Source organism: Arthrobacter flavus, from assembly GCF_039526005.1.
In the GTDB taxonomy this organism is placed as follows: domain Bacteria; phylum Actinomycetota; class Actinomycetes; order Actinomycetales; family Micrococcaceae; genus Arthrobacter_D; species Arthrobacter_D flavus.
Window position 1 is genome coordinate 1 of sequence record NZ_BAAAIJ010000059.1, and the last position, 45,815, is coordinate 45,815.

The following is a 45,815-nucleotide window of genomic DNA, read 5'->3' on the forward strand; positions in this document are numbered from 1 at the left end:
GAGTTTGAGACAATCAACAACATGGTGCTAGCCGCCTAAGAAACTATCAACCCCACGAGTCAACCAAACCGTGGGCAGTCCCCTACTTCAAAATCTTGGGTTTGATTATCCGCAAAAAACTGCTTTGCCGTAGAGGAAATGAGGCCTTCAGCGTCTGCTTGAGCTAATAGCGCACCGTACGTGAAACGATCTTGATCATAGGCAATGCTGAACCCATTTCCGAGCAGCAGATGAGGACCGTGTGCCAAGGCCTCCTCATTGACCCAGGCAAGGGCTTCGTCGTAGCTTTGCAAAGTTGTCATGTGAAAACCCCCAATAGTGATGAAAGATGGCGTGAGCTCCTACTTGCTTCGGGATCGCACTGAGCGGCCTAAGGATTTCGGACAGTGGGACCTCTTAAACTGAGGTTTCTACTGAAAGTGAGATCTGCAGTATGTCTGCATCGCGTCGCCGGTTTAGCCAGGAGTTCAAGGACGAATTGGCCCGGGAAGTTATTGATACGTCCAGGCCCGTGGTGGATGTCGCCAAGGCCTACGGGGTGGGGCCGGAGACCCTGCGGCGGTGGGTGATGAAATACCGCGAATCCCATGGTGGGACCGAGACCGATCTGAGCGTTTCGGAGCGTGCCCGGCTGAAGGAACTCGAGCGGGAGAACCAGGAACTCCGGGCTGAGGCCGCGTTCTTGAAAAAAGCAGCTTCGTACTTTGCACGGGATCCACGGTAGTGGCGAAGTACGAGTTCATCGACTCCCAAAAGAACACCCCAGGGGCCACGGACCCGGTGTGGAAGATGTGCCGGTGGCTGACTGTGTCGACCTCCGGATACTACGACTGGCTCTGCCGGCCCCGCTCTGCCACTGCGGCCCGCAGAGAGCTGCTGGCCGTGCGTATCCGGAACTTCTTCGAGGAAGCCGACGGGACCTACGGGTACCGGCGGATTCACGCGGACCTCGCCGCCGAAGGGACACTGTGTTCCCCGGAGCTGGTGCGCTCGATCATGCGTACCGAGGAACTGGTGCCGTGTCAGCCGCGCCCGTTCCGGGTCACCACCGAGGCAGACGCTGAAGGTGCTGCCGCGGTCCCGGACCTGGTGAGAAGGGACTTCACCGCGGACCGACCTGGCGCGAAGTTCGTCGGCGACATCACCTATATTCACACGTGGCAGGGCTTCATCTACCTGGCCACCGTGATCGACTGCTATTCGAAGAAAGTTGTGGGCTGGTCCATCGCCGATCACATGCGCACCGAGCTGGTCGCGGACGCCCTGACAAACGCTGCCCGGACCAACCGGGTGGAGGCAGGCGCAATTTTCCACTCGGATCGCGGCAGCGTTTACACCTCAACCATGTTCAGGACATTGGTCACCGATCTGGGTATGCGATCTTCGATGGGCCGCACCGGGGTGTGTTGGGACAACAGTCTGGCCGAGAGCTTCTTCGGCGCCTTGAAAAACGAACGGGTCTACCGGACCGTCTACGCCACCAAATTACAGGCAAAACGGGACGTTATTCGCTACATCGAGGGCTTCTACAACAGCCGCCGCCGGCACTCAGCCCTCGATTATCGCCGACCCAATGAAGTCCACTACAGTTACCAGCAGCCAGCCCTGGCAGCGTAGAGAAAACCACCAAATCCGCTGTCCGAAATCACCGCAGCAGCTCACACGGCGATCATTCCCGTAGTTCAGTAGTCGGCTCAGCTACCTATGAAATAGCGCCGATTCCCAATTGACACGAGCTTACTCTTTGGTGACGCATTCATTCCGACACTTGCTCGGACCTAGTTGCGTCACCTCCCTACCGCCCATTGTCGTTTGAGTCGTGTACGGGCGAATAAGGTGGTGACCACATTCTTGGCAGGGAGCCTCATCAGTCAGTTCTTTCCACCCTGACGTTCGACGGGGCTTGGTAGGGGGCTTTGGTGGGCTAGTAGGTCCTGTGTATTCAGTCATTTGTCCTCCATGGGTGTGAAGCCCTGAGTCTAAGGGGTTGCACCTGCATAACGTCTTAGGGCACCGTGCGCTGGAGGATCCTGTAGACCGTGGACCTGGCAACTTTGAAGAGTTCGGCGATTTCGGTGGTGGTGTGTTGTCCTCCCTTATATAGGGAGATGAGGTGTGCTTCTTGGCTCTTGGTGAGTTTGGGTTGTTTGCCGCGGAGCTTGCCTTTGGCTTTGGCGACTTGCATGCCTTCGCGGGTGCGGGCGCGGATGAGGTCTGATTCGAATTCGGCGACCATGGCCAGGACGTTGAACAGGAGCCGGCCGACGGGGTCGGTGGGGTCGTGGACGGATCCGCCGATGCTGAGCTTCACGTTTCGTTTGGTGAGGTCTTCGATAATGTCTCGGGCGTCGGGGAGGGAGCGGGCGAGTCGGTCGAGTTTGGTGATGACGAGGGTGTCGCCGGCGCGGCAGGCGGCGAGGGCTTCGCGGAGTCCTGGTCGTTCGCGGTTGGTGCCGGTGAGTCCGTGGTCGACGTAGATCCGGTCTTCGGGGACATTGAGTGCGGCGAGGCCGTTGCGTTGGGCGGTGAGGTCTTGTTCGTTGGTGGAGACGCGTGCGTATCCGATGATGTGTCCGGCCATAGGTCTCACTGTAGCGCTTGAGCTACCTAAGCGAGACAGTTTTACGGGCGGGGTAAACGCGAATATTGAAACCTAGGTTTGTGACTTTTGTCGTTCCATGGCGGCGTTTTGTTATCGCTGGGTGGCGGGGCCGACCGCATTGGCAGCTAGCTGGATAGAACGCGCAAGCCGCCCGGATATTGCATGCAGTGCGTGTTACGGCTTTACGGGGTACCCGATCTCCTGCCAATACGCGCGAGCGGCGGGATGCAGGGGGACGTCGAACGGGCTCGCCGGAGAGTCGGTCGTCATCTGTTCGAGAGGCAGGGGTGGCTGATTCTCGGGTCCGATCTGCCACACGATTCGATCTTTGGCCCGTTCGAGACCCGCGCAGAACTGACGAACGAGTTTATCGCTTGCGTCTATGCGGCAGTAGATCGGCCAGCCGCTGTAGTCAAGGGTCTGGATGTCGCCGGGCAGGGTGGGGTACGTGGCCTTGTCGAGAATGCCGCGACGGAAGCCGAGGGCAATGAGTGTGGCGAGGTGGTCGTTGTCGATGGGGAGGATGCTGGCGCCGGCGGCAATGACATCATTGGCCCAGATGATCGTGCCTTCTTCGAAGATGGCGTCGATTTCACCGTTCTCGAGGCGTCCGATTCGGGTGGGGTGGTTGGGCATTGGCTGGTCGTAGAACACCGTCCCGCCCCACGCGACGATGTCGGCGAGGCTGAACCCGTAGGTGCTGAGGACCACGTCGATGGACATGGCCGTGACGACATCGAGTGAACCGCGAACCGACACCCGAAGGGGATACTTCGCTTCGGCGATATCGGCCAGGCTTTCGAACCCGAGTCGGTTGGCGACGGCGAAAGCGAGCTGGTCGTAGTGCGGAATGACAGCGATGGTCGCCAGGTCCAGCGGGGATGGGAAGGGGCCGGTACCGAGTCGTGCCATGTTGAGCATGACGACCGGATTCAACGTGGCAATGTCGAGGCGCCCGTCGGCGACATCCACGATGCCATCAGGGTCGTTGACGCCGAGGAAGGAAACAGCGGCGTCTTCCGGGTTCTCGGGGTTCGACATGGACACCGAGACGGCCTTGTGGGTCCAGGTGTCGCTAATCATCATCTCTCGGGCGACGTCGAGCATCAGCATGGAGCGAAGGTTCATCGGGTCGATGGCGGGCTTGCCCCAGCTTCTCTTGTCAGGCATGACCGTTTCTTTCATCGTTGTTCGCGGTGATCGTGTTCCACGGGGGTGGGATCGTCGAGGGGGCGATTACGCCGTTGTCGATTCCCTCTGCTGAGTGAGGTGCTCCTGGAGGACGTCACGGACCGTGGTCCAGGTGTGGGCGCCGTAGCGGTCGTTGTCGAGATGGCGCAACTGCGCTTGGCCGCTGAACATGCTGACGAAGTACTGCATCCCTTGCCAGGCGGGGAACGTCTCGTCGGGGTTCTTGGACAGGCGTTTGCCGACCTTGCTCATCGCGGACAGGGTCCCGGTGGTGCCGGCCCACTGCAGCTTGAACGGCGTCCCGGTGAGCTCCGTCATCGTTCGGGCGATGTCCCGAGCCGTCACCTGCGCGCCGGCGATCTCGATGACACGGGGTGCGTTGTCGTCAAGGGCCGCGAGAGCGGTGACGCGGGCGACGTCGTCTTTGGTCGTGAAGTCGAGGATCTGGTCGGCGGAGGACCAGAAGAGAACCCGCCGACGGCCGAAAAGGATCATCGGCGCCTCGTCGGTGAGCAGGTCGGTGAACATCCCATTGAGGATCGAGGTCGCTTGGATGGGGGCTGCGTCGACGTCGGCTGCGAACTCGCGTCGGATCTCGAAGTTGCGGTTCGTACCAGGGGCGATCGGGCGGTAATCGGCGGAAAAGTCCGACGGGATAAACCGGGGTACTCCTGCGGCGACGGCCGCCTTTAGAAGGGCGCGCTGCGCGTCGACGATCACGGGCCGGATACCGCTGACGGCCGACACGACCACGTCGACGCGCGTTGCGGCAGCGGTCAAGGCGGTGTGGTCGGAGTACGCGGCACTCACGACCTCGATCCGGTCGTTGCCTGCGAAGAGTGCGGTGGTCGTCGCGCTGCCGGGCCGGGTGAGGACCCGGAGGTGGACATCGTGCTGGAGGAGTTCGCGGACGATGCGTTGGCCGAGGTCACCGGTGGCGCCGGCGACGAGGATGCTGCTGGTCATGACGGGTATCTCATTCTTTTGAGGTCGAAGGGAGCGACCGGCGGGATCGTTCCGGGGACGCGAGAGGGTATTCGTGGGTTGCCCGGGCGTCGGCGATGCACGATTCGACGGCACCGGCACCAAGGGCGACCTTGGCCAACAGGCGGCGCAGCTGTTCTTGCTCGTCGGGGCTCAGATCTCGCATGAGGACCCCCTCGACGTCGCGGAGTGCGACGCGTGCGGATGCCAGCAGACTCCTGCCCGCATCGGTGGGGTGCACCTGACGGATGCGACGGTCGGTCGGGTCCGGGCGACGCTCCACATGTCCGCCTGCCTCGAGGGCGTCGATCACGTATGTCATCTGGGTCTTGTCGATTCCGAGACGGTGAGCGAGAGCCAACTGCGAGGAGGGTTCCTCGGTCGTGATCGACACCAGGACCTGGTATCCCCGCGGTCCTCCCGGGACCTCGGCAACCGCCACCGTGGCCGACCGTGAGAAACCTTGGTACATCACCGGCAGCGCCCAGCCGAGTTCGGTCTCGATCCCGGCGGCGCCCCAATCGATTTCGGGCAGCGACACGGGTGCACCGACAGTCGAAAAAGAGTTCATGCCAATATCGTAACCTGAATAGATCGTCTTGTGCCAAGATGATCCCAGAGGTTGACGAATTGCGTCGGGCCAACACGCGACAGGAGACACGATGAACACGGCAAAACTTGAGCCGGGACGGGGCTCCCAAATCCGAGAACGACCTCATTCCAGTAAGTGGTGGGTTCTGGCGGTGTTGTCCCTGGCGCAGCTGATCGTGGTGCTGGACTCGACGATCGTGAACATCGCGCTTCCCCGAGCGCAAGAAGCCCTCGGCTTCAGTTCCGCCGACCGTCAGTGGGTTGTCAGCGCGTACGCCCTGAGCTTCGGGGGCCTGCTGCTTCTCGGCGGCCGGATCTCCGACAGGTGGGGGCAGAAGCGGACATTGGTGATCGGGCTCATTGGCTTCGCTTCCGCCTCGTTCGTCGGCGGGGCTGCATCATCTTTGGCAATGCTCGTCGCCGCACGGGCAGCGCAGGGAGCTTTCGGAGCGGTGCTCGCCCCGGCAGCGCTCTCTCTGCTGACCATCGTCTTCCGTGAGCCGGCCGACCGGACCCGTGCGTTCGGCGTCTTCGGCTCCGTCTCCGGCGCCGGCGCGGCCGTTGGACTTCTGCTTGGCGGCGCTCTGACGGAGTACTGGAGCTGGGCGTGGTGCCTCTGGGTCAATGTGCCACTGGCCGCGATCGCCGTCGTTGGCGCCGTGATCTTGGTTCCCAAAACAACCGGAAGCAGCCATGTTGTTCTCGACATTCCTGGAGCCGTGGCTGTTGTCGCGGGAACAGTGCTTCTTGTTCTCGGATTCACCCAAGCGGAAACGTCCGGTTGGGCGGCAGGCTCGACCATCGCGCTGCTTGCGTCCGGCATCGTCTCGCTCGGAGTGTTTATCCTCATCCAGCGTCGAGGCACCCATCCGCTGCTGCCTCTCCGCGTGGTCATGAACCGCTACCGCGGCGGCTCCCTGCTCGGGGTCTCCCTCTCGGCCATCGGCATGTTCTCGGTATTTCTTTTCCTCACCTTCTACCTGCAGGACACTATGGGCTTTACTCCGCTGGTCACCGGGCTGGCGTTCCTGCCCATGATCCTTGGCATCACCGTCATGTCGATTGCCGTGGCCCCGCCGTTGCTGCGCCGGTTCGGGCCTCGAGTCCCGATCGCTGCCGGCTCTCTCCTCGGCGGCGCCGGTCTTCTCTGGCTGTCATCCCTCAGCCCGGAAAGCAGCTACGCGACGACCGTTCTTCCCGCTCTCGTCGTTCTCGGCATCGGCATGGGTTTGATCTTCGGTGCCGGGTTCAACTCCGCCACCGCCGGAGTCCACCTAGAAGACGCGGGTGTCGCCTCCGCCCTGGCCAACGCCGGCCAGCAGATCTTCGGCGCTCTCGGAGCCGCGTCCCTCAGCACCATCGCCCTTCAAGCATCCACATCCGCAGGAAACCTCGGCCGGGCGGCCGCCGCTGTCGCCGGCTACGACCGCGCATTTCTGGTCGCCGCGATGGTCTTCTTCGTCGCAACGATCGCCACAGCAGTGCTGATCCCGAAAAACGCACCCGTCGATCCCAATGCCACATCCGACAGCCCCGCTGTCCCAGTCCACTTCTGAACCGACCCCAAACGAAAGACAACAGAATGAACCGCACTGATACCGCCGCCATCATCCCCTTCACCCTCGACATCCCCCAGGCAGATCTCGATGACCTCCGCCAGCGCCTTCTGAACACCCGATGGCCCGACCAGGAGACCGTCGGCGACACTTCCCAAGGCCCCAAGCTCGAGAAGATCAAAGCGCTCGTCGAACACTGGGCCACCAGTTACGACTGGCGGAAGACCGAGGCGCTGCTGAACAGCTGGGGCCAGTACATGACGAACATCGATGGCCTCGACATCCACTTCCTCGACATCCGCTCCACCGTGCCCGGAGCGCGGCCACTGCTGCTCACCCACGGATGGCCAGGCTCCGTCCTCGAATTTCGGCACGCGATCAGCGCCCTCACGGACCCGGAGGCCCACGGCGGCACGGCTACCGACGCGTTCCACCTCGTCATCCCCAGCCTCCCCGGGTTTGGGTTCTCCGGAAAACCCACCGAGACCGGCTGGAACCTCAAGCGCACCGCCAAAGCGTGGACTGTCCTCATGGAGCGCCTCGGATACACCACCTGGTTCGCCCAGGGAGGCGACCTCGGCGCCTCCGTCACCTCCGAACTCGCCGCCCTCGAATCCGCCTCGAACATCGGGCTCGCCGGGATCCACCTCAACATGGCGTTGTTCATGCCCACCGACGACGAAGCCCGCAACGCAACGCCCGAGGAACAGGCGATGATGCAAGAAAGCGGCTACTACTGGCAGGTCCTCTCGGCATATTCGCAAGAAATGTCGACCCGGCCACAGACCATCGGTTACTCCCTCACCGATTCACCCGTCGGCCTGGCGTCCTGGATCTACGCCATGTTCCAAGACGTCGGCGGATCCCATGACGAGCACGGTGACGCCGAGAAGCTATTCACCCTCGACGAGATGATCGACGACATCATGCTCTACTGGCTTCCCAATACCGCAGCCTCGGCTGCTCGCATGTACTGGGAGTCCAACAAGACGGGCTGGGCCAACCCCGGCACCATCCAGGAACCCCTCACGGTGCCCGTCGGGCTCAGCATCATGCCTGGCGAGTACGTCCGCCGATCCCGCCGCTGGGCCGAGAAGCGTTACACGAACCTCGTCCACTTCAACGAGGTCGGCCGCGGCGGGCACTTCGCGGTTCTCGAACAACCCGATCTGCTCGTGGCTGACATTCGAACCACGTTCGGCCAAATTCGATAGGCAACTGACGCTACTGGCGTCCCTCTCATCGAATTAGATGGGGCGCCAGTAGTGGCGACGGTCGCTCGGGCCGCGGCCACCCCTGATTTAGCTGCCTCAGAAAAGTAAAGCTTTCCGAGGCACGGGAAACCTGCTCCGAGCTTCCCTGGGAAGTGGCGGATTTCCGGGGCGCCGTTTGTCTTGGAAACATGTCTTACCGTCAAGTGTCTTTCGCACGCGACCTCTAGCAGTTTCTGAGGCACAATGGCCAGGTGAGACATCTCGGGTACACACGGGTCAGTACGAGAAGCCAAGACGCGAAGTTGCAGGTCGACGCCTTGGTTAAATCGGGCGTGCAGGAGCGTGACATATTTGCCGATGTCACCTCGGGTAGTCGGACCGCGATCACACGTCCCGGGATAAAGAAACTCCTCGACTACGCCAAGCCCGGCGATACCGTCGTCGTCTGGAGGGTCGATCGACTCGGACGGTCCCTGATCGATGTGCTGAACACGGTGAAGCTCCTCCGGGAGCGGGATGTCCAGGTGAAGAGCATCTCGGATGGCATCGACCCGTCGACGACGTCGGGCCGGCTGATGTTGAACATGCTCGCGACGTTGGCTGAGTATGAGCGCGAGCTGATCACGGAACGAGTGAATGCCGGGATCACGGCTGCTCGGCAAGGCGGCACCAGGTTCGGCCGGCCCCTGTCAGATCCCGTCGTGGTCGCAGACAAGCTCAAGCTCGTCACCGAAGCCAGGGCAAAGGGCCGGACTGCGGAAGACGCCGCGAAACTCGTCGGCTGGAGCCGGGCCACCCTTTACCGTCACCAGCAGGCCTTCGCGGCCCGCGAGAGCACCACCGTGTAAGTGGCTCATGGACGCGACGGAGCGGTGGCGTGTTCTTCGGCTTCACGTCGAAGACCAGATCCCGCTCGCGGTTCTGGCCCGGGAGACCGGGATCGCTGCTCGAACGTTGCAACGGTGGAACCAGCTCTATCGGGTAGGCGGTGTCTCGGGCCTTGATCCTCATCCCCGGGCAGATAGGGGTGTCCGCCGAACGGCGCCGGAGACGGTGGCGTTCATCGAGCGGTTGGCGCTGACCCGGCCGCGGCCCGCTCTGGCGACTCTGCACCGCCTCGCCGTCGCCGATGCGCAGAGGCAAGAACTGCCGGCCCCGAGCTATGCGACCGTTCGGCAGATTGTTGGCGCGCTTGATCCGGCCCTGGTCACCCTGGCGCTCGAGGGACCGGTGTCGTATCGGGATAAGCACGAGCTGGTTTTCCGCCGGCGCGCGGAACGGCCCAACCAGACGTGGCAGTCCGATCACACCGAGCTCGACATTCTTCTTGTCGGAGCCGACGGGAAACCGGACCGGCCGTGGCTGACCACCGTGATGGATGACTACTCCCGTGCTATCTGCGGATACATGGTCTTCACCGGCGCCCCCTCGGCCATCAACACCGCCTTGGCTCTCCGGCAGGCGATCTGGCGAAAGACGGACCCCGCGTGGGCGATGTTCGGGATCCCCGACGTCCTGCACGTGGACCACGGCTCCGACTTCATCAGCCACCACCTCGAGCGAACCGCCATCGCTTTGCACATCAGGATCATTCACTCGACGGTCGGCCGCCCCCAAGGACGAGGAAAGATCGAGCGGTTCTTCGGCACCGTCAACACTGAACTCCTCAGCACTCTGCCCGGGCATCTCGGACCCGGCGCGAAGTCACCCAGCCCCGGGCTTGATCTGCGTGGCCTTGACCGTGCCATCGGCGACTTCATCGCCACCTACAACGACAGGCCGCACAGTGAGTTGGGTATCTCCCCGCGGGACGCGTGGGTTGCCGATGGTTGGCTGCCGCGGATGCCGGAGAGTCTCGAGGAACTCGACGGGCTGCTCCTCACCGTTCCGAAGAACCGAGTCGTGCAACGCGACGGCATCCACTTCCAAGGCCAGCGCTACTTGTCCCCAACTCTGGCGTCGTTCGTGGGCCACACCATCACGATCCGGTACGACCCCCGCGATGTCTCCGAGATCCGCGTCTACGACCGGGACACCTTCATCTGCACCGCCATCGATGAAGCCCACCCGAACCTGCGCCTCAGCCTCCTCGACATCGAAACCGCCCGCCGAGCACGACGCAAGCAGCTGCGTCGCGCGATCAACGATCGCATTCCGACCGTTGCCACCCGCGAGGAACCTCGCACCCCCGAACCCACAAAGCGGCGGCCGAAGTTGCGCACCTACGAAGAGGACGAGTGATGAACCAGGCATTCATCGTCACCAAAGAGCACCGACGCTTCACCGAGTTCGCCAACGCTGTGCGAAAGGAGAAGACCATCGGGATCTGTCACGGTGCCGCTGGCGTCGGAAAGACCAACTCTGCGCGCCGCTACGCAAACTGGGACGCCCTCGAGCCCTACATCAACGAATGGGGCCCCAGAGGCGATCACGACGCGAAGCACTACGCCCTCGCGAACCGATCTCGCACCGTCTTCTACACACCCGAAGTCCTCTGCCGACCCAAAGATCTGATGCATGACATCGATCACTGGCAGGTGAAAGTCGGGATCTGCGCCGACGAGCACCTGAGATCCCTCAGCCCGGACGCAGCGACCGCAAAACAGAGTGACGTCACTCGTCTTGTGGAACTGCTGATCATCGACGAGGCCGAGCGACTCACGCCCACCGCCTTGGAACTTCTCCGGGACCAGCATGACCGCACCCACCTGGCGATGATATTGATCGGCATGCCCGGTATCGACGAACGATTCCGCCACTACCCCCAGCTCTACAGCCGGCTCGGCTTCTCCCACCATTACCGTGCCCTCGGCCGCGAAGAGCTCCTTTTCGTCCTCGACCGCCATTGGAAACGACTCGGCAGGACTCTTGACCCTGACGATTTCACCGACGCCCAAGCAATCGCGGCCATCGAACGCATAACCCGAGGCAATTTCCGACTCCTCGAACGGCTCTTCCCGCAGATAAATCGGGTGCTCAAGATCAACCAGCTCGACACCATCACCGATGACGTCGTCGAAGCCGCCGCCAGCATCCTCGTCATCGGCAGCTAGCGCCACGCAGCGATCACAAAACGCCGCCATTTGCCGATCAACTCCACACCTAGGTTTCATATGGGATCTTTGGCGGCGGGGGAGTGGCGAAAATGTGTCGCGGTGAAGGACCGTCATACGGACGCATTCGGGGGTGCTTTTTGAGGGCACTTCGGCAACCAAATTCCGAGTCGCTGACGCGCCACTCTGATGAGATTGTTCAGCCTTGCTTCGGTCCGTAGGCTGAGGCATGAGCAAAACCATTAAGCGCGGATTATATTTGGTCCTTCTCGTTGCGATGGGCTTCTTCGCTTACCAAGCCCTGGGGTGGCTTGGCATTCTGTCCGTCGTGGGAGGTGGTGCCCTGGGTGCGATAGCGATGATTCCCATCAACCGCAAGGCACGAAGGGCACGAGAGACCGAGATCAAGGCGCCCGTGCGCAACGATGGCTGATTCCCCCGAGGGATGCTTGTACGCGACATAGGGGCTCGTCCGGACCGGATCAATTTGAAGGACATTGCGTGCGACTGTTGGCCAGGGACGGCGGTTAATCGCAGCTTCAGTTGGCCGTCCTGTCGTCCCATTTAGCGATCGATGCTTACGGTACGAATGCGTCCTCCGAAGATTGCAATCCGATCCTAAACCGGCCTTGCCCGAGGTGAGCTGCTGACTAACACCATACGCTTCACATTATGAATGCTGATGAGAATCTCCGATCCAAGGTGCTTTGGGCTCTGCTATGCGGGCTGGTTCTTTTGTTGAACGCATTGAACTATGCGCTTCAGTCAGGGCAATGCACTGACTACATTCCTGAGTCTGGTGCAACGTCCACCTGCTCATTGGAACCAGCGATTGGATGGCCGGGGAGTGTTCTCTTGGCGCTCGTCAGTCTCGTCGTGCTTGGGTACTGCATCAGTCGCTTGCTCCGACCATCCCGCGGACCGATCGGCTAAGGGGCATCAGGGAAGGTTGGCCCAATAGGCTCATCAATTCTGACCAATAAAAGGTCTAGGGCGAGATGCGGGAATCCTCATAATTTTACAAAACCTGCCGTTGCGTTGAAAGATCCTGAATGGGCCACTAGTTGGGTGGCTATAGGGCGTCGTGGTCGGTACGGGCATGAGCCGATAATTTTGGCGGGGTTTCTGGATTCGTTCCTGTTGCATCAGATAGCGCGTCGCCATGCTTCACTATTTCCACACCCACCGAATCCCACTCATGCAGCACGGAGCCTGCAGCGGGATGCTGCCAGGTTATGTAGAACAATCCCGGCCATGCCAAGGCCCCAATGGGGGGTCCGTCGGGATCTGGATTAGCAAGAGTGACACCGGCTTCGAACGCGATGTCTCGGCCAACGTGGAATGGCATTCCGATTACGTTGGGAACGACGACGGTTTAGATTTGCGCGTCTCCATGCCATTAAAGGTACTCCCAGGAGCCTCGTCCAACCATGGACGCTGAAGAAGTACCTGGACATCGCTTGGCGATGTACCGAAATCGTTCGTATTTGCTTCAGCACCGCAGCCGTCCCAAAGTGGAAGTCGCAACGCTGAGTGGCGCCGTTTTCGCAGCCGTACGTGGCGTGTTCTACTTTGCGTTCAGCTCCCGACTGCTGCCTTGCAGGGCTTCGCTTGGGAAGTTACTTGCCCCTGGGGGTGGTTTCGCGTTCGACGACGACGGCGAAAGGCGTTGCAGGTCGACCGAGGATGCGTGCTACTTCACCGGTCGGCTGAGCACCCTTGCCCTCGGCAATCTCGGTCATCAGGTGCGCCAGGAACCCCGCGTACTGGGCCGGCATACCGTGCGACGTCACCTCCTGAATCCATTCAGTGGCCGCCGCGGGCTGGTACTCAACGAGGTGCCCGTAGGCGCTGAGGTGCTCAGCGATGTCCCTGTGGGTGAGGGCTTCCGGGCCGGTGATGTTGTACTGACCGCCAGCATAATTGGTCGGGTCGAAAAGGGTGGCCGCGGCGACGGACGCAATGTCGTACGCATCGATGAAGGCCTCCTTGCCTTCTCCCGCCGGCAATGCCAGCTGCCCTGTCGTGAGCGCGTGGGAGAACGACCCCTCGGTGAAGTTCTGCATGAAGAACGACGGGCGCAGGATGCTGAAGGTCAGTGATTCCGCCGCCATCAGGTGCAGTTCTACCGCACGCAAAGCGACTTGCTCAGGTGCATACTGGATGCCCCCAGCGCTGAGGAAGGTGATGTGCTCGACGCCTGCCTGCTGTGCTTCGTCGATGAAGCCAGCCACTATCGGCGCGAAGTCAGCCGGCTGCTCCGGAGGCACCAGGTATAGGCGCTGGACGCCGGACAGAGCGGATCTGTACGTCGATGGGTCTGTCCAGTCGAAGAACACATCAGCACGGGAACGGGCAGCGGTCCGTACTGGCATGCCTGCTTCGCGCAGGATGTGAGCGATTCGGCTACCGGTTTTACCGGTACCACCAAGAACGAGCGTGAGGGCGTCAGAATTAGTCATAACCCAAGTGAACACCCCACCGGTCTGGACGGTCGATATTTGTTGCGCTACTCAGCATGTGCGATCGTCTAAGAATGGATGTACTGGCGGATCTGCTGGACCGAGCGCGGGCACGAGGGGCTGCTTTCGCCTCAACTTCGATATCACGCGCTGAATGGGGGTTGCGGTTCACGCCATCCCGTCTGTCTATTCACGTCATGATCGCCGGGGAAGGGACCATCACGACCAGCACGGGCGAACACGTTCTGCGACCCGGCGACATCGCCGCTATCCGTACTACCGATCCCTACAGCCTTTCTGCGGGACCATCCGCACATATCGTCGATCTTCCACAGTTCCTGGCAAGCCCCGACACCAAGGAAACAGACGGTGTCTTCGTGGTTCAAGGGGAAGGTCCCATTACCACCTTCCTCTGCGGCGCCTACCTGTTCGAGGGCGACCTGTGCAGCTCACTGCTGGAGGGTCTCCCAGAAGTGATCATCGTCCGAGCCGAGCATGGCGCCCCCACCAGCAGCGTCGTCCAACTCATCGAACACGAGCTCCGCACCATCTCTCCGGGGAAGCAGACAGTGCTGGATCGTCTACTTGACGTGCTGCTGATCAGCGTGATGCGTCACCAGTTCTCTTCACACCCGCAAGGAGCCCCTACCTGGTACACCGCACTGCGGGATCCGGCCGTCAAGACGGCTCTGCAAGCAATTCATGGGTCACCCGCCGAACCCATGACGGTCGCATCGCTGGCACGATTAGCCAACGTCTCTCGAGCTACCTTGGCGCAACGCTTCACAGCCCTTGTGGGTGTTCCGCCCCTGACCTACCTCACTTCGTGGCGCCTACTACTTGCGAAGGAACGACTACGCGAATCAGATGAACCTCTTCATCTGATCGCCCGCGGCGTGGGTTACGGATCTCCCTACGCCTTCGGAGCTGCTTTCAAGCGAGAAACCGGCACCGCACCAGGCATGTGGCGCAACATCCACCGGCCCGTGATCAGACCCTTCTAGGCGGCGAGGCTATCCCGGAAATGGACGAGCTCACTAGTCACGCTGCGTTGCGTTTGGGTACACGTGGCGCAACAGCGGCCGGGAGAGGCTCTACCGGTGGGAGCCCCATTCATGCACGACTGCCTCGAGGTTGTAACCATCGGGATCGGTGACGAAAGCGCCGTAGCAGCCGGCGTGGTATTCCGGGCACAATTCGGGTCCCCGGCGGTGCACAGCACCAGCCGGTAGAGCGGCGACGTAGAAACTCTCGACGGTTGCTCGATCACGAGCGCTGAATGCCACATGCACGTCATGTTCGGGAGGGCGACCGGGGTAGAGCCAAAGGTCAGGCTTAGCTGAGTCACCAAGACCACAACCATCGGCTGAGTGCATCAATACCTGGTAACCCAGCGGTGCAAGCGCTTGCTCGTAGAACACGATGCTTTGAGCGAGATCCTTTACGCGGATGCCTAGGTGGTCGAGCGCCATGCGGACTACTGTTCCACGGGAACCTTGACACAGCAACGAAAGTCTTCGTTGCAATGGGGTACACCCCAAACAGACGTAAACCCGACGTAGCCCGGCCCCAACGAATACGTGTCAACCTGAGGTCCGAATCAACATTTCTTGACACATGAGCGGCGGACACCTGACACTATTGGGGCGGATGGGAACAATGACTGGTCAAACTTTCGGTTACGTGCGGGTAGCACATTGGACCAGAACACGAACCGGCAACTCGACGGCGAGCAGCTCGACCGGGTTTTCACCGACCAGGCATCTGGGAAGGACCAGAACCGTCCACAGCTGGAAGCCCACATCGATTTCGCCCGCGACGGCGACACCGTCCTAGTGCATTCAATGGATCGCCTGGCCCGGAATCTCGACGACCTCCGCGCCATCGTCCGCCGACTCAACAACAAGAAGGTGAAGGTCGTATTCGTGAAGGAAAACCTGACCTTCACCGGAGACGACACCGCGATGGCCACCTTCCTACTTTCCGTCATGGGCGCCTTCGCCGAGTTCGAACGAGCCCTCATCCGAGAACGGCAACGCGAGGGCATCACCCTGGCCAAGAAGGCCGGCGTGTACAAAGGCAGAGGCAAGATGTTGAACGCCGAGCAGGCGGCCGCGCTCATTCGACGCGCCGCCGCTGGCGAAGCGAAAGCCTCACTCGCACGAGAATTCGGGGTCAGCCGCCAAACCGTCTACCAATACCTTCAACCAGAGCCCAAGTAGAACCCCTGCAGTCGAACCGTGCAGGCCTGTACTGCGCAAATGGACGCCCTGTGCAGACGAGTATGGACAGCTCACCGCTCAAGACCCGCCTGGTCAACCTTGGAAACACGCGGCCCGCTGTGCAAGCGGGTACTGAAAAGGACAAGCGGCGGCGTCTCGTCTTGGTGTGTTGCAACCCAAGGCTTACAAGACGTCAAACCGCCAAACGAAGCTGTGAAAAAGCCGCCATTCTGAGCTAACAGTCACAGGAACTGGTCTCCACTCGCGTCGACATTCTCAAACCATCGCGGCTTCCTCATTCGCGGCGGTGTCCCGTAGGCATCCTTGATGGCCTCTCGCGCTCTTCGTAAGACCCGCTTGGCCGTCATGGGCCTGTTCTTAATTGCCGGGTTGGCTCTGGCTATGTGGGTAGTGAACATCCCAGCAATACAGGCATCGACCGGGTTGTCACATGGACTTCTTGGTGGGCTGCTTCTCCTGCTGGGTTTGGGATCAGTAGCTGGTATGCAGGTCGTGGGTTTTCTCATCGATCGGTGGGGGAGCCGGTTGACCACGATCGTCGGGTGCCTGGTCCTCGCTGTGGGTGTGCTGCTACCGGGATTTGCCCAGGATGCGTGGGGGGGTTGGTATTGCCCTGTTCGTCCTTGGCTTCGGCGAGGGCGCGGTTGATGTGTCGAAGAATGATCAGGCGGTGCGTGTTGAGCGCGACTGGAACAAGCCCATCATGTCCAGCCTGCACGCCTTTTTCTCTGTTGGTGCTGTAGTTGGAGCTGGCGTCGGGGCTATGATGCAGAGCTTCGACCTTCACCTCTTTTGGTCCTTGGGCTTCGGTGCAGTGGTCGTCCTCGGGGTCATGGGCGCCTCCATTCGATACCTGCTGCCGCCCAGCGGGCCAGGTGAGATCGAAGCGGTGGTATCAGCCGCGGAGGATGTTCCGGTGCGGGACGTACGACGGAGGATCGTGGCCTTGGCGGCGCTAGCGTTCTTTCTCATGTTGGCCGAGGGCGTTGCTCATGACTGGTCGGCTTTGCACGCAGTGCAAGACATCGATGCATCCGAAGCCGCGGGCTCACTAGCGTTCGGGGCTTTCGCCCTCGCGATGACAATCGACCGGTTGTTTGCAGACAGGGTCTCTCACCGGATCGGCCCGGTGAGGGTCGTCAGGTACGGGAGCGCGATTGCAGCCGGTGGGATGCTCATCGTGATCACTTCCACGATGTACCCGGTCACCCTTGCTGGTTGGCTTGTCTTCGGACTCGGGCTCTCCGGCACGGTGCCGCAACTCTTCACTGCTGCGGGGAACCTCGGAGCAAAAAATCAGGGGCAAGTGATGGCCCGAGTGGTGAGCGCGGGGTACGTCGGCCTTCTCGCAGGCCCCGCAGTCATAGGATGGATCTCCCACCACACAGGCTTATCGACCGCCTTTTTCCTACCCTTCGTACTGTGTCTCGCAGGCACCCTCCTCGCCCGCAACGCCGCACCCCTAGCGCCGCGGCCCTACTCCCGCGTCGACCCGGTACCACGAGTAAGCATCCGGGCATGAAGATTCAGAAACCTAGAGACCTATCGCTGAATCGGACCGCGAATACCACCGGCCATACCAGCCATACTTAAAAACTAGGCATCGGAACATATAACTAGGCCGGGCCGCCTGTAGTTACCCATCGTTTATCCATTGATTCGACCACGCTTAGCGTGGGTAACTTGGCCGTCCGTCCATCACCCGATGAGCGCCCACGTACCCGGCGGCTAACCCAAGGCAGCACGTAGAACCACCACCACTGCGCTTCGGTGCGCAACGTCCGTGAAGGCCGTTCGCCTTTCAGCGCCGTGTTCCAGTGAGAGGCGCCGGCAAGACCAAGTGCGTCAGCTGCACCAAGAGCCAGGCGTTCGTGACCGAGTTCGGCGAGGTGGAGACGATCAGCCGCCCATGCTCGGGAGTCTTCAAAAACTGTTTCGTCGGTGCTTGCGAGCGGGACGACGCCCATCTGTTCGCACAGCTGTTGGTAGATGTCGTTCAGGCGTCGCCGACGAGAATCGATGACGCTTCCTGCGGGGGAGACACCCGTCAAATTTGGGATCGGAATAAACATCACTGTGGTGTCCGACTCTTTGAAGGCTGCGACCAGTTCTGCGAGGCTAGCTTGAAGAGCATGGAAGTCGACGCGGGGCCGGAGAATATCGTTCATGCCCGCGGTGATAGTGACGAGATCCGGAGCAAAGCTTAACGCTCGGCCCAGCTGATGATCGCGGATCTGGTTTGTCTTGTATCCGCGGACGGCGAGATTCGCATATTCAACCGGTCCGTTTCCGACTGTTAGTAGACCTGCAAGGCGGTCAGTCCATCCGCGTGGCGTTCCGTCCGGCCAGGGGAGGTCGCCAACTCCCTCCGACAAACTATCCCCAATTGCAATGTACCGATAGCTCATGGTGGTTCCCTTCGAATGCGATGGACTTCCTCAAAAGGAACATAACCTCGTCGCCGATCAGCTATTCACTGACGAACAGGAAGGATCGGCCCTGCTTCTGAGCGTAATTGGTGTGGCTAAGGATAGTGCTTGTCAAGGGCGATTGCGATGTGCCCACGGGTGACCAGCCTAGCGGCCAGCGGGCAATTCCGTGGCCGCCACAAACCTGGTGCTTTCCCTGGCTCGACCGCTCTCGCCCAGGCACGCGCCTCAGGGTCCTTTACCTCCGCGCATGAAGCATTCTGGGCACCAGCCCGCCGCACAGACGGAGACTCGCAGGCCACGCGGGAACTGGTGAGCGGACTGTTACTACACCGATCCATGGCCGCCAGCCACGTCACCGCCGGCATAGAAGCGGTCCTGACAGTCGGGGCGGTCACCGCCGACGTCGTCGCTGTCGAAGCACACCGAGCCGCCACCGAACGCCTTTCCACCGAACGCCTTGAACCCATCACACCTGTAGGCAAAACAGCCTTCATCGCGCGTCCAGCTGCCGGTGAACGGCACGTTCTTAGCCTCACGCAACGCAGACTGGCCGACCCGGCCGCCGTTATCGCAGGCTTGCCACCGGACACGCGCCCACTGCCCTCCGTTGCGGGCTACGACGAGCTCCTCACCAGACGAACCTCTGATCCAGCTCGCGATCAAACTGACCGAAGGCCTACCGGAACGACCCGACAGATGAGGGGAACCATCACATGAGCCCTATCAACACCAACCCGATCACCGTTTCATCAGCCCTTTGCCGCCGGCGTGGGCTGACCGAGGAAGCAGCGACAGCTGCGGTCGAGCAGGCCTGCCGTCGGCTACGGCTCCCCACCATTCGTGCCGTTCTCGGTGAGGCACTCACCGTCGCGGGTAAGGAACAGCTCTCCTACCAGGGATTCCTCGCCGAACTGCTGCTCGCCGAATGTGATGACCGAGACCGCCGCTCATCCGTACGTAGGATCAAGTCAGCGAACTTTCCGCGCGAGAAGTGGTTAGGAGACTTCGACTACGACGCGAACCCCAACATCAACCAAGCCACCATCACCACCCTCGCCCCCGGAGACCGGATCCGCAAAAGACAACCACTCTGCCTCATTGGGGACTCCGGGACCGGCAAGTCCCACCTGCTCATCGGGCTCGGGACCGCGGCCGCCGAGAAGGGATACCGGGTGAAATACACGCTCGCCACACGGCTCGTGAACGAACTCGTCGAAGCCGAAGACGACAAGATCCTCGCCCGCACCATCGCCCGCTACGGCCGGGTCGACCTGCTCTGCATCGACGAACTCGGCTACATGGAACTCGACAAACGCGGCGCCGAACTGCTCTTTCAAGTCCTCACCGAACGTGAAGGGAAAGCCTCCGTCGCGATTGCTACCAACGAATCGTTCTCCGGCTGGACCCGCACCTTCACCGACCCGAGGCTCTGCGCCGCAATCGTCGACAGGCTCACCTTCAAAGGAACCATCCTTGAAACCGGCACCGATTCCTATCGTCTTGCCCAGACCCGCAGCCAGCATCTCGCTGATGACGGAGCGTCGATTTAGAGGCGGTCCTTCCAACGACAAAATAGCTGTTGCCGGCACCTCAGGACAGGTGCCGGCAACAGCGTGGTCAAACTGCGAACGAGCGGAGAATTCTTGTGTGGAAACAGACTATCCCCACGTCAGGAACACTTTCGTCGTTAAGCCACACCCCATCGCACCACCTTCATGAAAGCCCGAGGATAGGCGGGCGAAATCTCCCTTTATTGGAATTAGCGTCCAAGCTTTTTGAGTAGCTTGTATCGTTTCCGGCTGAGCCTCCACAAGCTGAACGAGTGGCGCGCCTGAATCTTCCCAAGCTCTACCATGTCGGGAAGACCCTCCTCGGCTAGTTTCTTGCTCACCACGTCCTTGTCCTTGACCTCAACCGACTCGATGATGGCGTGGGAACGCTTGACAGGGTCTGACTTTAGCGGGTGCTCGGCGATAGCAGCGTCGATAGAGTCGAGCCTTTTCTGAAGCTCCTCATGGGGATGCTTATTCTGCATAAATCAATCCTCCTATTTTCCCCGGAGGCAGGCAAGAATAGCCAAACCCAGTGCCCCGCCAATGGAACCTGGCGAACCGGTCGTGATGATTCTGGTTATTTGCGGCCCACTGAGCGTTAGGCCAGCGAGGCACCTGTATACAGCCGGGAGAAACCAAACCGGATCAGCAACAACCGGGTACGCGAAGTCCCCTGCCGCAGCGTGTTCGACAGTCTGTGTCAGCGTCGCTCCTTCCACGGAGTAGCTTGTCGGAACGTCGGCACCATTGGCGTCCACCGCCCACGCGTCGCCCACAATAAGAGCGCTGCTGCCATCGGCATTCACAACTGCTGCTCCGTCTCCAATCAGCGCGAGCGTTTGACCTTCCTCGAGAACAACCTCGTATGAGTATTGAACCGGAGCGTCTGCGCCCGCAATCGTCGTCAACATCTGTACGCCCAGGTCGCTGACGATAACCGAGTTCGCACTCGTTTCCCCCGGATACATCACAGTGCCGTCGAAATGTGTGACAGGTGACTCTGCCGATGAAGCATTGGGGAGCTTGATGTTGAAGCGCTCACCGTCCTCACCCCTCATTGTGATGCCATCCGAGAGGTCGGACGGAATCGTAGCCTCACCGTTGCTGAACTTGGTAGTTCCGGTGCCGCTGGCAACGGAATCGAGAAGCAACGAGGGATTGGCGTTTTCGACGTTTGCGAGTGATTCGGTGATCACGCCGGACGACGCCTCGGACTGGTCGGTGCCCTCAGCAACAGCGCCTGCGGGTGATGCCAGTGTGGCAAAGACTAACGCACCCACCACACTGAGTGCCGTCGACCGTAATGTTGCTTTGGCTCTAAGTTTCATTCGAAACATCCCCTAGTGTTTCGATGCCTCAAGAATGCTTGCGGCATCTAGTTTCGACGACAGATTACGCGGTGATTAGCGGCCCCGACGCCCGAAACTTAAGCCTAATTGCATCCGTAATTCGCGCCATGGGGTCATAAAATATTCAGGAAATTGAAAGTTTTCTTCCAGTAAATTCTGGTATGTTTCCGCTTTACAGCTCGTTAGGAGAAGCTGGGATGACCGATCCGACCCACACCCAGGCCTCCTGACTGTGAATGGAGACCCAAACAGTACCCCGCCAGTTCTATCGACCATCCGGAAGCGGAGTTCTACGAAAAATGGCAGTCACAACTCTTCCAGCCTGCGGTGGGGTGGGCTCAAATGAAACTGCGGTTAGTCCACTGGTGAGTCGTCGAAAGAGAGTGGTGGGCTCAAGTCAGGCTGCGCAAGTGGTCTCCACCCGCGTTGACATTCTCAAACGATTGAACGCGTGATTATCTTCGCTTCGGATCAAGAGGGCGAATGGTTCACCCTCACCCCCTTCGGAGGGGTTATCTCCTTCCCTGAAGGCACGGAACACCCCCTCGATCTCGAGCCCAACCCAACCTAGTACGCGTTACTTATGCAAGATGTAGCTCCGCGCATAGTTTTGCAGGCCCAGGTGTTGCGGTTAGGGATCGCTGAATAGGACGACAGGACCGCCAACTGAAGCTGCGATTAACCGCCATTCCTGGCTAACAGTCACAGTAGCCGTCCGCAGCGCGGTCGCGACGGATGCGGTTCCGTCTTCTGTTGCGAGCTTTGCCGCCAGTTGGCGTGCTCGTGCGGCGTAGGCCGGCGTCGTGGTGGCCTGCGTGATGGCGTCGGCCAGCCGTTCAGTGTTGAGTTTTTTGTAGGGGACCGGTTGCGGGCCCGCGCCGAGGGACGTGATCCGTGCGGCCCAGAACGGTTGGTCCGTATAGATTGGCACGCTGACCGTCGGTACACCAGCGCGCAGCCCCGCTGCGGCGGTCCCCGCTCCGGCGGTCCCCGCTCCGGCGTGGTGGACGACAGCGGCCATCTGGGGGAACAGCCATTCGTGCGGAACAGCACCGATACTGATGGCATTGGGTCCGGAGACACCTTGTACGCCCTGCAGTACCGCGCGAACCCCGGCACGGCGCGCGGCGTCGAGCATGAATTCTGCGTCCAGGGCCGCACTGCTTCCAAAGCCGATGAACACCGGGGGTGGTCCATCCGCGAGGAACTCGACCAGCTCCGCAGGTGGCTGCCAGCCCGGCTCGACTTCCGACCACTAGTAGCCGGTCATGGTGAGCCCGGATCGCCAGTCCGCCGGGCGCGGGAATACGGTGGGGCTGATGCCGTGAAGAATGGGGCTATTGGTTTTCCTTCGGGTACGGTCGGATGCGGACCGGGCCTTTTTGGGTAGGCCGAGCGTCTGGCGGATGCGGGCGCTCGGGGCATCATAGGGTGCTTTCCCAGCGGATACGAGAGACCCGAGAGGTTTGTTGCCGACCGAGCCGAGGCTGCGGGCCGATCCCAGAGTCACGGGTGGATAGGCGGTGCTGGGTTCGATCGGCTGCAAGTGGGCACCGATGGCGGGGACACCGATGGCCTCAGCAACACCGTAGGCATAGGGGGCGATCGCGTTGGCCAGGATCACGTCGGTACCGGCCTGGGCCGCGGCAAGGGCGCCGGTCGCGGCCAGGTCCATGTAGTCGCCGAGTTCGCGCAGGCACCTGCGCAGATCCGCGCCGGTGGCCTTCTTCCCCGGCGCGGCGGGGCTGACCAAGTGGCTCATATCTCCGGGCAGTTCGCGGTGCTCACACCCGGCTGCGGTGACCAGCGGGGCATAGGCGGCATTCGCCGCGATTGCGACGTCAAAGCCCAAGGCTTGAAGTCTGCTGCCGAGCCCGGCGATCGGGGCGACATCCCCTCGGGTTCCTGGCGTAATCATTAGTACCCGCATAACACTCCTCATTCCGGTATCGGGCCGGAACCGGAACACTCGCGCGCAGGAATTGCCGCGGCGGCGATCGATATCGCCGACCGGGACGGCCTGACGGCGGTGTCCATCCGACGAGTGGCCGCCGGCATCGGAGCCGGCGCAGCGTCCCTGTACCGGTATCTTAATTCGCACGACGAGCTCATCGAACTCATCGTTGACACGGTCAGTAGTGAATACGACCTTGACCCCTCCGATGAACCACCGCCGATGCAGTTGCTGAATCTGGCACGGCAAGGCCGGGCCATTATGCACCGGCACCCGTGGCTGGCTCCGCTGCTGCTAACCCGGCCCTCAAAGGGCCCCAACGCTCTCAAATATCTGGAGCGAGCCTTGTCCGCCATGGAGCCGGTGGACATGCCAGGGCCCGCCAAGCTGCAGACCGTGGCTATGATGACGGCCATCACCTCCGCCTTTGTACAAAATGAGTTGGCATCAGCCGACAACTCCGGGACGGGCCTCGACGGGGCGAACGTGCCTGCAGTACCTCTCCGATGTGGTCCAGTCCGGGAATTACCCGCTCCTGGCGGGCGCACTCACCGGGCAACACGAACCCAAGAGGCCAGAAGAAGTGTTCAACAGCGTCATCACCAACTACCTGGCGGGCGCGGGCCTCCAGGTCGCAGCCAGTCCCGCCTGAGGGCACCTGAAGCGCCAAACCAAGCTGTGAAGACCCGCCATTCTGAATTAACAGTCACAGGCAGCCTCCAGCGCTTTCGCGACGGGCACGGTTCCGTCTTCCGTTGCGAGCGTTGCTGCCAGTCTGCGTGCTCGTGCGGCGTAGCCGGCGTCCTGGTGGCCTACGTGATGGCTTCGGGTCCGGACGCACCCTGCACGCTCTGCAGTATCGCGCGAACCCCCGCACGGCGCGCGGCGTCGATCATGAATTCTGCGTTCAGGGCCGCACTGCTACTAAAGCCGCCAAGCTGCACACCGTGGCCATGATGACTGCCATCACCTCCGCCTTTGTACAAAATGAGTTGGCATCAGCCGACAACTTCGGGACGGGCCTCGACGGGGCGAACGCGCCTGCAGTACCTCTCCGATGTGGTCCAGTCCGGGAATTACCCGCTCCTGGCGGGCGCACTCACCGGGCACCATGACCCCGAGAGACCAGGAAAGACGTTCAACAGCGTCATGACCAATTACTTGGCGGGCGCGGGCATTTAGGGCACCATCGGTTCCGCCTGAGCGGACCTGAACCAAATCCGTGGCTGCAGGAACACGGCAAATGATGCCCTCGGCGACTAGATGTACTGAGACAGGACAACTAGACTCGCTGACACGTAGCCGCGCCTAGTTGGGGGAACAATGGAGTCAACGGCCAAGAAGTGTATTCAATGGGGTGTCCTTTTGGTCATTGCTGGCGGGTTTGTGCTCGTTCTGCTTCCGTCACTGATCCTTCTACTTGCCCAGACCGCGGGCCAGACAGCAGTCATCGGGGTTGGCGCAGTAGACGTTGTTCTCACGTTGGTCCGCTGGGCGATGATACCGATGGGTACGACCCTGATCGGGGCTGCCATCGTAATCCGGGCACTGGCCCCAGCACTTGAGCATCCTCGTACTGATCACACGTCCAACAACACCTAGGCTCCCTGCGTAAGCAAAGAAATCGGGACAGAAAAGGTGCACAAGATGCGGCCGGAAGCGCTAATTGGAGTCTTTACCGGGATTTTCGTTGTGGGCTACTTCACCTCGACTAGTCCCACTATCGCGATGTCCCTGGTGCTTGGAAGCATATTCAGCGCCTTCAGCGTCCAGATCCTCCGCGCTGCGCGGTCCAACCGTATGTCGGCAACAACCGCGCCGATCGAGCGTCAAGACGGGCGTAGCCGGACTCGAATGAAGGTATTGTCGGACCTCGCCGTCGTCTTTGCTATCTCCCAGACCGCTTGGTCTGCAGCATCCTTGCTGATTGCCCATAACGGCTTCTCGATCCCCGGCGGGCTGAGTGGGGCAGGTCGCGCCGAAGTTAACCCAGCACCCAGGGGGCAACCAGCAGGAGCGTTGGCGCCACCAGCAGTAGCCCGGAGGCTCCGAGAGCGGCCGCCTGTTGGGGTAGCGACAAGGGCGGCTGCGGCGTGAGGAGCCGGCGAATCCGGTTGAGGGTGGCACCAGCATCCTGGTCAGGGGTCGCACCGGGAGCAAGCGCTGTCACTGCTAACGAGTGGCCGTGGGCGAAGTCGCCCTGCTGGTCGGGCAGTGACCCGGAGGCGACGATCGCTATCGCCCGGGCAAGGACTGGCTCCTGAACCCGCTTCAGAGCCTCGTCGTCGGCGAGCATCTCGATCAATTCGTTGACGGCCCGTTGTGCCAACTGGGATGTGGGCAGCCACGGGAGGGCCGCGCGCCAGGCTGCAAACGCCCACAGGAGCAGGTGATGTCGCTGGTGGAGGTGGGCCCGCTCGTGCACCAGCACGGCGTCGAGTTCGGCAGGGGACAGCAGGTCGAGGAGGCCGTCGGAGAGGACCGTCACCGATCTGGCGCCGCCCGGAAGGCAGTAGGCCACTGGGGTGGGGTGATTGATCACCAGCGTTGCCGGCCGGTTCACTGCCGGTGAGCTGAGCAGGTTCAGCATGTCCCGGTGTCGCTTGCGCTGCCCACGTATCTTGGCGTAGGTCAGCAGGAGGGTGAAGATCAGGTGGGCGCTAAGCAACCCCGCGGCGCTCAGAGCAAAGACGTGAACCAGGCCGAGCGTGTCGACCGGCTGGTTGGCAAACGCCATCTCACCGAAGCGGCCAAGGGCTTCGACCAGATTGTCGCCGAGCGGGTCGAGACCCCAGACCAGCATCGCGCCGATCATTGACAGTCCACCGGCGAGGGCAATCGCCTGCCACAGAATCATCGCCGTAAACGGAGCCCGGGTGGGCCACTTTGCCCGGGACAGGGCTACGGGCGCAGGCCAGGCGAGGACGACGGCGAGCCCGGCCAAAAAATGGGCGGCCCAAAACATCCGCTCAGCTGCCGAGCAGTTTGCGCAGAGCCTGTGCCTCGCTGTCGGAAACGCTTCCGATGAACCGCGCCAGCACGGCTTCCCGGTCTGGGGCAGTGACGAGGACTTCGTGCATCAACTCAGCGGTATGTTCCTCCCGGCTGGTGATTGCACGGTAGCGGTGCGGGCGGGTTTCCCGCTCCCGTTCCACCAGTCCCTTCTTCTCCAGCCGCGAGAGGACAGTCAGCACTGTTGTGACAGCAAGTTCCTTGCCCAGGGCGTCTTCCGTTGCCAGTGCCAGCAGGTCGCGCAGATCGTTTGCGGTCAGTGCCCCGGGGGTGCCCCACAGCAGATCCATCACTGTGCGTTCGAGTTCTCCGAGGGTGGCCATGCAAGTCCTTCGTTAAAATTTCGGATGATTAGCTCAAATCTACTCTCTTTTTCGACAAGTTTCTACATACGGTAGAACAAGCGGTCGATTGCTCATCCGATGGTTGACCTACCCGGTGGTGATTTAGGCTTTTGCCATGACTAAGCCAGAATCGGACTTCTTTCCCACCGGTACACCGCTGCAGTGGCGTGCCATCACGGCCGGTGACCTGGATGGCTGGCTCGAGCTCTTGCACCGGATGGCCAAGGAAGACCAGCCGGACTGGGTGGAGGAGCGGGCCGACCTGCAGCAGATCCTGGGTTCATCGAAAACTGACCCGGCAAGAGACACCATTTTGGGTCTCGACGATGCGGGTGTGGCCCGCGCCGTCGGGGTGATCCAGCGAAACCCCGGGTCCACCCTGATTCACAGCATGGGTGGAGTGGACCCCGCCTGGCGACGGCAGGGGATCGGTACCGCACTCTACTCTTGGCAGGCGGGGCGCGCGCGTCGCCGGTTGGACGACGACGGCGTCGGGGAGGGAGTGCTGCGCACCTACGCGGAGGAACGGGTGCCATCCCACCTGGCACTAATGAAGGTGACCGGCAACGCCGTCGTCAGATATTTTACGGAGATGACCCGGCCGCTGCAGGCGGAGATCCCTGAAGTTGAGATCGCAGCGGGGCTGCAGATTGTGACGTTCTCGGATGACCTCTCCGAGGCGGTGCGGCTCGCCCACAACGAGGCGTTCCAGGACCACTGGGGGAGTGAACCACGCGACGAGGAATCCTGGCGGTTCACCGTGACGCACCCCGAGTTCAAACCCGAATGGAGCCTCGCGGTGGTGGACGAGGCATCCGGCGAAGTGGCTGCCTACCAGCTGGCCAGCTACGATCCCGCGTCCCGGGAGTTGCTGGGCCACACTGAGGGCTACACCGACCTGTTGGGAGTGCGACGGAAATGGCGGGGCCTACGGCTCGCCCCAGCCCTGCTGGCCGAGGCGATGCGCCGGTTCAAAGCTGACGGGATGGAGCATGCTGGGCTGGGCGTCGATACCGAGAACCCATCGGGTGCCCTTGGCCTCTATGAACGCCTGGGTTACATAGCTACCCACCGGGTCAGGGTGTTCGAACTGCCCATCTAAACCATTGACGGAGTTGTCGAGGTTAGCCCCGGGGCTAACCCTGGGCGGGGCTGGGGCCGATCGAGTCAACAGAGTGGCTCAGGCTGACACCAGAACCGTCACGGCGCCCGTGTTCGGTAGGAAGCGCGCGGGACACACCGGAAGCTGATGCGGCTTTTGCCGGACCGTGTCCGGCCCAGGCGAGCAGCAGGATGTCCTCGTCCTTGAGGAACCGGTGAGCCCGGACCCCCGCTGTCGCCCTACCCTTGGTTGGATATTCAGCGAAATCGGTCACCTTGACCGATCCCGCCGACGTGCCCGGCAGCGCTCCGCTCGCGGCGGCAATCGTCACGACGACGGCGGCCGCATCCTCGGCACCCACGGCGCCGAAGTGGATGACCGAGTCACCGGATCCCAGTTTGATGCCTGCCATCCCACCGGCGGTCCGGCCCTGCGGACGGACGGTCGATGCGGGGAAGCGCAGCAGCTGCGCCTGAGCCGTGATGAAGACCAGCAGGTCCTGGTCGCCGGCCGCTGCCAGGCCCACCACCTTGTCTTTGGGTTTGAGGGAAATGATCTCCCATTCGTCGCGGTTCAGTGGATACTCGGGCGCCACCCGTTTCACCACGCCCTGCGCACTGCCCAGGGCGATCACCGCGTCGAGGGGGGCCAACCCCACCAGGGATTCCCCGGGCAGGAGGGTCATGAACTCCTGCGCAGGTACGCCGCCCGCCAGATTGGGGATCCCGGCGGTGGGTGCGAGAGCAGGCATATCCATCACCTGAAGGCGCAGCATTCGCCCGGCCGAGGTGACCGCTCCGACCTCTGCCCTCGCCGTTGAACGAAGCACCGAACTGAACACGTCGTGCTTGACCCGTTGCCCGCCCTCACCGAACGGTTCCTGGTCGGCGGTGCGAGCCAGCTGTCCCGACGTCGACAGGATCACCCAGCAGGGATCGTCGGCAATTTCCAGGGGTATCGGCGTCGTTTTCCCGCCGGGCGCTGTCACCGCAGGCATCACCGTGCCCTTCAGGGGGGCACTGGACTCGGACTCCAGCAACACCGTGCGACGGGGAGTGGCGAACTTCGCCGCCACCTCTGCAAGTTCGTCCGACAAAAGGGCGCGCAGCTTCTCTTCCGAGCCGAGCAGTTCCTCCAGCAGGGCAATCTCCCTGCGGAGCTCGTCCTGCTCCTTCTCCAACTCGATGCGTGAATACTTCGTCAGCTGTCGCAGCCGAAGCTCAAGAATGTAGTTTGCCTGCAGCTCGGTCAGATCATAGATCGACATCAGCCGTTCCCGGGCCTGGGCTGATTCGTCCGACGAGCGGATGATCTGGATGACCTCGTCAATATCGACGATCGCGATCAGCAGACCCTCGACCAGGTGGAGCCTGTCCATCTTGCGTCCCAGCCGGTACGCGGTGCGGCGGCGGACCACCGACAGCCGGTGCTTGATATAGACCTGCAGCAGCTCCACCAGGCCCAGTGTCCGGGGCTGACCGTCAACGAGGGTCACATTGTTGATGCCGAACGAATCCTCCATCGGCGTGTACCGGTACAGCTGAGCCAGCACGGCGTTGGGGTTGAAGCCGTTTTTGAGCTCGATCACCAGGCGCAGTCCGTGACGACGGTCGGTCAGGTCCACAATGTCGGAGATGCCCTGGAGCTTCTTCGACGTGACGGCGTCCTTGATCTTCTCGATGATTTTCTCGGGGCCCACCGTGTAGGGCAACTCAGTCACCACGAGGCCGGTGCGTCGGGCGGAAAGCTGCTCGATCCCCACGGTGGCCCTGGTCTTGAAGGACCCCCGGCCGGTCGCATAGGCGTCCCGCACGCCCTCCAGCCCCACGATCTTTCCGCCACTGGGAAGGTCCGGGCCGGGGATGAAGCGCATCAGGTCATCGAGCCCGGCGTCAGGGTTGGCGATCAGGTGCCGGGCCGCCGCGATGACTTCGCCCAGGTTGTGGGGGGCCATGTTCGTCGCCATGCCGACGGCGATACCGGTGGCCCCATTGACCAGCAGGTTGGGGAAGGCGGCAGGAAGCACCTCCGGCTGCATGAGCTGGTTGTCGTAGTTCGGGACGAAATCCACCACGTCTTCGTCCAGGTGATCGGTCATGGTGAGGGCCGCCGCGGCGAGGCGAGCCTCGGTATAGCGGGGGGCAGCCGGGCCGTCATCGAGTGACCCGAAGTTGCCGTGCCCATCGATCAGGGGCAGGCGCAGGGAAAAGTCCTGTGCCATGCGAACCATCGCGTCATAAATCGCGGCGTCGCCGTGCGGGTGGAGCTTGCCCATCACTTCGCCCACCACCCGGGCGGACTTCACATGGCCACGGTCCGGGCGCAGCCCCATATCGGTCATCATGTACAGGATGCGCCGCTGCACCGGTTTCAGCCCGTCCCTGGCATCGGGGAGGGCCCGGGAGTAAATCACCGAGTACGCGTACTCAAGGAAAGAGCCTTCCATTTCGGAAGTGACGTCAATGTCGATGATCTTCTCGGTGTAATCCACCGGGGCTGCTGTGCTTTGGCGCCTGGCCATGATCGGATGGTCCTCGGGTTGTGAAAAAAGGGTAGGTGCTGCCAAGAGTAATGACGTGAACGCCGAACGCCCACTAGGGTGAGTCTATGGCTGCTGGCGGACATTACCCGGAATATTGGGAGGCCGACGTCGTGTTGCGGGACGGCGCCACAGCACATTTGCGGCCGATTTCGCCCGACGATGCCCCGGCATTGCAGCACTTTCACATGCTCCAGTCCGAGAACTCGATCTACCTGAGGTTCTTCACCTACAAGTCTTCGCTGAGCAACAAAGAGCTCAAACGATTCACCGAAGTGGACCACCGGGACCGTGTGGCATTCGTCGTCACCCGCGGCACGGACATCCTGGGTATTGGGCGGTACGACCGGCTCGATGATCCCACCGAAGCCGAGGTCGCCTTCAACGTCTCAGATGCCCACCAGGGCAGGGGATTGGGGTCGATCCTGCTCGAACACCTTGCTGCGGCTGCCCGGGAGAACGGCATCAGCCGGTTCTCGGCAGAGGTCCTGCCGGAAAACCGCAAGATGATCACTGTCTTCGCGGAAGCCGGCTACGAGGTGCAACGGCGCTTCGACGACGGCGTGGTGATGCTGGAGTTCAATATTGACCCCACCGAGAAATCGCGCGCCGTGATGGAGTCCCGGGAGCACCGCGCCGAGGCGCGCAGCGTCGCCGGACTGCTTTCGCCGTCGTCGGTCGCCGTCATCGGTGCCAGCCGCGAGTGGGGAACCGTCGGGTACTCCTTCCTCGAACACATCATCGATGGCGGCTACACCGGTGACGTCTATGCGGTGAACCCCGAGGCCTTCGAACTGGCGGGCATGATCTCGTTCGCCTCCATCGGGGAAGTCCCGGGGCCGGTCGACCTGGCCGTGATCGCCGTCCCCTATGACCAGGTGGCGTCGGTCGTGGATCAGTGCGGCGTGGCCGGCGTGAAGGGCCTCCTTGTGGCGACCGCCGGGTTCGCCGACGACGGCGCTGAAGGACTGGCACGGCAGCGGGCCCTGGTGCATCGTGCGAGGGCCTACGGTATGCGGGTGGTCGGTCCGGCATCACTGGGCCTGGTCAACACGCACCCGGAGGTCCGGCTCAACGCCTCGATGGCCCCCGCGCTGCCAGCCGCCGGTTCACTGGGTCTATTCAGCCAGTCAGCGGCGATCGGAGTGCTGCTGTACGCGGCGGCAGGGCGGCGCGGACTGGGCCTGAGCTCCTTCGTGTCCGCTGGTAACCGGGCGGACATCTCGGGTAACGACGCGATGCAGTACTGGGAAGATGACCCCTCCACCCGCGCTGTGGGTCTCTACCTGGAGTCGGTGGGCAACCCCCGCAAGTTCTCCAGGATTGCCCGCCGACTAGCCAAAACCAAGCCGGTCATCGTTGCGAAGTCTGATGTCATGGGTCTGCAGCTACCGCCCGGCCACGCTGTGCGCATCACCCAGGCACCCTCGGGGGCGCTCGACGCAATGCTGAGGCAATCGGGAGTCATCCGGGTGGAAACGACTGCGCAGTTGGTGGACATCGCCCAGATTCTCGTCAGCCAGCCCCTTCCTGCCGGTCCAGCGCTCGCGGTGTTCAGCAATTCGCTGGCCCTCGGCAAGGTGGTGGCCGACGCCGCCGCCGCCCAGTCCTTGGACGTGCGGCGGCTGGTGACGGATATCGATCTGGACACCGGGCAGTCAGTTGCGCTGCCAGTCCTGCGCGCGGCCATTCTCGACGCGCTGGCCGACGATGAAGTGCACTCGGCCGTTGTCGCGCTGCTCCCTGCGCCAGGGCTGACAGTCGAGGCCATTGCCAGCTGCCTGCGGGACTGCGCCGAGACGGCCAACAAGCCTCTCGTCGCCTCCTTCGCTGGCATCCTGGACCCGGCAGTGCAATCAGACGGGCTATTGGCTTCACCCCGAAACCCGGTGGCGTCAGCCGACGGGGACGCCACACTGCCCAGCCAGCGTGGGGTGCCCTGCTACGCCGGCCCGGGGGCCGCCGTCGCCGCCCTCAGTGCAGTGGTGACCTATGCCCGATGGCGCTCCCGGGACAGCGGCGGCTTCCACGAACCGGCTGACATCGACTTCGATGCCGCGTCAACGGTGCTGCAGCAGGCGCTGCTCCGGGTTGACGGCGATGGCCTGACCCGGTTGGACGGTGCCGAGTCGGCCACCCTGCTTGGCCACTACGGGATTTCCCTGCTGCCATCCGTCCGCTTCGCCACAGCCGATGAGGCGGTGGACGCCGCCGACCGGCTCGGGTGGCCGGTGGTCATCAAGACTGTGGATGAACATCTCCGGCACCGCCTCGATCTGGGGGGTGTCCGGTTGAACATTGAGGACGCAGAATCCCTCCGCCAGAACATTGCGCAGATGGAAAAGGTCTTGGCACCCTTCGGAGTCAGCGGAATGGAGGTGCAGTCCATGGCACCGTCCGGGCAGGCGTGCACGCTCCGCGCCATTGAAGATCCCCTGCTGGGTCCGGTGCTGTCCTTCGGACTGGCAGGCGACGCCGTCGACCTCCTCGATGACTGGGCGCACAGTATCCCGCCACTATCCGCCGTCGACGTTTCCGATCTGGTCCGCGGCCCACGCGCATCCCGCAAACTGTTCGGCTACCAGGGGCTGCCGGCAACCGACATCGCCGCGATCGAAAACCTGATCAGCCGGGTGGCTGTCCTGAAGGACCACCACCCGGAGATCGCTTTGCTTGAGTTCAACCCGGTACTGGTCTCGGCCACCGGACTGGTCATCCTCAGCACCGAGATTATGGTCGGCAACCCGCAGCGTCGCACCGACAGTGCGCGACGGGCCATGCGGGACTGACGACGGTGTGGGTCACCGTTCCGGGGGAGCGGCGCGCCCTACCGGCCACCGGGTTAGGTGGCGGGTGCCCGGGTGGGGGAAACTGGAGGTATGACATCGTTTTCCGCTGAACGCCGCAGCCTCGACGCCTCCCTGGAACGGGCAGGGTTTTACCCGCGCCTGGTGGCTGACACGGTGCACGACGCCCTTGACGGCCGGGAACCGCTCTCCCACGTGGCGCACCTCGAAACCCACTTCGAACGCAACGAGGTGCACCGTCATATCACCGTGCTCGTTCTCACTGAGGACATGCTGGTGATCACCCACGTCGACGACCAGCAGCTGGACGAGGACGGGCAGCAGATGATGGCCCAGGTCTCCACCGAGTCCGTCCCGGTCAGCCAGATCCGCTCAGTGGTCCTCAGCTACCTCTACGCCCAGCCCCAGGACTACAAACCGTCCGACCAGGCTCGGGAGCTGACCCTCGCCATCGCCTGGTCCGGCGGGCAGCGCCTGGACATGGGTCCGGCCGGGTGCAGCGACCCCCAGTGCGACGCCGACCACGGCTACACCGGCACCATTTCCCAGGAAGATATTGTGCTGCGCGTCAGTGCTGAGGCCGACGGCATGCAGGCGGTCCAAAACGCGAAGTCGTTTGCCAGGGCCCTCCGGAAGGTCAACACGGCCAACCCGGTGGTGCCGGGTGCCGGCAGCTCCGGCAGCCCGACGTCGCGGCGGCAGCCCGGCCTCGGTGCCCGCTTCAGCCGCACCCACCACCAGGGCTAGCCGCTGGTGGAATCTCTGATCGAACACCGGGAGCCTCTTCCGGCGGCGCCGCCCTATGGGTCAAGCACCGTCGCCGAGGTCTTCACCAGCGCGGCGGCGGCCCTGGGACTGGACTCAGCGTCCGGGCCCTTCCTCAACGCCCTGGGCTTGCCCGAGGCCGCACGCGTGTGTGTGGTGGTGGTTGACGGGCTTGGCTCCGCCTTGCTGAAGAAACGCGGCGGTCACGCGCCGTTCCTGCGCCGCCATCTGGAGAGTGCACGAACCCTCCACTCGGCGTTCCCCTCAACCACAGCCGCGTCCCTCGCCAGCCTGGGCACGGGCCTGGCCCCGGGCAAGCATGGGCTGGTTGGCTACGATGTGCTGGACCCGGAGCAGGGGAAGGTCGTCAACATGCTGGGCGGGTGGGACCCGGGAGTCGATCCGCTCCAGTGGCAACCGTATCCCTCAGTCTTTGAGCAGGCCGCCGGGCAGCTCCCGGTGGTCAGCGTGTCCCTCCCCAAATTTGCTGACTCTGCCATGACCAGGGCGGCGTTGCGGGGCGGCAGTTATGTGGCAGCGGGAACCCTGCAGGCCCGAGTGCGTGGCGCCCATGAGCAACTTGCTGCCTCCGACCGGGCGCTGGTCTACCTGTATCTCAACGAAATGGATAAGGTCGGCCACCGCCACGGTTGCGGCTCGGCTGAATGGGGCAACCAGTTGGAAGATGTTGACTCAGCGATCAGGACCCTCGCTGCCCGGGTGCCATCCGATACGCTGCTCCTGCTCACCGCCGATCACGGGATGGTCGACGTCGACGTCGATCAGCGCCACGATTTCTCCACCGAACCGCAGCTCATCGACGGGGTGGCCCACACCGCTGGCGAGCCGCGGATGCTCCACTTGTACTTTGAACCGGGCCTGTCCGCCCGAGGGCAGGAACGACTCATCGAAGCGTGGCGGGAGGCCTACGGCCGGCTCGCCTGGATCTTCACCCGCGACCAGGCTGTTGACGCGGGCCTGTTTGGCGAGGTCGATCAGCGGGTGCTGCCCCGCATCGGAGACCTCATGATCGCAGCGCGGGAGCCCATCGCGCTATACGATCGCCGTCGGACCTCCGCGTCAGCAATGGAAGTGGTCGGCCAGCACGGTTCGCTCACCCGGGCCGAGCGGGAAGTCCCCCTCCTGACCCTGAACCGCCCGGGCGGGAAGGGCCCCCGTGGCTGAGCTGATCTTTTTCTCCGGCACCATGGACTGCGGGAAGTCCACCCTGGCGCTGCAAATGGACCACAACCATCGCGCCCGTGGCCGGGCCGGTCTGCTCTTCAGCTCCCATGACCGGGCGGGGGAGGCAATGATCTCTAGCCGGCTCGGGTTGCAGACCATCGCGGTGGAAGTCACCGACACCACCGACTTCTGGGCCGAAATCGTCAGGCGCCGGACGTCAGCTGAACGGGTGGACTACCTCATCTGCGATGAGGCCCAGTTCTATCTGGGCGAACAAATCGATCAGTTGGCCCGCATCGTCGACGAGATGGACGTCGACGTGTTCGCGTTCGGTATCACCTCCGATTTCCGCACCAGGCTCTTTCCCGGTTCGCAGCGACTCATCGAACTCGCCGACCGGGTCCAGGTCCTTCAGGTGGAGGCGCTCTGCTGGTGCGGACGACGGGCAACCCATAACGCGAGAACCGTCGACGGCGTCATGGTCGTTGAAGGGGACCAGGTGGTCGTCGGCGACGTGGAGCTAGCCTCGGAGCCCCGGGATCCGCTCCAGCCGGAACTGCCGCTCACCGACGGAACGGTTGCCCAGTCTCCGCACGGGCCAGTCACCGGCTACGAAACACTCTGCCGGCGCCATCACACGCGGCGGGTCACGCTGAGGACCGCTGCAGCGACGAAAAACAACGAAATGTTGCTGCCGTTCGCCTAGCGGTCAGCGACGACCTGAGAATCGTCGAGCTAGTGGTGCTCTGCGACTAGTCGCTTTTGGTGCCGAAGACGATTTCGTCCCAGCTGGGGACGCTCGAGCGCTTCGGCCGGATTTTGCGGTCCGGTGCTTCCTCACCCGGTTTCGCTGATCGATCTGCCGCTGAGGCGTGCTCGGGAGCAGAGCCGTGATCTTCGCGTGGTTCGGCGGCTTCCGGCCCGGGCTGTGCTGGCCGATTGGGGCGAGCGAAAATGCTGATTTCCCGGGTCTCGGTGCTGACCGATTCGAAGAGTCTAGGTGTGCCGTCGCTGTAGGTCGCTTTGTCCTCAACCCCCGACTCGACGTCGTCGGCAACCGACGGGGCCAGGCTCAGACCCGCGAACTTGCGTGGCTCGGCGTCGTCGTCATCAGCCGAGGTGGGGGTTTCAGTCCCATCGTCCTCCGAGGGGCGGGGATGGGCTGCGGGAATCGCTCCCTTGGCCAGTAGATGGGCCAGAGCGTCATCGCCGTCCTCATCCACGCCGAGACGCTGCCCACGGCGGGACCGAAGGACGTCGAGCAGGTTGTCCGAGGCTTCTTCTTCCTCGGCTGCAACCTCAGGAGTTTTCTGCGCTTCAAAGTCGAAAACATGATCAGCAACTGCGCTGAGCCGCCGGGTGGGCAGGGGGCCGTCGAGCGGTTCCAGCTCGCTGAGCAGCTGGGCCCATCGATTGGTGTTCAGGACGGTTTTGCGGCTGGGATTGAACGTCCATTGGGCGGGAGGTTCCTCCCCGACGGTGACCCGGGTGTCTGCTGCCAGATCGAAACGTGCCACCACGTTCCAGAGCCCGTCCTGGCGCCGCCAGGCATCCCACTCAACAGAGTTCGCATCGACCCCATACGCCTGCAACCGGTAGGCGACCATGTCGCCGAGTTGGGCAGGGTTTTCTCCGAAGGCTGACCGGTAGCCGTCGTTGGAAGGCAGAGCTGAGGAGACTTCCACCCGCTGGGCGAGGATGGCCATATAGTCGCGTTCGGCTCGCACCGGCCCTTCATACCTGAGTACCTGTGCAAGGTCCTGGCCGGACTCGTCGACGATATCCTGGGCAGTGGCGCCGCCGCGGATCCGGGACTGGATATCGCGGGGTGAAAGTGGAACAACCGGTTTGCCTGCGGGGGGCGGTGGGGTGCTGATCTTGTGCTGTTCCATTGGGCGGGTGACCGCCATGCGCAGCGCTTCGTTGATCGGCAGGCTGAAGTTGGAGCCGTCCTCACCGTTCAAGAGCAGGTGTCCGCCGTCCTCGTGAACACCCACCAGCCGTAGTTCCTGCATGAAAATCCTCCGAGCCGACAATGCTTCCTTACCCTGAAACTCTGCCACCTGATCGCCGACATGCCTACTACACCCGTGGTGTGGCGCGGAAGTTTCGACGCCGATTGGGATCAGCGGGGTTGTTCAGCGACAATCTTTGGCGTAGGGGCACAAAATTGCGTCTGTCAGCGTTGGACTCGACGTTGGACAGTTCCGCCTAGCCACACCCACAGAACACCGGAGAGTGAACCCCCAATCATGGCCACCGATTACGACACGCCGCGTATCAGCCCCGAGGACGCCAGCGACGCCTCGATCGAGGAGCTGAAGGCCCACCGCGCTGGCCTCCAGTCGCCTGTGGTTGACGACGACGAGATCGAGGCAGCGGATTCCTTCGAGCTCCCGGGAGCTGACCTTTCCAGCGAAGAGATCCAGGTACTGATTCTTCCCGCACAGGCCGACGAATTCACTTGTGCGTCCTGCTTCCTGGTTCGGCACCGTTCCCAGATCGCCAAACACGTAGACGGGCTCGCCTACTGCAGCGACTGCGAGGGCTGATCGGCCCAGCGCGGGACGAGACGTCAGCTGGCGAGGGCTGCCACCAGGCGGTCCGGTCGCCGGGTGGACGTCAACCAGTAAGGAGTGGGGTCATCCGGGTCGGTGATCTCCACCCGGACAACCGGTGAGATCCAGCCGCGAATACACAGGTACGCAATCCCATTGAGCTGCGGCCCTCGCTGCGCGGTGGCGTCCTCACCGGTGAAGGCGGAGGCACCCCCCAGGAAGCGGCGCTCAATGGTGGCCCGCCCCACCGTGAGGTGTGTTGCGGTGACCACTATCCGAGGGGTGGAAAGCACCAACAGGGTGCCGAGGACCACTGCAACCACAGTGGCAGCAATAAACCCGGTGGTGAGATTGATCGGAGCAAACGTGACCACTGATGCACCTGCCGCTCCCGCCGCGACCAGCCAGATCCAGAGGGCGGGCCACAGCCGCTCCTCGTAGAGGACAGTGCTAACTGATGATCCGGGCGTGGGTGTTGACATACCCCTACCTTCCCAGATTTTCCTGGGTAGTTCATCCTCGCCCCCTGACCTACTGGCCCCCGGTGATCGTTCAGGTTTTCGCGCTAGAGTGAAGGCCTAACCCCAATCACTTTCAAGGCAGCTGGAGTATGAACGTGCTGGACCCACAGCGGAAACTTCCCGTGCAGATTAGGCTCCTCGACGCCGGGATGACCCCACCCGCATATGCGCAGCCGGGTGACGCTGGCGCAGACCTACGAAGCCGGATCGACTTCCGGTTGGCGCCAGGTGAGCGTTTGCTGGTGCCAACCGGTCTGGCCATCGCACTACCGGACGGGTACGTTGGGCTGGTCCATCCCCGGTCGGGTCTGGCCACGAAGCATGGGGTGACGGTGGTGAACGCTCCTGGCACCATTGACGCTGGCTACCGGGGCGAGATCGCTGTCACCTTGCTGAACACCGACAAAACTGAATCGCTGGCGTTCCAACGAGGGGACCGGATCGCCCAGCTCCTCATCCAGCGGGTCGAGCACGCCGAATTTACCGTGGTTGAGGAACTGCCCGGATCGGTCCGCGGCAGCGGGGGCTTCGGCTCCACGGGAGGCTACAGCGTTGATGCTGCGGCCCCTCCGAATCACCCATAACCTCAAGGAAATCCAGATTAGGAACCCCCTCCCGGAGGATCCACACACCCAAGGAAAGGAACCCAATCATGGTTTTTGGGCGCCTGAAGAAGAAGCAACAGAATCTCCCGGCTGAAGACACGACACCGGCTGACGCGCCGGTCGAGGTAGCCGAAACCGCCGAGGCTGCTGGGCCAACGGACCCCGCGGTCACGACGGACGCCGGACCGACCGATCCAGATTCAGATTCAGTCGACCCTGGCTCCACTGAGCCAGTCGGCACACCTACGGCAGCCGATGCGGAGCCTGCTGCAGGCATTGTCGTCTCGCGGAGCAACGGTCCGTTCGACGTATCGGAGAAGGATTCCGACGCCGGATATATTGACCTCGGAGCGTTGCGTATCGGAGCAGCCGAAGGACTCCAGCTTCGGCTTGAGGTGGAAGAAAAGACCAAGCGGGTGATCGCCGTCACCCTGGATCTCAACGGCTCCAACTTGCAGTTGCAGGTGTTCGCCGCACCTCGCACCGATGGCCTCTGGGATGAGATTCGTTCACAGATCGGGGTCTCGGTCGGTGCGCAGGGTGGAACGGTCCAGGACCGGGTGGGTTCCTTTGGCACCGAGCTGGTAGCCAAGCTTCCGGCTCAAACCCCCGAGGGCCAGCCGGGGTACCGGGTTGCCCGGTTCATCGGAGTGGACGGCCCCCGATGGTTCCTGCGCGGAGTGATTGGTGGTCCGGCAGCGATCAACCGTGAAGCTGCAGCGCCGATGGAGGAACTTTTCCGCAATGTTGTGGTGGTCAGGGGAGATCACCCGTTGCCGCCACGTGAACTGCTGCAGCTTCGCCTTCCCAAGGAGACTGCCTCCGCAGCACCGGCCGCCGCTGCGGCGCCGAAGCCCGATCTCACCGATCCGCTGAAGCGCGGACCCGAGATCACTCACATTGGCTGATCGCCCGGGCTTTGAGGGGATCAAGGGGACGTCGCGTTCAGCCACGGTGGCGGGGCTTCCCAGCCGGGGGCGTGCCCGGGCGCGGGGTTTTATTTCCCGGATCACCATCCTTCCCCGGGCTGCGGCGCCCCAGTTCGCTGCGGTGGTCTCCGACGATACTCCGCCGTCGACCGCCGGATTCGAGCGTCGGGTTCACACCTCACGGCCTCGGAGTGCCCAGGTACGGTTGGTCTGGATCGGGCAACGCCGGGTTCCGGGCATTGAAGCCGGAACCCAGATCGCCTTCGAAGGAATGGTCAGCCCGGTGGACGGGATGCCCACGATCTACAACCCACGCTATGAAATCATCGGCCGTCCGGAGGCACAGCAGTGAGCACCACCCCACCACCCAGCACCCCCTCTGGGGACAACCCGGCCCCGCGCCAGGGTCCTACAGCCGCAGAGTTGGCCGGTCAGTACGCCGCGCGATCCGGGGTGCAGCGCAACGATAACGGGCAGATCGATGTCCTGCAGTCGATTGGCGGCGTGCGGGGCCTGGCTGAGAGCATTCTGCCGGGTCTGATCTTCACCGTCATCTTCACGATCAACCAGGACCTGCAGGTCTCCCTGATCGCGGCCATCGGTGTGGCGGCCATCTTCTCGATCATTCGGTTGATTTCAAGGACACCCCTGACGCAGGCGTTGTCAGGTCTGATCGGCGTGGCGATCTGCGCCTTCGTTGCGGGCCGTACCGGGAATGCCGAGGACTTCTTCGTTCCCGGGTTCTTCACCAACGGTGGCTACATCATCGCAATGGTCATCTCCATTGCGGTGCGCTGGCCAATTGCCGGCCTCCTGTTCGGGTTCATCCGTGGTGAGGGCGTCGAATGGCGGAAAGACCCAGTACGGGTCAAGGCGTACACCATTGCCACCTGGATTATTGTGACCGTTCTCGGCCTCCGACTCGCCGTGCAGATGCCCCTCTACTTTGCGGAGAATTTCGTGGCGCTCGGAACTACCAGGCTGATCATGGGGCTCCCCCTTTACGCATTGGGGCTATGGCTTGCCTGGCTCGTGTCTCGTCCGACGGCCCAGCTGCAGGAATCCAACGACCCCGACGCACGCAGCTAAGGCAGTCCGGGGGCGTCGATCTGCTCGCCGTCGTCGGGTTCCTCGGATTCCCCGGGAATCGCCAGCAGGACACTCCGGAGCGCGTCCTCCGCGGCAATCGCGGCGATCAGGAACAGCTCATCGCCAGGTTCGACGACGTCGTCGGGGCTCGGTGTGATCGATGCGTCGTCCCGCAGGATTGCCACCACCGTGCAGTCCTCGGGCAGGATCAGTGAGCCCAGCGTCCGACCCACGATCGGGGACTCCTGGGGGACCGTGAACTCGACGATCGAGGTGACACCACTTTGCAGGGTCAGTAGCCGGACCAGGTCGCCGATTTCGACTGCTTCCTCGACCAGTGCAGTCATCAGACGGGGAGTGTTGACTGCGACGTCGACGCCCCAGGAATCGTCGAACATCCAATCATTCTTGGGGTTATTGACCCGGCCCACCGTCCGGCCCACCCCGAACTCGCTTTTCGCGAGCAACGACACCACAAGGTTCACCTTGTCGTCGCCAGTGGCAGAAACCACGACGTCGGCCTCATCCAGCCGGGCATCCTTCAGGGTGGTCAACTCGCAGGCGTCGCCGATCAGCCATTTCGCGCCCTTGAGCCCGCTCCGGCCAATCACCTCGGGTTTCTCATCGATGAGAAGGATTTCGTGGTTGTTGGAGAGCAGCTCCTTGGCGATCGAAGATCCAACGCTCCCCGCGCCCGCGATGACGACCCTCACTCGGACTCCTCCACTGGTGTCTTGGCGAGAACACGCCCTATCTCGTCGGTGGCGGCGGTCCGCATCATTGCATGCACAATGTCACCTTCCTGGTAGCTGGTCTCCGAGGTGGGCAGCATGCCCTCCCCAAACCGGGTGAGGTATGCGACGCGGATCCCCGAGGCCGCTTCGATATCGGCGAGGGACCGGCCAAGCCAGCCATCATGCAACGAGAGCTCGCCCAGGATCAGGCGGCCCGAGGTTTCCCTGAAGTCTCCGTTGATGCTTTGTTCAGGCAGGATTCGCCGGAGCACCTGATCGGCGCTCCAACGCACGGCCGCTACCGTGGGGATTCCCAGCCGCTGGTAGATTTCCGCGCGTCCTGGGTCGTAGATTCGAGCCACCACGTGGGGCACATGAAACGTCTCGCGTGCCACCCGGGTGGCGAGGATATTGGAGTTGTCACCGCTGGACACGGCGGCGAACGCGTAGGCGTTCTCGATGTCGGCATTCTTCAGCGTGTCCCGGTCAAAACCAACCCCGGTGACCTTGCGGCCGCCAAAGGACCCCCTGAGCCTCCGGAACGCGCGGTCATCCTGGTCGATGATCGCGACGGTGTGTCCCGACTCATCCAACGTGTGAGCGAGGCTGACGCCTACTCTGCCACACCCCATGATTACAAAATGCGCCACCCGTGCCACCTGCCGTTCCAACGATTGCCAGCCTACTTGTCGGCGCTGCCCACCTGCTGGGGCACTGCGTCCGCTGCACCCAGCCTAATGGAGTTGAGCGGGCGGAAACGCGCTAGTCTGTGGGCTGTGCTGACTTTCTTTGAAGCCGCCAAGCGGGTCCTGGTGGGCAAGCCGTTCCGCAACGACCGGCTACGGCATCAGACCCTGCCCAAGCGGATCGCGATGCCGGTGTTCTCCGCCAACGCCCTCTCCTCGGTGGCTTACGCACCTGATGAGATCCTGTTGACCCTTGCCCTGGCGGGGGTGGCCGCTGTGTCGGTTTCCCCGTGGGTGGGTCTTGCGGTGCTCGTGGTGCTGCTGGTGGTGATTGCTTCCTACCGGCAGGCCGTCCACGCCTATCCCACTGGCGGCGGCGACTATGGGATTGCCCGCCGTAACCTGGGCAACTCAGCTGGCCTCACCGTCGCTTCAGCACTGATGGTTGACTACGTCCTGACGGTCGCCGTATCGGTGTCCGCGGCCGCCCACTATGTCATTGCCCTGGCTCCCGGGTTGGCCGGGGGACAGACGGCAATGGCGGTGGCAGGCGTTGTCGTCCTGGTGTTGCTGAACCTGCGCGGGGTCACGCGTAACGCGCTGGCCCTTGCCATCCCGACCTACGTTTTCCTTGCTGCGATTCTGGGCATGTGCGCCGTAGGTATCGTCCAGGCGCTCAACGGGACTTTGGGCGAGGCCCCCAGTGCACGGTTTGAAATCATCCCCGATCCGGCCCTGGACGCAGGTCTCGTGGGCCTGGCTGGGGCGCTGCTGATCCTGAGGGCCTTCTCCGCTGGCGCTGCCGCCCTGACCGGGGTGGAAGTGCCCAGCGCCAATGTGCCAAGCTTCCAAACCCCGCGCAGCCGCAATGCCGCCTCCACCCTGTTGATGCTGGGGGTGGCGGCAGGGGCGATGACTGCGGGTGTCATTTATCTCGCGAACGCGGTGAAAGTCCATGTGGTGCAGAACCCGCAGGAACAGTTGCTGCTGGACGGCAACCCGGTGTCAGAGGATTACATTCAGAACCCGGTGGTGAGCCAGCTCGCCCGCACCATCTTCAGTGAAGCGGCCGTGCCGTTCGTTCTGGTCGTCGGTGCCACTGCCCTGATCCTGGTGCTGGCAGGACACGCCGCTTTCAACGGTTTTCCAGTGCTCGCCTCGATCCTGGCCAAGGACGGGTATTTGCCACGCCAGCTCAGGACCCGCGGCGACCGGCTGACCTTCAGCAACGGCATCCTCGCGCTGGGCGCTGGAGCGATCCTGCTGATCCTGGTGTTCAGCGCCGATGTGACCCAGTTGGTTCAGCTCTATATTGTCGGCGTGTTCGTCTCGTTCACCGCGAGCCAGGCCGCACTGATCAAGCACTGGACCCGTGAGCTGCGGAGCACCGCCGATAAAAAACGCCGGTGGCGGATGAAAAAATCACGGGCCATCAATTCGGTCGGGTTCGTGCTGACCGCCGCCGTGCTGGTGGTGGTGCTGGTGACCAAGTTCGAGTACGGGGCGTGGGTGGCGGTGCTGGCGATGGTGGTGCTGTTCGTCGTCATGCACGGCATCAAACGGCACTACGACCAGGTGGCCCGCGAGCTGGCGCTCGACGACACCACCTTTTCGCGGGCGTTGCCTTCCCGGGTGCACGCGGTGATTCTGGTGTCGCACGTCCGCAAACCAGTGCTTCGGGCCCTGGCTTTCGCCCGCGCATCCCGTCCCTCCAAGCTGGACGCCATCGTGGTCGATGTGGACCCGGAGGAAACCGAACGGACGCTGCAGGACTGGGAACGATACGAGATTCCGGTGCCGATCACCGTCCTGGCGTCACCCTACCGGGACACGATCATGCCGATCATGGAGTACATCCGTAGCATCCGCAGCGACTCGCCGAGGGACCTGATTGTGGTCTACATCCCGGAGTACGTGGTGGGACGCTGGTGGGAGCAGCTGGTCCACAACCAGACAGCACTTCGAATCAAAACCCGGTTGCACTTCGAGCCGGGGGTTATGGTGGCAAGTGTCCCTTGGCAACTCGCGTCTTCTGACGCCGCACGAAAGTTTCAGGATCTTCAGTGACAGATGACCCGGCAGGCACCCTAGAACTCACTATCGGCCCGGTAGCCCACGGCGGCCACTGCGTGGCCCGACACGAGGGCAGGGTCATTTTCGTTCGCCATGCCCTACCGGGGGAAGTGGTGCGTGCCCGGTTGACCGAGCATGACGACGGCGCCAGCTTTTGGCGAGCGGACGCGGTCGAGGTGGTCCAGGCATCACCGGACCGGGTCAACCACCCGTGGCCGCTCGCTGACGCCCTATTGGCAGCCCAGCGCGGAGCTTCCCCGGTGGGCGGCGCCGAGTTCGGGCACATCGCTCTCGCCGCCCAACGAAAGTTGAAGGCAACGGTCTTCAGCGAGCAGCTGCACCGCCTCGCTGGAGTGGACCGCGACATTGAGGTGGAGCCGGTCCCCGGTGAAACCCCCGACGGCCTCCGGTGGCGCACCAGGGCCAGCTTTGCGGTCGGGCCGGACGGGCACCTGGCCATGCACGCACACCGTTCCAATGAGCTGATCCCCGTCGCCGAGATGCCGCTGGCTATCGACGCCATCAACGAACTACAGCTATGGACCGTCAACTTCACCGGAATCCAGCGGGTCGAGGTCGCCGTGGGCTCCGCCGGAGACCCGCCACTGGTGCTCCTGGTGCCGGCACCCGGCGCCCGACGGAAACAGACCGCCGCCGTCGTGCACCAGATCGACGGAGCATCGGTGGCCCTCTGGGACCCGGAGAAGGGCACCATCGAGCGGGTGAAAGGCAAGACCTGGCTGGCTGAAACTGTCGGGTCCCAGACCTACCGGATCACCGGGGACGGTTTCTGGCAGATTCACCGGGGCGCGCCCGGACTGTTGATGGACGCCGTCCTTGGCGGGCTGGCCATCCAGCCGGGGGAACGTGCCGCCGACCTTTACTCCGGGGCAGGGCTTTTCACAGCCCCCATCGCCGACGCGGTCGGGGAAACCGGCAGCGTCCTCGCCGTTGAGGGATCCGCGGGAGCGTCCCGCGACGCAAAACGGAATCTCCATGGGCGAACTCAGGTGGACATCGTGCAGGGCAAGGTTGACCGGGTCCTCCGTGACCGCAAACCCTCGCTCGACGTTGTGGTCCTCGATCCGCCCCGCGCCGGTGCGGGGCAGGCAGCCATCACCGAGGTGACTGCGGCGGGCCCCCGCGCTGTCGGGTACGTTTCCTGCGACCCGGCATCGTTCGCGCGCGACGTCGGCTATTTCCAGCAGGCGGGCTGGGAACTGGACACCCTCCGGGTGTTTGACCTGTACCCCCACACCCACCACATGGAGTCCTTCGCTGTACTCCGCCCCGGCCGGGGATAGCGCACTGCTGACGGGCTAGGATGTTGTTCCCGGGTGCAGGCGAGAGGAGCCCAGCAATGAGCAGCATGGACAGCTTTGGTGCCAAGGGGACGCTCGATGTTGCCGGGGTCAGATACGAGGTCTTCCGCCTCGACGCTGTAGAGGGATCAGGGAAGCTTCCCTACAGTCTCAAGGTGCTCCTGGAGAACCTGCTCCGCACCGAAGACGGTGCCAACATCACCGCCGACCACGTGCGTGCCCTGGCCAGCTGGGACCCCGAGGCTGAGCCTGACACCGAGATCCAGTTCACCCCGGCTCGCGTCATCATGCAGGACTTCACCGGTGTGCCCTGCGTCGTGGACCTCGCGACCATGCGTGAGGCAGTCGTTGAGCTCGGTG

General features: G+C 62.7%; 44 protein-coding genes and 3 pseudogenes. 28 read left to right on the forward strand and 19 right to left on the reverse strand.

Annotation, left to right across the window (positions count from 1 at the left end):
• Window positions 1–59: 59 nt before the first annotated feature.
• Complete coding sequence (locus ABD059_RS14960) at window positions 60–302, reverse strand: DUF4917 family protein (RefSeq protein WP_343881469.1); 243 nt, start codon at window positions 300–302, stop codon at window positions 60–62.
• A 131-nt stretch (window positions 303–433) separates the two neighbouring features.
• Between ABD059_RS14960 and ABD059_RS14965 the strand changes: the two genes are divergently transcribed.
• Window positions 434–1,617, forward strand: a protein-coding gene (locus tag ABD059_RS14965) for an IS3 family transposase (RefSeq protein WP_343881471.1) whose coding sequence is annotated in 2 segments (ribosomal slippage) — window positions 434–698 and window positions 698–1,617 — 1,185 coding nt in all. Because the reading frame shifts where the segments join, the coding sequence is not laid out codon by codon here.
• A 388-nt stretch (window positions 1,618–2,005) separates the two neighbouring features.
• On the opposite strand, the gene ABD059_RS14970 is transcribed toward ABD059_RS14965, so the two are convergent.
• The 4 genes from ABD059_RS14970 to ABD059_RS14985 all read right to left on the reverse strand — a co-directional run bounded on the left by ABD059_RS14970 (window position 2,006) and on the right by ABD059_RS14985 (window position 5,348).
• A complete protein-coding gene (locus ABD059_RS14970) occupies window positions 2,006–2,581 on the reverse strand; it encodes a recombinase family protein (RefSeq protein WP_343881473.1) in 576 nt (191 codons plus the stop codon).
• A gap of 195 nt (window positions 2,582–2,776) precedes the next feature.
• On the reverse strand, window positions 2,777–3,772 hold the full coding sequence (locus ABD059_RS14975) for a TAXI family TRAP transporter solute-binding subunit (protein WP_343881475.1): 996 nt from the start codon (window positions 3,770–3,772) through the stop codon (window positions 2,777–2,779).
• A 66-nt stretch (window positions 3,773–3,838) separates the two neighbouring features.
• On the reverse strand, window positions 3,839–4,759 hold the full coding sequence (locus ABD059_RS14980) for an NmrA family NAD(P)-binding protein (RefSeq protein ID WP_165070248.1): 921 nt from the start codon (window positions 4,757–4,759) through the stop codon (window positions 3,839–3,841).
• A 10-nt stretch (window positions 4,760–4,769) separates the two neighbouring features.
• Entirely contained in the window at window positions 4,770–5,348 is a 579-nt protein-coding gene (locus ABD059_RS14985) for a MarR family transcriptional regulator (RefSeq protein WP_165070250.1), read from the reverse strand.
• Between the two features lie 91 nt (window positions 5,349–5,439).
• Here ABD059_RS14985 and ABD059_RS14990 point away from each other — a divergent pair, with 91 nt between their 5' ends.
• From ABD059_RS14990 to ABD059_RS15015, 6 genes are all read left to right on the forward strand, one after another.
• Entirely contained in the window at window positions 5,440–6,924 is a 1,485-nt protein-coding gene (locus ABD059_RS14990) for an MFS transporter (RefSeq protein WP_343881482.1), read from the forward strand.
• A 26-nt stretch (window positions 6,925–6,950) separates the two neighbouring features.
• Entirely contained in the window at window positions 6,951–8,138 is a 1,188-nt protein-coding gene (locus tag ABD059_RS14995; RefSeq protein WP_165070254.1) for an epoxide hydrolase family protein, read from the forward strand.
• A gap of 251 nt (window positions 8,139–8,389) precedes the next feature.
• Window positions 8,390–8,986, forward strand: coding sequence for a recombinase family protein (locus ABD059_RS15000; RefSeq protein WP_343881485.1), 597 nt, complete (start codon window positions 8,390–8,392; stop codon window positions 8,984–8,986).
• Between the two features lie 7 nt (window positions 8,987–8,993).
• The gene (locus tag ABD059_RS15005) at window positions 8,994–10,379 is read left to right on the forward strand and encodes a Mu transposase C-terminal domain-containing protein (protein ID WP_343881487.1); all 1,386 of its coding nucleotides are present in this window, start codon (window positions 8,994–8,996) and stop codon (window positions 10,377–10,379) included.
• On the forward strand, window positions 10,379–11,191 hold the full coding sequence (locus tag ABD059_RS15010; RefSeq protein WP_165070505.1) for an AAA family ATPase: 813 nt from the start codon (window positions 10,379–10,381) through the stop codon (window positions 11,189–11,191). The genes ABD059_RS15005 and ABD059_RS15010 overlap by 1 nt, the downstream gene beginning before the upstream one ends.
• A 229-nt stretch (window positions 11,192–11,420) precedes the next feature.
• Window positions 11,421–11,624, forward strand: coding sequence for a hypothetical protein (locus tag ABD059_RS15015; RefSeq protein ID WP_343881490.1), 204 nt, complete (start codon window positions 11,421–11,423; stop codon window positions 11,622–11,624).
• Between the two features lie 1,186 nt (window positions 11,625–12,810).
• Here the strand turns inward: ABD059_RS15015 and ABD059_RS15020 are convergent.
• The gene (locus ABD059_RS15020; protein ID WP_343881492.1) at window positions 12,811–13,653 is read right to left on the reverse strand and encodes an NmrA family NAD(P)-binding protein; all 843 of its coding nucleotides are present in this window, start codon (window positions 13,651–13,653) and stop codon (window positions 12,811–12,813) included.
• Window positions 13,654–13,727: 74 nt separating this feature from the next.
• Between ABD059_RS15020 and ABD059_RS15025 the strand changes: the two genes are divergently transcribed.
• On the forward strand, window positions 13,728–14,657 hold the full coding sequence (locus tag ABD059_RS15025) for an AraC family transcriptional regulator (RefSeq protein WP_343881494.1): 930 nt from the start codon (window positions 13,728–13,730) through the stop codon (window positions 14,655–14,657).
• Between the two features lie 90 nt (window positions 14,658–14,747).
• On the opposite strand, the gene ABD059_RS15030 is transcribed toward ABD059_RS15025, so the two are convergent.
• On the reverse strand, window positions 14,748–15,125 hold the full coding sequence (locus ABD059_RS15030) for a VOC family protein (protein ID WP_343881496.1): 378 nt from the start codon (window positions 15,123–15,125) through the stop codon (window positions 14,748–14,750).
• Window positions 15,126–15,350: 225 nt separating this feature from the next.
• Here ABD059_RS15030 and ABD059_RS15035 point away from each other — a divergent pair, with 225 nt between their 5' ends.
• Complete coding sequence (locus ABD059_RS15035) at window positions 15,351–15,875, forward strand: recombinase family protein (protein WP_425546127.1); 525 nt, start codon at window positions 15,351–15,353, stop codon at window positions 15,873–15,875.
• Window positions 15,876–16,485: 610 nt separating this feature from the next.
• Entirely contained in the window at window positions 16,486–17,418 is a 933-nt protein-coding gene (locus tag ABD059_RS15040; RefSeq protein WP_343881498.1) for an MFS transporter, read from the forward strand.
• A gap of 94 nt (window positions 17,419–17,512) precedes the next feature.
• Here the strand turns inward: ABD059_RS15040 and ABD059_RS15045 are convergent, their stop codons facing one another.
• Window positions 17,513–18,304, reverse strand: coding sequence for an SGNH/GDSL hydrolase family protein (locus ABD059_RS15045; protein WP_343881500.1), 792 nt, complete (start codon window positions 18,302–18,304; stop codon window positions 17,513–17,515).
• 141 nt (window positions 18,305–18,445) lie between these two features.
• Between ABD059_RS15045 and ABD059_RS15050 the strand changes: the two are divergent.
• Window positions 18,446–19,045, forward strand: a pseudogene (locus ABD059_RS15050) (hypothetical protein); the annotation flags it as partial.
• Window positions 19,042–19,878, forward strand: a complete 837-nt coding sequence (gene istB, locus ABD059_RS15055) for an IS21-like element helper ATPase IstB (protein ID WP_343881502.1) — start codon at window positions 19,042–19,044, stop codon at window positions 19,876–19,878. The pseudogene ABD059_RS15050 and the gene istB, both read left to right, overlap by 4 nt.
• A gap of 209 nt (window positions 19,879–20,087) precedes the next feature.
• On the opposite strand, the gene ABD059_RS15060 is transcribed toward istB, so the two are convergent.
• The 4 genes from ABD059_RS15060 to ABD059_RS15075 all read right to left on the reverse strand — a co-directional run bounded on the left by ABD059_RS15060 (window position 20,088) and on the right by ABD059_RS15075 (window position 23,160).
• The gene (locus ABD059_RS15060; protein ID WP_343881504.1) at window positions 20,088–20,363 is read right to left on the reverse strand and encodes a hypothetical protein; all 276 of its coding nucleotides are present in this window, start codon (window positions 20,361–20,363) and stop codon (window positions 20,088–20,090) included.
• Window positions 20,364–20,375: 12 nt separating this feature from the next.
• Window positions 20,376–21,209, reverse strand: a complete 834-nt coding sequence (locus ABD059_RS15065; RefSeq protein WP_343881506.1) for a hypothetical protein — start codon at window positions 21,207–21,209, stop codon at window positions 20,376–20,378.
• 652 nt (window positions 21,210–21,861) lie between these two features.
• Window positions 21,862–22,413: a glycosyltransferase gene (locus ABD059_RS15070; RefSeq protein ID WP_343881508.1), complete on the reverse strand. Its 552-nt coding sequence runs from the start codon at window positions 22,411–22,413 to the stop codon at window positions 21,862–21,864.
• A gap of 72 nt (window positions 22,414–22,485) precedes the next feature.
• Window positions 22,486–23,160: a glycosyltransferase gene (locus ABD059_RS15075; RefSeq protein ID WP_343881510.1), complete on the reverse strand. Its 675-nt coding sequence runs from the start codon at window positions 23,158–23,160 to the stop codon at window positions 22,486–22,488.
• Window positions 23,161–23,445: 285 nt separating this feature from the next.
• Between ABD059_RS15075 and ABD059_RS17780 the strand changes: the two are divergent.
• From ABD059_RS17780 to ABD059_RS15085, 3 genes and pseudogenes are all read left to right on the forward strand, one after another.
• A pseudogene (locus ABD059_RS17780) lies at window positions 23,446–23,619 on the forward strand (TetR/AcrR family transcriptional regulator C-terminal domain-containing protein); the annotation flags it as partial.
• Window position 23,620: 1 nt separating this feature from the next.
• Complete coding sequence (locus ABD059_RS15080; RefSeq protein WP_343881512.1) at window positions 23,621–23,836, forward strand: hypothetical protein; 216 nt, start codon at window positions 23,621–23,623, stop codon at window positions 23,834–23,836.
• A gap of 671 nt (window positions 23,837–24,507) precedes the next feature.
• Window positions 24,508–24,786: a hypothetical protein gene (locus tag ABD059_RS15085; protein WP_343881514.1), complete on the forward strand. Its 279-nt coding sequence runs from the start codon at window positions 24,508–24,510 to the stop codon at window positions 24,784–24,786.
• Window positions 24,787–25,168: 382 nt separating this feature from the next.
• Here the strand turns inward: ABD059_RS15085 and ABD059_RS15090 are convergent, their stop codons facing one another.
• Together ABD059_RS15090 and ABD059_RS15095 are read right to left on the reverse strand one after the other, a co-directional pair.
• Window positions 25,169–26,149 (reverse strand): M56 family metallopeptidase, encoded by a 981-nt coding sequence (locus tag ABD059_RS15090; protein ID WP_343881516.1) that lies wholly within the window; start codon window positions 26,147–26,149, stop codon window positions 25,169–25,171.
• 4 nt (window positions 26,150–26,153) lie between these two features.
• Window positions 26,154–26,519, reverse strand: a complete 366-nt coding sequence (locus tag ABD059_RS15095) for a BlaI/MecI/CopY family transcriptional regulator (protein ID WP_343881518.1) — start codon at window positions 26,517–26,519, stop codon at window positions 26,154–26,156.
• Window positions 26,520–26,655: 136 nt separating this feature from the next.
• Between ABD059_RS15095 and ABD059_RS15100 the strand changes: the two genes are divergently transcribed.
• Window positions 26,656–27,642, forward strand: a complete 987-nt coding sequence (locus tag ABD059_RS15100; protein ID WP_343881520.1) for a GNAT family N-acetyltransferase — start codon at window positions 26,656–26,658, stop codon at window positions 27,640–27,642.
• Between the two features lie 34 nt (window positions 27,643–27,676).
• Here ABD059_RS15100 and ABD059_RS15105 read toward each other — a convergent pair whose 3' ends face one another.
• The gene (locus ABD059_RS15105; RefSeq protein ID WP_343881522.1) at window positions 27,677–30,163 is read right to left on the reverse strand and encodes a DNA gyrase/topoisomerase IV subunit A; all 2,487 of its coding nucleotides are present in this window, start codon (window positions 30,161–30,163) and stop codon (window positions 27,677–27,679) included.
• 86 nt (window positions 30,164–30,249) lie between these two features.
• On the opposite strand from ABD059_RS15105, the gene ABD059_RS15110 reads away from it, so the two are divergent.
• The 4 genes from ABD059_RS15110 (at window position 30,250) to ABD059_RS15125 (ending at window position 35,644) form a co-directional block, all read left to right on the forward strand.
• Window positions 30,250–32,970, forward strand: coding sequence for a bifunctional acetate--CoA ligase family protein/GNAT family N-acetyltransferase (locus ABD059_RS15110; protein WP_343881524.1), 2,721 nt, complete (start codon window positions 30,250–30,252; stop codon window positions 32,968–32,970).
• Between the two features lie 90 nt (window positions 32,971–33,060).
• On the forward strand, window positions 33,061–33,735 hold the full coding sequence (locus ABD059_RS15115; protein ID WP_343881526.1) for a DUF5998 family protein: 675 nt from the start codon (window positions 33,061–33,063) through the stop codon (window positions 33,733–33,735).
• Between the two features lie 6 nt (window positions 33,736–33,741).
• Window positions 33,742–34,938: an alkaline phosphatase family protein gene (locus ABD059_RS15120; RefSeq protein ID WP_343881528.1), complete on the forward strand. Its 1,197-nt coding sequence runs from the start codon at window positions 33,742–33,744 to the stop codon at window positions 34,936–34,938.
• Window positions 34,931–35,644, forward strand: a complete 714-nt coding sequence (locus tag ABD059_RS15125; protein WP_343881530.1) for a thymidine kinase — start codon at window positions 34,931–34,933, stop codon at window positions 35,642–35,644. The genes ABD059_RS15120 and ABD059_RS15125 overlap by 8 nt, the downstream gene beginning before the upstream one ends.
• Window positions 35,645–35,690: 46 nt before the next feature.
• Here ABD059_RS15125 and sepH read toward each other — a convergent pair whose 3' ends face one another.
• Window positions 35,691–36,953 (reverse strand): septation protein SepH, encoded by a 1,263-nt coding sequence (gene sepH, locus ABD059_RS15130; RefSeq protein WP_343881532.1) that lies wholly within the window; start codon window positions 36,951–36,953, stop codon window positions 35,691–35,693.
• 237 nt (window positions 36,954–37,190) lie between these two features.
• Here sepH and ABD059_RS15135 point away from each other — a divergent pair, with 237 nt between their 5' ends.
• Window positions 37,191–37,490, forward strand: coding sequence for a DUF4193 domain-containing protein (locus ABD059_RS15135; RefSeq protein WP_343881534.1), 300 nt, complete (start codon window positions 37,191–37,193; stop codon window positions 37,488–37,490).
• A 23-nt stretch (window positions 37,491–37,513) separates the two neighbouring features.
• Here ABD059_RS15135 and ABD059_RS15140 read toward each other — a convergent pair whose 3' ends face one another.
• Complete coding sequence (locus tag ABD059_RS15140; RefSeq protein WP_343881536.1) at window positions 37,514–37,978, reverse strand: DUF3093 domain-containing protein; 465 nt, start codon at window positions 37,976–37,978, stop codon at window positions 37,514–37,516.
• Between the two features lie 128 nt (window positions 37,979–38,106).
• On the opposite strand from ABD059_RS15140, the gene dut reads away from it, so the two are divergent.
• The 4 genes from dut (at window position 38,107) to ABD059_RS15160 (ending at window position 40,640) form a co-directional block, all read left to right on the forward strand.
• Window positions 38,107–38,601 (forward strand): dUTP diphosphatase, encoded by a 495-nt coding sequence (dut, locus tag ABD059_RS15145; protein WP_343881537.1) that lies wholly within the window; start codon window positions 38,107–38,109, stop codon window positions 38,599–38,601.
• A gap of 68 nt (window positions 38,602–38,669) precedes the next feature.
• The gene (locus ABD059_RS15150; RefSeq protein ID WP_343881539.1) at window positions 38,670–39,530 is read left to right on the forward strand and encodes a DUF3710 domain-containing protein; all 861 of its coding nucleotides are present in this window, start codon (window positions 38,670–38,672) and stop codon (window positions 39,528–39,530) included.
• Window positions 39,523–39,903 carry a single stranded DNA-binding domain-containing protein gene (locus ABD059_RS15155; RefSeq protein WP_343881541.1) on the forward strand — a complete coding sequence of 127 codons (381 nt, stop codon included), beginning with the start codon at window positions 39,523–39,525 and terminating at the stop codon, window positions 39,901–39,903. Before ABD059_RS15150 ends, ABD059_RS15155 begins: the two co-directional genes overlap by 8 nt.
• On the forward strand, window positions 39,900–40,640 hold the full coding sequence (locus ABD059_RS15160) for a DUF3159 domain-containing protein (RefSeq protein WP_343881543.1): 741 nt from the start codon (window positions 39,900–39,902) through the stop codon (window positions 40,638–40,640). Before ABD059_RS15155 ends, ABD059_RS15160 begins: the two co-directional genes overlap by 4 nt.
• Here the strand turns inward: ABD059_RS15160 and ABD059_RS15165 are convergent.
• Together ABD059_RS15165 and ABD059_RS15170 are read right to left on the reverse strand one after the other, a co-directional pair.
• Window positions 40,637–41,353 carry a potassium channel family protein gene (locus ABD059_RS15165; RefSeq protein WP_343881545.1) on the reverse strand — a complete coding sequence of 239 codons (717 nt, stop codon included), beginning with the start codon at window positions 41,351–41,353 and terminating at the stop codon, window positions 40,637–40,639. The genes ABD059_RS15160 and ABD059_RS15165 overlap by 4 nt on opposite strands.
• A complete protein-coding gene (locus ABD059_RS15170) occupies window positions 41,350–42,024 on the reverse strand; it encodes a potassium channel family protein (protein WP_343881547.1) in 675 nt (224 codons plus the stop codon). Before ABD059_RS15170 ends, ABD059_RS15165 begins: the two co-directional genes overlap by 4 nt.
• Before the next feature lie 126 nt (window positions 42,025–42,150).
• Here ABD059_RS15170 and ABD059_RS15175 point away from each other — a divergent pair, with 126 nt between their 5' ends.
• From ABD059_RS15175 to acnA, 3 genes and pseudogenes are all read left to right on the forward strand, one after another.
• Complete coding sequence (locus tag ABD059_RS15175) at window positions 42,151–44,127, forward strand: APC family permease (RefSeq protein WP_343881549.1); 1,977 nt, start codon at window positions 42,151–42,153, stop codon at window positions 44,125–44,127.
• A complete protein-coding gene (locus tag ABD059_RS15180) occupies window positions 44,124–45,437 on the forward strand; it encodes a class I SAM-dependent RNA methyltransferase (RefSeq protein ID WP_343881551.1) in 1,314 nt (437 codons plus the stop codon). The genes ABD059_RS15175 and ABD059_RS15180 overlap by 4 nt, the downstream gene beginning before the upstream one ends.
• A gap of 56 nt (window positions 45,438–45,493) precedes the next feature.
• Window positions 45,494–45,815 (forward strand): annotated as a pseudogene (acnA, locus tag ABD059_RS15185) (aconitate hydratase); the annotation flags it as partial.

Excerpts from the sequence above, each read along its gene's own strand:
- ABD059_RS14960 (WP_343881469.1), bottom strand. The coding sequence starts at position 302 with ATGACAACTTTGCAAAGCTACGACGAAGCCCTTGCCTGGGTCAATGAG.
- ABD059_RS14970 (WP_343881473.1), bottom strand. The coding sequence starts at position 2,581 with ATGGCCGGACACATCATCGGATACGCACGCGTCTCCACCAACGAACAA.
- ABD059_RS14975 (WP_343881475.1), bottom strand. The coding sequence starts at position 3,772 with ATGCCTGACAAGAGAAGCTGGGGCAAGCCCGCCATCGACCCGATGAAC.
- ABD059_RS14980 (WP_165070248.1), bottom strand. The coding sequence starts at position 4,759 with ATGACCAGCAGCATCCTCGTCGCCGGCGCCACCGGTGACCTCGGCCAA.
- ABD059_RS14985 (WP_165070250.1), bottom strand. The coding sequence starts at position 5,348 with ATGAACTCTTTTTCGACTGTCGGTGCACCCGTGTCGCTGCCCGAAATC.
- ABD059_RS14990 (WP_343881482.1), top strand. The coding sequence starts at position 5,440 with ATGAACACGGCAAAACTTGAGCCGGGACGGGGCTCCCAAATCCGAGAA.
- ABD059_RS14995 (WP_165070254.1), top strand. The coding sequence starts at position 6,951 with ATGAACCGCACTGATACCGCCGCCATCATCCCCTTCACCCTCGACATC.
- ABD059_RS15005 (WP_343881487.1), top strand. The coding sequence starts at position 8,994 with ATGGACGCGACGGAGCGGTGGCGTGTTCTTCGGCTTCACGTCGAAGAC.
- ABD059_RS15010 (WP_165070505.1), top strand. The coding sequence starts at position 10,379 with ATGAACCAGGCATTCATCGTCACCAAAGAGCACCGACGCTTCACCGAG.
- ABD059_RS15015 (WP_343881490.1), top strand. The coding sequence starts at position 11,421 with ATGAGCAAAACCATTAAGCGCGGATTATATTTGGTCCTTCTCGTTGCG.
- ABD059_RS15020 (WP_343881492.1), bottom strand. The coding sequence starts at position 13,653 with ATGACTAATTCTGACGCCCTCACGCTCGTTCTTGGTGGTACCGGTAAA.
- ABD059_RS15025 (WP_343881494.1), top strand. The coding sequence starts at position 13,728 with ATGGATGTACTGGCGGATCTGCTGGACCGAGCGCGGGCACGAGGGGCT.
- ABD059_RS15030 (WP_343881496.1), bottom strand. The coding sequence starts at position 15,125 with ATGGCGCTCGACCACCTAGGCATCCGCGTAAAGGATCTCGCTCAAAGC.
- ABD059_RS15040 (WP_343881498.1), top strand. The coding sequence starts at position 16,486 with ATGCGTGGGGGGGTTGGTATTGCCCTGTTCGTCCTTGGCTTCGGCGAG.
- ABD059_RS15045 (WP_343881500.1), bottom strand. The coding sequence starts at position 18,304 with ATGAGCTATCGGTACATTGCAATTGGGGATAGTTTGTCGGAGGGAGTT.
- istB (WP_343881502.1), top strand. The coding sequence starts at position 19,042 with ATGAGCCCTATCAACACCAACCCGATCACCGTTTCATCAGCCCTTTGC.
- ABD059_RS15060 (WP_343881504.1), bottom strand. The coding sequence starts at position 20,363 with ATGCAGAATAAGCATCCCCATGAGGAGCTTCAGAAAAGGCTCGACTCT.
- ABD059_RS15065 (WP_343881506.1), bottom strand. The coding sequence starts at position 21,209 with ATGAAACTTAGAGCCAAAGCAACATTACGGTCGACGGCACTCAGTGTG.
- ABD059_RS15075 (WP_343881510.1), bottom strand. The coding sequence starts at position 23,160 with ATGCGGGTACTAATGATTACGCCAGGAACCCGAGGGGATGTCGCCCCG.
- ABD059_RS15080 (WP_343881512.1), top strand. The coding sequence starts at position 23,621 with ATGAGTTGGCATCAGCCGACAACTCCGGGACGGGCCTCGACGGGGCGA.
- ABD059_RS15085 (WP_343881514.1), top strand. The coding sequence starts at position 24,508 with ATGGAGTCAACGGCCAAGAAGTGTATTCAATGGGGTGTCCTTTTGGTC.
- ABD059_RS15090 (WP_343881516.1), bottom strand. The coding sequence starts at position 26,149 with ATGTTTTGGGCCGCCCATTTTTTGGCCGGGCTCGCCGTCGTCCTCGCC.
- ABD059_RS15095 (WP_343881518.1), bottom strand. The coding sequence starts at position 26,519 with ATGGCCACCCTCGGAGAACTCGAACGCACAGTGATGGATCTGCTGTGG.
- ABD059_RS15100 (WP_343881520.1), top strand. The coding sequence starts at position 26,656 with ATGACTAAGCCAGAATCGGACTTCTTTCCCACCGGTACACCGCTGCAG.
- ABD059_RS15105 (WP_343881522.1), bottom strand. The coding sequence starts at position 30,163 with ATGGCCAGGCGCCAAAGCACAGCAGCCCCGGTGGATTACACCGAGAAG.
- ABD059_RS15110 (WP_343881524.1), top strand. The coding sequence starts at position 30,250 with ATGGCTGCTGGCGGACATTACCCGGAATATTGGGAGGCCGACGTCGTG.
- ABD059_RS15115 (WP_343881526.1), top strand. The coding sequence starts at position 33,061 with ATGACATCGTTTTCCGCTGAACGCCGCAGCCTCGACGCCTCCCTGGAA.
- sepH (WP_343881532.1), bottom strand. The coding sequence starts at position 36,953 with ATGCAGGAACTACGGCTGGTGGGTGTTCACGAGGACGGCGGACACCTG.
- ABD059_RS15135 (WP_343881534.1), top strand. The coding sequence starts at position 37,191 with ATGGCCACCGATTACGACACGCCGCGTATCAGCCCCGAGGACGCCAGC.
- ABD059_RS15140 (WP_343881536.1), bottom strand. The coding sequence starts at position 37,978 with ATGTCAACACCCACGCCCGGATCATCAGTTAGCACTGTCCTCTACGAG.
- dut (WP_343881537.1), top strand. The coding sequence starts at position 38,107 with ATGAACGTGCTGGACCCACAGCGGAAACTTCCCGTGCAGATTAGGCTC.
- ABD059_RS15150 (WP_343881539.1), top strand. The coding sequence starts at position 38,670 with ATGGTTTTTGGGCGCCTGAAGAAGAAGCAACAGAATCTCCCGGCTGAA.